The sequence below is a fragment of the Angustibacter sp. Root456 genome (assembly GCF_001426435.1).
Taxonomy (GTDB): domain Bacteria; phylum Actinomycetota; class Actinomycetes; order Actinomycetales; family Angustibacteraceae; genus Angustibacter.
Genome location: NZ_LMER01000004.1, coordinates 1 through 56,688, shown reverse-complemented (window position 1 = coordinate 56,688; position 56,688 = coordinate 1). Strand labels below are relative to the sequence as shown.

The window sequence follows — 56,688 nt, the reverse complement described above, 5'->3', positions numbered from 1 at the left end:
CTCTACGGCGACAACGTGCGCGACCTCGCCCAGGTGGGCCGGGCCACGGCCGCCGTCCACGCCGCGAGGCCCGAGGCGATCACGACGCTCGACGAGGAGGGTGGTGACGTCACGCGCCTGTACTACCGCACCGGCAGCCCGCACGCCGGCGCGGCGGTGCTCGGGGCTGCGGACGACGAGCGGCTCACCTCGATGGTGGGCGGCGACATCGGTACCCAGCTGCTCGCTCACGGCGTCGACCTCGACCTCGGCCCCGTCGCTGACGTCAACTCCAACCCCGCGAACCCCGTGATCGGCGTCCGCAGCTTCGGAGCGGACGCCGGCGCCTGCAGCCGGCACGTCGCCGCCTGGGTGCGGGGGCTGCAGGCAGCCGGAGCCGGCGCCTGCCTGAAGCACTTTCCCGGCCACGGCGACACCGCAGCCGACTCCCACCTCGACCTGCCGGTGGTCGACCGACCGCTGGAGGTGCTGCGCGAGCGCGAGCTGCCGCCGTTCGCCGCCGGCATCGCGGCCGGTGCGGTGGCCGTGATGACCTCGCACGTCGTGCTGCGCGCGCTCGATGCCTGCGCGCCGGCCACCTTCAGCCCCGCGGCCACCCGGCTGCTGCGCGAGGAGCTCGGCTTCGAGGGCCTCGTGGTGAGCGACGCTCTCGACATGCGCGGCGCGAGCGCCGGCCGTGGCGTACCCGCCGCGGCGGTGCTGGCGCTGCGCGCGGGCGCCGACCTGCTGTGCCTCGGCCCCGGCCTCGCTGACGCCTCGCTCGAGGCCGTGGTCGCGGCCGTCACCGACGCGGTGGCGGACGGCACTCTGCCCCTCGGCCGCCTGCGCGAGGCCGCGGACCGCGTCGACACCGCGAGCGCGCGGCTCGCCGGGCTGCGCGCGCTCGCTCAGGCCGCCCCGGCGCCGCAGGCGAGCGCGGAGGCCGCCACGCTCGCGCTGTCGGTGACCGGCTCCCTCTCGGCGCGCACCGGCGCCCAGGTGCTGCAGCTCGACGGCGGAAGCAACCAGGCGGTGGGTCACGTGCCTTGGGGGCTACCCGTAGACGGCCGGGTGCTCGCCGGTGGTGAGCTCGTCGCGATGAGCCCGGACGACGTCGGCCCCCCTGACGACCTCGACGTCGGCCCCGATGACGACCCCGTGGCGCGCCTCGACGATCGTCCGGTGGTGGTGCTCGTGCGCGACGCCGGTCGCCAGGCCTGGGCCAGAGCCGTGATCGAGCGCGTCGCGGCCCGCCGACCCGATGCGGTGCTCGTCGAGATGGGGTGGCCGGACCCTGAGCCGCTCGTCGAGGGGCTCACGACCGTGTGCACCCGCGGTGCCTCCCAGGCGTCGGCGCAGGCGCTCGACCGCCTGCTGGCCGAGGGGCGCTGATGGGCGCTGCGCTGGTCGCCGGCGTCGACGTCGGCGGCACGAAGGTGCTCGCGGTCGTCGCCGACGAGCGTCTGCGCGTGCTCGGCCGCGCCCGGCTCGGCACGCGACGTGGGGAGCGCGGAGTGGTCGACACCGTGGTGCGAGCGGTCACCGAGGCCGCCCACCGGGCAGGTGTGGCGCCCGCGGCCCTGGCCGGCGTCGGCGTCGGCGTGCCCGGCCTCGTCGACGCGAGCGCCGGACGCGTCTCGCACGCGGTGAACCTCGGTCTGCACGACCAGCCGACCGAGCTCGCGGGCGGGCTGCGCGAGCGGTTGGGCGTGCCCGTGGTGGTGGAGAACGACGTCAACGCCGCCGCGCTCGGAGCCCACACGCTGCGGCCCGTCGGCGGTGACCTCGCGCTGCTGAGCATCGGCACGGGCCTTGCCGCTGGCCTGGTGCTCGGCGGCCGGCTGCACCGCGGGGCGCGCGGCGCCGCCGGCGAGATCGGGCACGTGCCCGTCGACCCGGCCGGCATGGCGTGCTCGTGCGGACAGCGGGGCTGCTTGGAGACCATCGCCTCCGGGGCCGCGCTCGCCGCGGCGTGGACCCCGGGTGCCGGGCATCCGGCGACGAGCCCCTGGCAGGCCGCGGCAGCTGGTGACGCGGCGGCGGCGGCTGCCGTGGAGCGGTTCAGCGCCGGCGTAGCCGCCGCGGTGCGATTGCTGGTGCTCACCTGGGACGTCGAGACCGTGGTGCTCGCGGGCGGCGTCACCGAGGTGGGGCGGCCATTGCTCGAGGCGGTGCGCGCAGCCCTGCGCCGGCAGGAGGCGACGGCGCCGCTCATGGCCGCGCTCGGCCTGTCGGGTCGGGTTGAGCTGCTCGGCCGCAGGGCGCCGGTGGCCGCCCTCGGCGCCGCGTGGATGGCCCGTGGCAGGTTGGTCGACGACCTGCCCTCGGCTCAGGAGGTGTCGTGACCGACGACGTGGTGCGTCGCCTCGGGTGCGCGCAGGCGATGGTCGACGGCGCGCTCGTCGACGGCGACGTCGCGGTGCAGGGTGAGCGAGTGGTCGATGTCGGCCTGCCCGGCGGCGGCCGTGGCCTGGCCGTACCGGGGCTGGTCGACCTGCAGGTCAACGGGTACGGCGGCTGCGACCTCATCAGCGCCGATGACGACGACTGGGTCGCGGCCCGTCAGGCGCTCGCCCGCGACGGTGTCACCAGCTTCGTGGCGAACCTCGTCACCTCGCCGCTCGGGGTCACGCGACGCGCGCTGGAGCAGGTCGCTCGCCACCGCGCTCGCGCCGTACCAGGTGCGGCTCGGCTGCTCGGCGCCGCGCTGGAGGGCCCGTACCTCGCGCCGGAGCGGGCCGGCGTCCACCGGCGCGACGCGCTGCGCCGCCCCGCGGTCGAGGAGCTGGAGCACCTCGTGGCCGGCGACGGTGTCGTCGCCCTCACCATCGCACCCGAGCTGCCTGACGCGTTGGCCGTGATCCGCTGGGCCGCGGGGCGCGGGTGGCTCGTCTCCGTGGGCCACACGACCTGCTCGGCGGCCCAGGCGCACGCGGCGTTCGACGCCGGCGCCCGTACGGTCACCCACCTCGGCAACGCGATGCCGGCGGTGTCGGCGCGCGAACCGGGGCCGGCCGCGGTCGCGCTGACGCGAGGCGACGTCGTCGTGCAGCTGATCTGCGACGGCGTGCACCTCGCGGACGAGTGGGTGCGCCTCGCGCTGGCCGCAGCGCCGGGTCGGTGGGTGCTCGTGACCGACGCGATGGCCGCGGCCGGCTGCGGTGACGGGCACTACCGGCTGGGGGAGCGCGAGGTGGTGGTGCACCACGGCGTCGCGCGGGACGACGACGGCGTGCTCGCCGGCAGCGTGGCGTCGCTCGCCGGGTGCGTGCGCGAGGCCGTGCGCTGTGGCGCGTCGGAGCTCGAAGCGCTCGCGGCCGCGACGGCAGGCCCGGCACGCCTGCTGCGCAGTGGGCCACCTGACCTGGGGGTGCTGCGGCCCGGCGGCCCGGCGGACGTCGTGGTGCTCGACGACCGGCTCGAGGTGCAGCGCGTCCTCGTGGGTGGTCGCGCCGTGGACGCGGTCTGATGGAGGTCGTCGTGCTGGACGACGCCGTGCAGCGAGCCGAGCTCGTGGTGGCGGTGATCACCGACCTGCTGCGTCGCACCGCCGACCCGGTGCTCGGGCTCGCCACGGGGTCCAGTCCGCTGAGCGTCTACGACGCGCTCGCGGCCGCGCACGCGCGCGGCGAGGTCTCGTTGCAGCGAGCCAGCGCGTTCCTGCTCGACGAGTACCTGGGACTGCCGCCGGGCCACCCGCAGTCCTACCGCGAGGTGATCGGGCGCGAGCTCGTGAGCCGGGTCGACCTCGACCCGGCGCGCGTGCACGGGCCCGACGGCCACGCCACCGACGTCGCCGGCGCCTGCGTCGCCTACGAGCAGGCGATCGCCGCCGCCGGAGGCATCGACGTGCAGCTGCTGGGTATCGGCCGCGACGGTCACCTGGCGTTCAACGAGCCGGGCTCATCGCTCGCGTCGCGTACGCGGGTCAAGACGCTCACGGCCCAGACCCGGGCCGACAACGCGCGGTTCTTCGGCTCCGTGGGCGACGTGCCGCGGCACGTGATCACCCAGGGTCTCGGCACCATCCTGCAGGCGCGCCACCTGGTGCTGCTCGCCGAGGGAGCGGCCAAGGCCGGGGCCGTGGCCGCCTGCGTCGAGGGTCCGGTGACGGCCAGCTGGCCGGCGTCGGTGCTGCAGCTGCACCCGCACGTCACGGTGCTGCTCGACGGCGCGGCCGCCGGCCGGCTGCAGCGCCTGGACTACTACCGCGAGGTCTGGGCCGGCAAGCCGGCCTGGCAGCGCCTGTGAGGCCGGGCCGTCAGGTCGTGCGGATGGACTTGCGGGTCTGCCAGCCGCTGTGTCCCATGACGTTGTAGGCCCGCACCGTCACCTGGCAGGTCGTGTGCCGGGGCAGGCCACGCCACTGCTGGCTGATCTTCGGCACCGCCACGCGGGCGTAGGTCCACGACCGCCACGCTCCGTGGACGTAGCACCGTCGTGCTGCGACGTAGGTCGCCGGGTCGGTGCCTCGGCTGGTGCTGCGGTACCACAGGTGGCTGATCGTGCTCGACGAGGCGCTCACGCCCCGAAACCGCGGGGTGCTCGGGCGCTCGGCGGGCACCGCCGTCCGGGCCGGCGCCCAGGCGCTCCAGCCACTGGCGTTGTGGAACGCGAGCGAGAACCGGTAGGTGCGGCCCGGGAGCAGGCTGGAGAACGTGGTGGCCCGCTGAGTGGCGGGGATGGTGCGGTACTTCGGCAGACCGTACGCCTTCAGCGTGGGGTGGTACAGCTCGATGCGTACCCGCACCGCGGTGACGCCGGAGGGCCGAGCCGAGGGGGTGACGCGTACCGAGCTGACGCCCCGAAGAGCCGACAGCGTGGGCCGCGACGGCGTCAGCGACCACGAGCTCGGCAGGCAGTCGTCACCCACGGTCGGCGTGTAGTGCACGTTGGGCTTGATGGAGTTCCACCCGGCGGTGAACCCCATGGCCGAGGGCAGGCTGATGGGCTGGGTACCCGAGCACGCTCGCATCGAAGGCACCGGCAGGATCGGGCCGCTCAACCGCTCGCCGCGGTACTGCAGGTGCAGGTAGTTCGTCTTGCACGGGTAGGTGTTGCCGTTGTGGCCCATGGTCGCCATGACCGTCGCCGGGGTGACGAGCTGCCCCTCCTTCGCGAGGAGGCGGTTCAGGTGGTCGTAGCGCGTCACACCGGCCGGCCCGTGGTCGACCCAGGCCCACGTACCGGCGGTGACACCGCTGGCCGGACAGGCCGTGGTCACCGCTCCGACGTGGAACACGCCCGCACCCGCCGGGTGCACGGGCGCGTCGAGCTGGCCGAGCCAGTCGATCGCCTGGTAGCCGTGGTACAGCGGGTCGGTGCAGTTGCTGACCACGCACGAGACCCGCGCAGGATCGCGCAGCGGGAACCAGATCGGGTCGCTGTACGGGTGGGCCGGGTCACCCGCGATCGGGCTGCGGGCGAGCGCCGGCGACGCGGTCGCGGACGCGGTCGCGGACGCGGTCGTCGCCGAGGGGACCGTGGCGTGGGCGGCACTGCCTGCCAACCCGGTCAAGGCCAGCAGCGCGACCATGGCACCCATGAGCGCGGCACCGCGCGCCGACAGCAACGTCATGGCCGGTGTGTCGGCACGATCCCTCAGCCGCTTGAGGCGCCGTAGCGGGCGCGGCACAGCTCGAACACCTCGCCGAGCGCGGCCCACTCGTCGCGGCCCAGCCGGCTCGCCGGCGCCAGGCGCGTGACGTCCGGCAGGCCGTCGTCGGCCAGAACGTGCCGGGCCACCGACAGGTGCACCACCCGACCGAACACGACCGTGCTGCCGCGCTCGGGATCGTCGCTGAACCGGTGCTCACCGGCGGCCACGCACTCCAGCGCGACGGGAGACTCGGCCACCCGCGGCGGCCGGACGACGGTGCTCGGCTCCGCCGTCAGCCCGGCCTCGGCCAGCTCGTCGACGTCAGGCGGGTAGTCGGTGCCGGTGCGGTTGACCTGCTCGGCCAGCGCACGCGGTGCCAGGTTGACGACGAACTCGCCGGTGGCGCGGATGTTGCGCAGCGAGTCCTTGGTGCGCACCGACGTGAAGCTGACCACCGGTGGCTCGGCGGAGGCGACCGTGAAGAACGAGTGCGGCGCGAGGTTCACCGTGCCGTCCGCCGACACCGTGCTCACCCAGGCGATCGGGCGGGGGACCACCACGGCGGTCAGCCACGGGTAGGCCGCACCCCGCGCCAGGTCGGCCACCGACACCTCGACTCGCTCGCTCACCACGCCACGGTACGTCTCTCCTAGAGTGGGCGCGTGAGCACACCCCCGCCGCTGCACCGCGCGGCCCGGACGGAGGACGCGCTCAACCGGGCGCTCGCGCGCCTGCTCTTCCGGCGCGGTTGGCGGCCGCGCGTCATCGCCTACACCGGCTACGGCACCGACGGCTGGGTGCGCGTGCTCGCCCGCGTGCTGCTCTCACCCCCGGGTGTCGGCGACCGCAGCGACGACGCGTTCCGGGGCTGGCGGCACTTCATCAGCGCCAAGCTCGGCGGCGTGCCCGTCGCCGTCGACGTGGCCGGCGAGCGGCACGTCGTCGAGAGCTCGCGCGGCGGCTACGTCGACGTCACGTTGCGAGCCGACCTGCCGCCGGGGTGGGCCACCGCGGAGCTGCGCATCGCGAGCGGCCAGGTCACCGAGGCGCCGGTGCGGGTCGTCGGCGCCGACGAGCACCTCGGCATCATCAGCGACATCGACGACACCGTGCTGGTCACCGCGCTGCCCCGGCCGTTCCTCGCCTTCTGGAACACCTTCGTGCGGCGCGAGGAGTCGCGGCGGCCCGTGCCCGGCATGTCCGAGCTCTACCGCACCCTCACCCGCCACGACCCCGGGGCGTTCGTGGTCTACGTCTCGACCGGCGCCTGGAACCTCGGGCCCGCCCTGCAGCGCTTCCTGCGTCGGCGTGGCTTCCCCGACGGCCCGATGCTGCTCACCGACTGGGGGCCGACCCCGGAGGGGTGGTTCCGCTCGGGGCAGGCGCACAAGCGGCTCACCCTGCGCCGGCTGCTCGACGAGCTGCCGCAGCTGCGTTGGGTGCTCGTCGGCGACGACGGCCAGCACGACCCCACGCTGTACGACGAGCTGGTGTGGGCCCGGCCCGACCGGGTGCGGCTGGTGGTGATCCGCCAGCTGGGTGCCACCGAGCAGGTGCTCACGCACGGAACGCCCGCCCCCTTGCCGGGCCAGCAGCAGCCGATCACGTCAGGCTCCGACGTCCCCTGGGTCTACGCGCCGACCGGGCACGGGCTGGTGCGCGAGGTGCGCACGCACGGCATGGCGGACGACGACACCCTGCGTCCCTGAGCGCGGCTCAGGTGGCCGCCGTCAGAGCGTGACGCCGACGTCAGAGCGTGGCGCCGCCGTCGACGTACAGCGTCTGGCCGGTGACGAACGACGCCGCCTCGGAGGCGAAGAACGCGATCGCGTTCGCGATGTCGTCCGGCGCGCCAACCCGGCGCACCGGCGTCGCCTCGGCGCTGGCGGCTCGCAGCTGCTCGGGCGTGATGCCGAGCCGGTGGGCCGTCGCGTCGGTCATGTCGGTGGCGATGAACCCGGGCGCCACGGCGTTCACGGTGACGCCGAACGGGCCGAGCTCGATGGCGAGCGTGCGGGTGAAGCCCTGCATGCCCATCTTGGCCGCCGAGTAGTTGGCCTGGCCGCGGTTGCCGAGGGCCGACGTGCTGGACAGGTTGATGATCCGGCCGTACCGCTGCTCCACCATCGGCTTCTGCGCCGCGCGGCTGAGCAGGAACGCGCCCTTGAGGTGGATGCCGAGCACGGTGTCCCAGTCGTCTTCCGTCAGCTTGAAGAGCAGGTTGTCGCGCGTGACGCCGGCGTTGTTGACCAGCACGTGCAGGCCGCCCAGCTCGGTGACCACTCGCTGGATCGCGGCCTCGACCGCGTCGGCGTCGCGGACGTCGGCTCCGACCCCCAGCGCCGCCGTGCCGGTCTCGGCCGCGATGGCCTCGGCGGTGGCCGCGGCCGCCTGCTCCTCCAGGTCGAGGATCGCGACCCGGGCTCCCTCGGCGGCCAACCTGCGGGCAGTGGCGGCACCGATGCCGCGGGCCCCACCGGTGATCAGAGCGACTCGACCGTCCTGCGCGCCCACGGGTTCCTCCTGTTGCGTCTGCTGACCTGGCCTGGAACGGGATCTCGGCGATCCTCTCACCCCGGCGACCCGGTGCCCGCAGCGCCCGGGACGAGCACCCCAGCACCGGTCTGGTGCAGCAGCCGCCGGGCGTCGAGGGTCGTCAGGAGGGGAGCCGTCGTCACCGGAGCGGTGTCCAGACCCAGCGCGCTGAGCCGTCGCGGCAGGTCGGCGATGTCGCGCGGCCGGCCCACCGCCGCGTACTCGGCCGCGATGCGGCGCCCGAGGAAGGCCTTGAGGGCCGGCCAGGCGCCGCGGTCGCGGTAGAGCTCGTAGTCGGGGTGCGTGCGCACGGTGGCGTCCCAGCTGCCCGGGGAGTGCACCTGCACCTCGAACAGCCGCCCCGTCTGCTGGTCGTGCCACACGAGGTTCAGTCCCTGGTAGCGCGGTCCGCCCCAGCTCGACTTGGCCTGGGCCAGCTCGAAGCCCTGGCCACGCAGCTGCTCGATGGTGCGCACCGCTCCCTCCACGTACGCGTCGTCCCCGAAGACCACGGTGTAGCGCACCGTGTCGTTGACGCGCTGCCCCGCCGTCGTCGAGTCGAGCTCGGGCCGGGCGACCTCGTCGGCGAGCTTGCGCCGCAACGAAGCGGCCTGCTTCACGGCGTGGGCCTCACCGACGCGCAGGCCACCGGCGCGGTGCATGGCCCGCTCCACCCGGGGAGTGAGGTGCGTCTCGGCCCAGGCGCCGTCGCGGGCCATCGCCGTCCCGACGGCTGCGGCCTCGCGCGGGAGGTAGCTCACCGAGCCCAGGCGGCTGGGCGGCCCCGCGACCGATCGCAGGTCGCGCGCGCGCAGTCCGCTGCGGCCGTACGCGGCGCGTCCGGCGACGGCCTCACGCAGGGCGGCGCCGCGGGGCCCCGGGGTACGCGACAGCGCGCGCACGGTCAGCGACGACGACCGCGTCGCCACCCCGGCGGCTCCGGACGCAGCTCCCAGCGCCGCGGTCGGCAGCAGGTGCCCGATCCAGAGCGACGGGGACTCCTCGAAGGTGTCGAGGTCGAGCACCGCCCGAGCCAGCCGGCGCGGGTGCTGGGCCTGCGTGAGGGTGCCGCGCGCCTGCCCGACGCAGTCTGCGGCGTAGCCCACCGGATCCACGACCGCCCGACCCGCGGTGAACCGCGCCGCCGTGGCCAGCAGGACGCCCGAGGTCTCGACGGCGCCGACGCTCACCTCGCGTGAGCGCGCCCACGCCCGCTCGACGGCGCGGCGGGCGGCCGACGGCTCGGCCGGCGCGAGGCGGGCGGCCGCGTGGAGCGCGGGGGCCGCCTCGGCCGCGCTGACCGCAACCCGCCGCCGGGCCTCTGCGACGGTCTCGCGCACCAGCGCGCGACGCTGCTCGGCGACGTCCGGGGCGTCCCAGGCCGCCAGGGGGTCGAGCAGCAGGGCGCCTTCGACGTCGGCTCGCGCCCGTCGCAGCACGCCCGCGTGGTGCCGCAGGTGCTCGCTCGCCTGCGCCAGCACCGCGCCGGCGCGGCCCATCGCCTCGGCGTCGAGGGTCACGAGCTGGCGGAACGCCGTCGCCGCGACGCCGTGCCAGTCCGCTGCGGCGGCCGCGCGCACCAGCGCGGTGAGGCGCAGCAGCCCGGCGGAGACGGTGGCGAGGCGCTCGGCGAGGTCGAGCACGCCGGCCGGGTGGCCGGGCAGGGCGACCTCGGCGGTCGGCCAGGTGCTCACCGCAGCGCCGCCAGCACCGATCGGTCGCTGTCCAGGTACGCCGACGCGGCGACACCCAGCAGCGCATCCCACCGGCGCAGCTCACCGCTCAGAAGCTCCAGGCCCCAGGCCCAGGCCGTCGCGACGTCGAGCGCGGCGGCTGCCAGGCCAGGGTCACCGGTGTCCGCGGCGCGGGCGCGCACCACGTCAGGGTGCTCGCGCAGCGCCTGGATCCCGTGCGCCGCCTCGCGCAGGCTGCCGCGCAAGGCATCGAGCGATGTCAGGTCGACCGAGATCACCGCACCGTCCATCCCTCCACGCTAGGGGGAATGCGCGATCCGCCCCGGCGGTTGTCCACAGGGCAGCCCGCGGTCGCTCCGGCGCCCGGGCCGTGGAAAAATGGTCAACACTTCAACAGTTGTGACAGGTAGGGGAGAGGGTTTGCGCATGGAGGACTCCACCGGAACCACGACCACCGCCGAGCGTCCCCGCGCCGCTCAGACCGTGGCCAACCCCCGACGACTGCGGCTGGGCCGAGACGGCCGTCCCCTGCCTCTCACGCCGCGCGACGACGACGGCTCGCGCGCCTGAGGACCTGGCTGCTCGCCCCACGACAGCCGTCGCACCGCCGATGGAGGATCACGTGCTCGACCCTCGCAGCCTCTACACGCTGAGCGACGACGCCGACGTCGAGCTCGACCGGCCCGTCCTGGTGCACGCGCTCACCGGGTTCGTGGACGCCGGGTCGGCTACCCGCCTGGTGACCGACCACCTGCTCGAGACGCTGGAGCACCAGGTGCTCGCGACGTTCGACGCCGACCAGCTGGTCGACTACCGGTCGCGGCGACCCGCCATGGTCTTCGACCGCGACCACTACGCGTCGTTCGAGGAGCCGCGCCTGCAGTTGCACGCCGTGCGCGACCTCGACGGGCGCTCGTTCCTGCTGCTGACCGGACCGGAGCCCGACACCCAGTGGGAGCGGTTCGTCGCCGCCGTCACCGAGCTCGTCGAGCGCTTCGCGGTGTCGACCACCATCGGCCTGCACGCCATCGGCATGCCCGTCCCGCACACCCGGCCCCTCGGCGTGCTCGGGCACGCCAACCAGGCGGGACTGGTGCCGCAGAGCCAGACCTGGCCGGGCACCGTCCGCATCCCCGGATCGGCGGCGGCGCTGCTCGAGCTGCGGCTGGGCGAGTCGGGGCACCCGGCCCTGGGCTTCGTCGTCCAGGTCCCGCACTACCTCGCCGAGGCGGCCTACCCCGACGCGGCCGCTGCGCTGCTCGACCGGCTCGCCGACGAGGCGGCCCTGAGCGTCCCGCGCGCTGCGCTGCTCAGTGCAGCCGAGCAGACTCGCGAGACGATCGCGGCCCAGGTGGCGGCGTCCGAGGAGGTCGGCCAGGTCGTGGCGGCCCTGGAGGAGCAGTACGACGCCTACATGGGCGCCCGCGAGCGGCGCAGCCTGCTGGCGGCCGAGGAGACGCTGCCCTCGGCCGACGAGCTGGCCGCTGAGGTCGAGCAGTTCCTGCGCGGGGAGTCGTCCTGACGCCGCGGCCGTCGTCGACGGCCTACGGCTCGATCGGCCGCTGACCCGCGCCCAGAGCCGTCGCGTCCGCGCCGCTCACCACGCGCGCCGGCACGGGTCCGGACCGCACCCGGCGGGTGAGGTCGGCCACGGGCAGCGCCACCCGTGAGGCGATCAGCAGGACGTTGCCGTACCGGCGTCCGCGCAGGTGCTGCGTCTCGCCCACCAGCGCGACGTGGCCGAACACCGTGAGCGCGGTGGCGACCTCGCGGCGCACGAGCCCGAGTCCCGGACGGTCGGCCACGTTCGCGACGTAGAGCCCGGACGGCGAGAGCACCCGGGCGACCTCGCCGACGAATCGCGTGGTGGTCAGGTGGCGCGGGGTCTCGGCACCGCTGAACGCGTCGCGCACCAGCAGGTCCCAGCCTCCGTCGTCGAGCGGTGCGAGGCCCTGCAGGCCGTCGGCTTGGCGCAGCCGGAACCCGCTGCGGCGGCTGTAGCCGAACCGCTCGCGCGCCAGCGAGATCACCTCGGCGTCGACCTCCAGCACGACCTGGCGCGAACGCGGACGGGTCGCGGCGACGTAGCGGGGGAGCGTGCAGCCGGCGCCCCCGACGTGCACGCTGTGCAGCGGCTCGCCCTCGGGCCGCAGGACGTCGACCAGGTCACCGGCCCACCGCACGTACTCGAACTCCAGCCGGGTGGGGTCGTCGAGGTGCACGTAGCTGCTCGGGACCCCGCCCACCAGCATGGTCAGGCCCCGAGGGTCGTTGCCGTCGGCGACGACCTCCGCGGGTCGGCGCGGGTCGGCGTCCGGTGGCTGCACGAGCCGAGCCTACGGGCGCGTCCACGACGCGGACCGCGTCCGGTCCGGCGGGTGCGGGCTCGTACGCTGGGGGAGGGCCTTCGGCCCACCCGCCAACGAGACCCGTCATGGGGAGACCGCGTGCGCGCACTGCTGCTCGAGAACATCCACCCGGACGCCGCCGAGCTGCTCCGGGCCGCTGGTCACGAGGTGGAGACGCGTTCGAGCGCGCTCGCCGAGGACGAGCTGATCGCGGCGCTCGACGGCGTCGACCTGCTCGGCATCCGCTCCACCACGTTCGTCACCGACAAGGTGCTGGCCGCCGCGACGCAGCTGCAGGCCATCGGCGCCTTCTGCATCGGCACGAACCAGATCGACCTCGAGGCGTCGACCGGCAACGGCGTCGCGGTGTTCAACGCGCCGTACTCCAACACCCGCAGCGTCGTCGAGATCACGATCGGGGCGATCATCGCCCTCGCCCGCCGGCTCACTGAGAAGAACGCCGCGATGCACGCCGGCGTCTGGGACAAGTCCGCCAAGGGGTCGCACGAGGTGCGCGGCCGCTCCCTCGGGATCGTCGGCTACGGCAACATCGGCTCTCAGCTGTCGGTGCTGGCCGAGGCCCTGGGCATGTCCGTGTTCTACTACGACACCGAGGACCGCCTCGCCATGGGCAACGCTCGCCGGTGCGGCAGCATGACCGAGCTGCTCGAGACGGTCGAGGTCGTGTCGTTGCACGTCGATGGCCGGCCGGAGAACCAGGACCTGTTCGGCGAGAGGGAGTTCGCCGCGATGCGGCCGCGCTCGCTGTTCATGAACATGTCGCGCGGCTTCGTCGTCGACACCGCAGCGCTGCGCCGTCACATCGAGAGCGGCCACATCGCCGGAGCCGCGATCGACGTCTTCCCCTTCGAGCCCAAGCGCCAGGGTGACCCCTTCGAGTCCGACCTGCGTGGGCTGCCCAACGTGATCCTCACGCCGCACGTCGGCGGCAGCACGCAGGAAGCGCAGCAGGACATCGGGCGGTTCGTCGCGGGCAAGCTCATCGGCTACGCCGAGGGCGGCGCCACCTCGCTGTCGGTGAACCTCCCGCCCATCGGGGCCGGCGCGATCGGGACGTCGCACCGGCTGGCCCACATGCACCGCAACGTGCCGGGCGTCCTGGCGACGGTCAACGCGCTGTTCGCCCAGTACGGCGTCAACGTCGACTCCCAGAGCCTCAGCACCCGCGGCGACGTCGGTTACCTCGTGACCGACGTCAACGCCGACTACACGCCGGACATCATCGACCGGCTGCACGCGATGCCCGAGACGATCCGGTTGCGGGTGCTCTCCTGAGCCGTCCCGAACGTCGGAACGACTCGCCGTCAAGATCTGGATTCCGAGCGCCTGCATGGCATACTGGGCCCCGCTGCAGTTCAGATTTCTTGCGTTGACCGAGGCAGCGGGACGGCGTATCCGTTCTGAGGTGTCGGTGTTCACGGGCTCCGCTCGCCAGGGCCATGGCTTTGGAAGTCAGCTCCAACGTGGGGATGCATGACCGCGCACCAGGCCGGCACAGTGTCGGTCGCAGTACGTCCCCTGGAGGAGACGGCATGGCACAGGGTTCTGTGAAGTGGTTCAACGCTGAGAAGGGCTTCGGCTTCATCGCTCAGGACGGCGGCGGCGCTGACGTCTTCGTGCACTACTCGGCGATCCAGACCCAGGGTTACCGCTCGCTGGACGAGAACCAGCGCGTGGAGTTCGAGATCACCCAGGGCCCCAAGGGCCCGCAGGCGGAGAACGTCGTTCCGATCTGATCGCGAACAGCCTCACGACGGCCTCCCGCAGCGCGCGGGGGGCCGTCGTGCGTTCCCGACCACCGCACTCCCGTTGATCACGTTAGGGGGGTGACATGCCGCGTGCCGAGGGTTCTACCCCTCGACAAGCGCGCGCAACCCTTGAGCAGTCGGCGTCGTCGGGCCGCGCTGGCCGCCCGGCCCGGCTCAGTCCCCGGGCCAGTACGTCATCCGCACCGCGTCGGCGAACATGTACAGCGCCAGGAGCAGCAGCAGCGCGTTGACGGCCAGGGCGGTGCCGGCCAACGCCCGAGCGCCGCGGCGTACCGCGCGCACGGCATAGGCGATACCGGCGGCGGCCGGGGCCGCGAGCAGCAGCATGAACCCGATCTCGGCGACCCAGCCCCAGACGTTGCGGGCGAACAGGAACAGGTCACCCTCTCCGAGCCCGAGCCAGCCGAGCACCACGACCCCCGCGTAGCTCGTGGCGATGAACATCGCCACCCAGACCGGCACCATCAGCCACGCCGCGCGGGTGCTTCTCGCGGCCTCCACCGGGTCGTGCGCCGCCACAGGGTGCACGGGGTTCGACGTCGTCATGGCGGGCCTCCTCACCTGGCCTGCACCCAGCCCACTCCCGCTGTCCCGACAGTGGAAGGGCCACAGGTCCCGCCCCGGTGGAGCGGCGGCCGGCGAGTTGGGAGACTGGGGGCATGATCCCTGCCCCGCACCGCGCTGCCGACGACCGTTACGACGCCATGGCCTACCGACGCTGCGGACGCAGCGGTCTGCAGCTGCCCGCGGTGTCACTGGGCTTGTGGCACAACTTCGGCGACGACGTGGCGATCGACACCCAGCGAGCGATCCTGCGGCGCGCGTTCGACCTCGGCATCACGCACATCGACCTGGCCAACAACTACGGGCCGCCCTACGGCAGCGCCGAGAAGAACTTCGGCACGATCTTCGCCGAGGACCTCCGGCCGTACCGCGACGAGCTCGTCATCTCGACCAAGGCCGGCTACGACATGTGGCCCGGCCCGTACGGGGAGTGGGGCAGCCGCAAGTACCTGCTGGCCTCGCTGGACCAGTCGCTCAGCCGGATGGGGCTGGACTACGTCGACGTCTTCTACAGCCACCGTTTCGACCCCGAGACCCCGCTCGAGGAGACCATGGGGGCCCTGGACCACGCCGTCCGGTCGGGCAAGGCGCTGTACGCGGGCATCTCGTCGTACTCACCGGAGCGGACGGCCGAGGCCGCGGCGATCCTGCGCGAGATGGGCACGCCCCTGCTGATCCACCAGCCGTCGTACTCGATGCTCAACCGCTGGATCGAGGAGAGCCTGCTCGACACGCTGGAGTCCGAGGGCGTGGGTTGCATCGCCTTCTCGCCGCTGGCCCAGGGGATGCTCACCGACAAGTACCTGGACGGCGTCCCGCAGGGTTCGCGCGCCAGCCAGGGCAAGTCGCTGTCGCCCGACCTGCTCACCGACGAGACGCTCGCGCACGTGCGAGCCCTGAACGAGATGGCGCAGCAGCGCGGTCAGACGCTCGCGCAGATGGCGCTCGCGTGGGCCCTGCGCGACCCGCGCGTCACCTCGGTGCTGGTCGGGGCGAGCAGCGTGCGTCAGCTCGAGGCCAACGTGAGCGCGCTCGACCACCTGTCCTTCAGCGACGACGAGCTGGCCGCGATCGACCGCGACGCCGTCGAGGCCGGCATCAACTTGTGGGCGCCCTCCAGCGCCCACTGACCCCCTCCCCGCCGCCCGTGATCATGCACGGCAGCGCACCCCACCGCGCTGGCGTGCATGATCACGGGTGGGTGGGCTCGAACGACGAGCAGTCAGCAGTCAGCAGTCAGCGGACGGTGACGCGCGGCCCGTCGCCGGCCCGGGGGACGACCCGGCCGACGACGGGATGCCCGGGCAGCTCACCGACCACCAGCAGGCCGCCGGAGGTCTGGGCGTCGGTCAGCAGCAGCAGCTCGTCCTCGTCGACCTCGGCGTCGAGGTGCGGACGCACCCAGTCGAGGTTGCGGCGGGTGCCCCCGCTGACGTACCCGTCGCGCAGCGACTCGCGGGCGCCGTCGAGGTAGGGCACCGCTGAGGCGTCGATCTCGGCGTCGACTCCTGAGGCCCGCACCATCTTCAGCAGGTGGCCGAGCAGACCGAAGCCGGTGACGTCCGTGGCGGCGCGGTGACCGGTGGCCAGGGCGGCCTCGGCGGCGGCGCGGTTGAGCGCGGCCATCGACTCGACGGCGTGGGAGAACACCTCGCCAGTCTGCTTGTGGCGGTTGTTGAGCACCCCGACGCCGAGGGGCTTGGTGAGGGTCAGCGGCAGCCCTGCCTCGGCGGAGTCGTTGCGCAGCAGGTGCTCGGGGTCGGCCAGGCCGGTGACCGCCATGCCGTACTTGGGCTCGGCGTCGTCGATGCTGTGGCCACCGGCGACGAAGCAGCCGGCCTGGCGCGCGACGTCGAGGCCGCCTCGCAGCACCTCGGTCGCGAGCTCCATGGGAAGCACGTCACGCGGCCAGGCCAGCAGGTTCACCGCGACGAGCGGCGCCCCGCCCATCGCGTAGACGTCCGACAGCGCGTTGGCGGCGGCGATCCGCCCCCAGTCGTACGGGTCGTCGACGACGGGCGTGAAGAAGTCTGCCGTCGCCACGACCGCGCGGCCGCCGTCGATGCGCACCACGGCGCCGTCGTCCCCGTCGCCCAACCCCACGACGAGACGGTCGTCGGCGGGCTCGGCCTGCAGGCCGCGCACGACGTCCTCGAGCTCTCCAGGCGGGATCTTGCACGCGCAGCCGCCGCCGCGGGCGTACTCGGTCAGTCGCACTCCCATGGCTTCACCCTAGGCGGCCCGGTCCGGGGTAGCGCGCCGGCGCGATCAGTGATTGCATCTGAGCAACCATTGAGGAGGCGTCATGGCGAAGACGTGGATCGGCAGCTGGCCCGTGCTGCGGCAGCTCACAGACGGTGACGTGCTCGGTCGGGGAGCGGCGGTGCGCTCGTCGCACACCGACCACCTCACGGCGCGCACCGAGACAGCCGACCGCGTCGTCGACTCGATCTGCCCGTTCTGCGCTGTGGGCTGCGGCCAGAAGGTCTACGTGAAGGACGAGAAGGTCGTCCAGATCGAGGGCGACCCGAACAGTCCGGTGTCGCGAGGACGCCTGTGTCCCAAGGGAAGTGCGAGCAAGCAGCTCGTCACGCAGCCTGGACGCGTCACGAAGGTTCGCTACCGGCGTCCGGGCGGCACCGAGTGGGAGGACCTCGACGCCGACACCGCCCTCGACATGATCGCCGACCGGGTCATCGCCACCCGGCGCCAGACGTGGACCTGGGACGAGAACGGCAAGCGCGTGCGGCGCACCCTCGGCATCGCGAGCCTCGGAGGAGCGACCCTCGACAACGAGGAGAACTACCTCATGAAGAAGCTCTACACCGCCATGGGCGCGGTGCAGATCGAGAACCAGGCCCGTATTTGACACTCCTCCACGGTTCCCGGTCTGGGGACCTCGTTCGGCCGCGGCGGCGCCACGACCTTCCAGCAGGACCTGCAGAACTCTGACTGCATCGTCATCGAGGGCTCGAACATGGCCGAGTGCCATCCGGTCGGGTTCCAGTGGGTGATGGAGGCCAAGGCGCGCGGCGCGACGATCATCCACGTCGACCCGCGGTTCACGCGCACCTCGGCGGTGGCTGACCTGCACGTCCCGATCCGGGCGGGCACCGACATCGCCTTCCTCGGCGCGCTGGTCAACCACGTGCTGAGCAACGACCTCTACTTCCGCGAGTACGTCGTCGCCTACACCAACGCCGCGGCGATCGTCGACGAGGAGTTCATCGACACCGAGGACCTCGAGGGCGTGTTCAGCGGCCTGGACGAGCAGAAGGGCACCTACCAGTCCGACAGCTGGCAGTACGAGGGTGCCGTCGAGGCGGCTGCGGCCGGCCAGCGCGACCCGCACCAGGCCGGTACGCCGTCCGAGCTGTCCGACGGGGACACCCACGCGGCCGGCCACTCCGAGACGGCCGGTTCAGGCGGCCCCACCGTGAACGCGAAGCCGGAGCGCGACGAGACGCTCCAGCACCCGCGGTGCGTCATGCAGATCCTCAAGCGCCACTTCGCCCGCTACACGCCCCAGATGGTGGAGCGGGTGTGCGGCATCGCGCCGGAGGACTTCGCCAAGGTCGCGGACGCCCTCACCCGCAACAGCGGCCCGGAGCGCACCGCGGCGTTCTGCTACGCGGTCGGCTGGACCCAGCACGGCACCGGCGTGCAGAACATCCGCACGGCCGCGATCCTGCAGCTGCTCCTGGGCAACATCGGGCGTCCGGGCGGCGGCATCATGGCGCTGCGCGGTCACGCGAGCATCCAGGGCTCGACCGACATCCCGACGCTGTACAACATCCTGCCGGGTTACCTGCCCATGCCCCACGCCGAGAACCACGGGGACCTGGACAGCTACGTGGCCGCGGACGCCGGGACGACGGGCTACTGGGGCAACATGCGGCAGTACACGGTCAGCCTGCTCAAGTCGTACTGGGGTGACGCGGCGACAGCAGACAACGACTACTGCTTCGACTACCTGCCCCGCATCTCCGGCGACCACTCGTCGTACCCGACGGTCGTCGCCCAGATCGAGGGCCGCTGCAAGGGCTACTTCCTCGTGGGGGAGAACCCCGCCGTCGGTTCGGCCAACGGCAAGATGCAGCGGCTCGGCATGGCGAACCTGGACTGGCTCGTCGTCCGAGACCTCGCGATGATCGAGTCGGCGACCTTCTGGAAGGACGGTCCCGAGATCGCCACGGGCGAGCTGCGCACCGAGGACATCCAGACCGAGGTGTTCTTCCTGCCTGCCGCAGCGCACACCGAGAAGAGCGGGTCGTTCACCAACACCCAGCGCATGCTGCAGTGGCACCACAAGGCGGTGGAGCCGCCGGGTGACGCCACCAGCGACCTGCAGTTCTACTTCCAGCTCGGCCAGAAGATCCGCGAGAAGCTGGCGGGCTCGACCGACGAGATGGACCGTCCGCTGCTCGACCTCACGTGGGACTACCCGCAGTCGCCGGAGGGCGAGCCGAGTGCCGAGGCGGTGCTGCGCGAGATCAACGGCACCGGCCCGGACGGTCAGACGCTGTCGTCCTACACCGAGCTCAAGGACGACGGCTCGACCCGGTGCGGCTGCTGGATCTACTGCGGTGTCTACGCCGACGAGACGAACCAGGCGGCGCGGCGCAAGCCGGGCCGGGAGCAGACCTGGGTCGCGCCTGAATGGGGCTGGGCCTGGCCGGCCAACCGGCGCATCATCTACAACCGGGCGTCGGCCAAACCTGACGGGTCGCCGTGGAGCGAGCGCAAGAAGTACGTCTGGTGGGACGCCGACCAGGGCAAGTGGGTCGGCGAGGACGTGCCGGACTTCATCCCCGACCGGGCACCCGACCACGTCCCGCCGGAAGGTGCGAAGGGCCCGGATGCCATCGGTGGCCAGGACCCCTTCGTCATGCAGACCGACGGCAAGGGCTGGCTCTACGCGCCGGTCGGCTTGGCGGACGGCCCGCTGCCGACGTACTACGAGCCGCGTGAGTCGCCGGTGCGCAACGCCATGTACCCACGCCAGAACAGCCCTGTGCTTCAGGAGATCGAGCAGGCGGCCAACCCGGTGAACCCGAGCGGGAGCCCGGTGTTCCCGTTCGTGTTCACCAGCTACCGGCTCACCGAGCACCACACCGGTGGGGGGATGAGCCGCACCCTGCCGTACCTCAGCGAGCTGCAGCCGTCGATGTTCTGCGAGGTCTCGCCGCGGCTGGCCCGCGAGCGGGGCCTCGAGCACGGCGGCTGGGCCACGATCGTCACCAGCCGGTCGGCCATCGAGGCGCGGGTGCTCGTTACGGAGCGGATGCGGTCGCTGCGGGTCGACGGCCACGTCGTCGAGCAGGTCGGGCTGCCCTATCACTGGGGTGGTAACGGCCTCACGACCGGCGACTCCACCAACGACCTGGTCAACCTCACCCTCGATCCGAACGTCCACATCCAGGAGAAGGTCGGCACCTGCGACATCCAGCCGGGTCGGCGTCCGCGAGGCAGCGCCCTGACCGCCCTGGTGCAGGACTACCGAGTGCGAGCCGGCATCGACGACAGGAGGGCGACGTGAGCAACAGCCTGTTCGGCCCGATGACCGACGTGTCAGCGGACGCCGGTTACGACACCCACCCTGACCGCGTCGGCTTCTTCACCGACACCACGGTGTGTATCGGCTGCAAGGCCTGCGAGGTCGCCTGCAAGGAGTGGAACGCCGTTCCCGAGGACGGGCTCACGCTCACGGGCATGAGCTACGACAACAGCCAGGAGCTGGGGGCCGACACCTGGCGGCACGTGGCCTTCGTCGAGCAGACCGTCCCCCGCAAGGTCACCGATCTCGGCATGCCGTCCGTGGGCGCCCCCAAGAGCGCCCCCGACCTGCCCGCGGGTGACACCGGCCAGTCGCCGGACAACTCCGACATCCGCTGGCTGATGTCGTCCGACGTCTGCAAGCACTGCACGCACGCCGCCTGCCTCGACGTCTGCCCGACCGGAGCGCTCTTCCGCACCGAGTTCGGCACCGTCGTCGTGCAGGAGGACGTCTGCAACGGGTGCGGCTACTGCGTTCCCGCCTGCCCGTACGGCGTCATCGACCAGCGCAAGGACGACGGCCGCGTCTTCAAGTGCACGCTGTGCTACGACCGGCTCGGCGCCGGCATGGAGCCGGCGTGCGCCAAGGCCTGCCCGACGCAGTCGATCCAGTTCGGCCCGCTCGACGAGCTGCGCGAACGGGCGCAGCAGCGGGTCGACGCCCTGCACGCCGAGGGCATCACCGAGGCCCGGCTCTACGGCCACGACCCGGACGACGGCGTGGGCGGCGATGGCGCGTTCTTCCTGCTGCTCGACGAGCCGGAGGTGTACGGCCTTCCGCCCGACCCGGTCGTCACGACCCGCGACCTGCCCTCGACCTGGCGGCACGTGGCGGTGGCGGCGGTGGGCCTGGTGGCGACGGGCATCGTGGCGTTCGTGGGGAGGCGCAAGTGAGAGAGCGTTCGCTGGTACCCGAGCCGGAGTTCGAGTCCTACTACGGCCGGCCGATCCTTAAGGCGCCGGTGTGGAAGCAGCCGGACGTCCCGCTGTACCTCTTCCTCGGCGGGTACGCCGGCGTGTCGGCGCTGCTCGCCGAGGGCGCCGAGGCCACCGGCCGGCCGGGGCTGAGCCGGGTCGCCCGGCTGGGCGCGGCGGCGGGCGCGGGGCTGGGCACGGTCGCGCTGATCCACGACCTCGGCCGGCCCGAGCGGTTCCTCAACATGTTGCGGACCTTCAAGGTCACCTCGCCGCTGTCGGTCGGCTCGTGGGTCCTGGCGCCGTTCAGCTCGCTCGCCTCGGCGGCGGCGCTGTCGACGGTGACCGGGCGCCTGCCGCGGCTCGGTCGAGCGGCCGGCCTGGGCGCTGCCGCGCTCGGTGGCCCGCTCGCCACCTACACCGCGGCCCTCATCTCCAACACCGCGGTGCCGGCCTGGCACGACGCCTACCGCGAGATGCCGTTCCTGTTCGCTGGGAGCGCCGCGGCCGCCGCTGGGGGAGGAGCGCTGGCCCTGGCGCCGCTCGACGAGAGCGGTCCGGCGCGCAAGGTAGCGGTCGCCGGGACGGCGGCCGAGCTCGTCGCCCACCAGCTGCTGCACCAGCGGCTCGGCATGATCGCTGAGCCGTACACCCAGGGGCGTCCGGGCAAGCTGCTGAAGGCCGCTCGCCTCCTCGAGGCCGGGGGTGCGCTGGGGGCGGTGGTGAGCCGCCGCTCACGCCTGTTGTCCGTCGTCTCGGGCGCCGCGCTGGTCGCCGGTTCGGTGCTGACCCGCTTCGGCATCTTCCAGGGTGGCGTGGCCTCGGCGAAGGACCCCAAGTACACGGTCGTCCCGCAGCGCGAGCGACTGTCCGCCCGCACCTGACCCCCGCANCTTCGGACCCGAAGTGCACGCCCGGCGGCCCGTCAGGCGGGCAGGTGGGTGCCCGAGGCGATGTTCAGGATGCTCGCCACGGTGAGGTACATCAGCCACAGGCCGGTCAGCACGTGGGCCAGCCCGAGGGAACGCTCGGCGATGCCCACGCCCACCGCGTGGAAGAAGTCGCTGACGTAGACCCACGTAAGGCCGACGAACAGCAGGCCGACCGGCCAGGCCCCGGCGTCGAAGAACACGTAGGCGCCCGTCACCGACAGCACCGTGAAGGCGACGGACATGCCGGCGTTGGTTCGCGGGTCGTTGCCCTGGTAACGATTCAGGCCGAGTGCGAACCAGTGGATGCCGTACGCGCTGAAGGCCACGGCGGCCATGTACAGGGCCGGGTCGTTCTTGAAGACCTGGAACCACGTGAGGCCGACGAACAGCACGAGGCCCGTGACGAGCTGGCAGAAGCCCGGCAACCACACGCCCCAGATGCCGGTGGACCGGTCGACCAGCGGGTCGCGGCGGGGGAAGCCGAACAGCTCCTGAGGGCCGTAGATGAGGTAGCCGGTGCCCAGGCCGAAGAAGCCCAGCGCGACGGGCAGGAAGGGGGAGGAGTCGAAGCTCACGACCGTCTCGCGTCCTGGAGATGCCGGGACTGGCGGACGGTCCGCCGTCGCACCTCCATGCCTATCACACAGCAACTGATGCAGCAGCGCAACAGAAGGCAGCGGGGTGGGGTGAGCGCACCGCCCCGCGGCCGGGTACGGTCGTCCCGCCGTACGGCGCGCGAGCGCCGCGCGGGGAGGTGTCTGGGTGCCTGGTGGCCCCCGCGGTCTTCAACACCGACGAGACCGAGTAGCTCGGTCTGGCGGGTTCGATTCCCGTCCACCTCCGCTGGGTGCCCTCGGGGCGCGCCCACGTAGGCTGGCGCGGTGATGCACGTCCTGGCCACGGCGGGCCACGTCGACCACGGCAAGTCCACGCTCGTGAGGGCGCTCACTGGCATGGAGCCCGACCGGTTCGCCGAGGAGCAGCGCCGGGGGCTCACCATCGACCTCGGGTTCGTGTGGGCCGGCATCGACGGCGAGCAGGTGGCCTTCGTCGACGTGCCAGGGCACGAGCGGTTCGTGCCCACGATGCTCGCCGGCGTCGGGCCGGTGCCGGCCGCGCTGCTCGTGGTGGCGGCCGACGAGGGGTGGATGCCCCAGACCCAGGAGCACGTCGATGCGCTCGACGCCTTCGGCGTCCGCCACGGCCTGCTCGTCGTCACGCGCTGTGACCTCGCCGACCCGGCTCCGGCGCGCGCCGCGGCCCACGAGCACCTGGCGGGCACCGGGCTCGCGCACGTCGGCTCGGTGGCCGTCAGCGCGCGCACGGGCGCGGGCATGGACGAGCTGCGGACCGCGATCGGCGCCCTCGTCCGCTCCCTGCCGCGTCCGGACACCTCCGCGCCGGTGCGGCTGTGGGTCGACCGGTCGTTCACGGTGCGCGGTGCCGGCACGGTCGTCACGGGCACCTTGTCGGCGGGCACGCTGCGCACCGGCGACCGGCTCGACCTGCCGTCCGGGGAGCAGGCGGTGGTGCGCGGACTGCAGAGCCTGGCCGCCCAGCACCGCGAGGTCGCGGCCGTCGCACGGGTCGCGGTGAACCTGCGGGGTACGCCGCGCACGGCCGTGCAGCGCGGCGACGCCCTCACCGCGCCCGGGCGCTTCCTGGCCAGCAGCCTTATCGACGTCCGCTGCGCCGCTCTCGACGACCACGCTCCGGCGCAGGCGCTGATGCACGTGGGCTCGGCGCAGGTCAGCGTGCGCCTACGCCACCTGGGAGACGACGTCTGGCGGCTGCGGCTGGCCCGGGCGCTTCCGTTGCGGCTCGGCGACGTCGGGCTGCTGCGCGATCCCGGTCGGCACACCGTCCTCAGCGGGCTCACCGTGCTCGACGTCGATCCGCCGGCGGTGAGCCGGCGCGGCGCAGCCGCGGCGCGCGCGGCCGAGCTGAAGACGGTGAGTGGCCAGCCGGATGGTGCCGCCGAGGTCGACCGCCGGGGCGTCGTGCGGCGCAGTCACCTGCTGGCCATGGGCGTGCCCCTCGAGCAGGTGCAGGCCCTGCCCGGGCCCGACGACTGGCTGGTGGCGCCGGCCCGGGCCGATGAGCTGGCGCGTCGGCTGCTGCAGGTGATCGAGGCCCATAACCGCGCCACTCCGCTCGACCCCGGCCTGCCCGTCGACGCGGCACGGGCGGCACTCAAGGTGCCTGCGACGGCGGTGGTCGAGGCCGTCGTCCGGCCTCCGCTGCGCGTGCTGCGCGGCCGAGTCGTCGACAGCCGCCGCAGCGGCGACGAGCTGCCGGCGACCGTGCTGCGGGCGGTCGAGCAGGTGGCGGCACGCACGTCGCGCGTGCCGCTGGCGCCACCGGACGCCGACGAGCTGCGCGGGCTCGGCCTGGGTTCGCGCGAGCTCGCGGCGGCGGTTCGGTCGGGGCGGCTGCTCGAGGTGGCTCCCGGTGTGGTGCTCGCACCCGACGGCCTGCAGGCCGCGGCTGCGGCGCTGCGGGCCCTGGACGCACCCTTCACCGTGGCTGCGGCGCGCGACGCCTGGGGCACCTCCCGCCGGGTCGCCGTCCCGCTCCTGGAGCTGCTCGATCGGCGGGGTGTGACCCGACGCCTGTCCGACGACCGCCGCACGCTCGCTGGCTGACTCCACGCCGGGATCGCCGCTGACCGCGCACGCGGCACCGGGCCGTGGCAGGCTCAGATCATGACCGACTTTGACGACAGCAGGAGCGAGGTCGACAGCAGCGGCGTCTTCAGCGTCGACGACGAGGACCAGCCCGGCGCCGAGGACACCCTCGACGACCGTGGCCTCGTCGATCCCCTCGACGAGGGCTACAGCCCGCCCGAGAAGCCGCTGGGCGTCGACAAGTTCGGGACCACGTTCGAGGAGGAGCGCCAGGGCGAGACGCTCGACATGCGCCTCGCCCAGGAGGTGCCCGACCCGAACCTCGCCTTCGACGACCCCTTGAGCAACCGTGCTGACGAGTCCGACGACGACCCGGACTCCGAGGTGGCGCTGGACGAGGGCTTCCGCGGCGACGACGAGGTGGGCGACCGCCGCGCCGGCCGGCTCGTCGCCCCTGACCACGGTGTAGGGCCCGACCGCGAGAAGGACCTCGTGGGCGAGGACATCGGGATCGACGGCGCCGGTGCGTCGGCCGAGGAAGCCGCCGTCCACGTCGTCGACGAGCAGTAGCTCGCAGCGGTCTGGATCGTGCCACGACACGCCCGGGTCGAGCACGGCCCGGGCGCGTGCGTTTGACGTCGGCCCCCGACCCGTGATGAGGGTGGAGGGCCCGAAGGATCCCCAACGGACAGGAGCGCTCATGCTCACCCTGACCGACCAGGCCGTGGACGTCGTCCGTGGCCTCACCCAGTCCCCCCAGGCACCCGAGCACGCCGGGCTACGCCTCGCCCCCGGCGGCGAGGGCCTCGAGCTCAGCGTCGTCAGCGACCCGATGCCGGGTGACGACGTCATCGACAACGAGGGCGTGCGCGTCTTCGTCGAGCCGCAGGCCTCCCAGCTGCTCGAGGAGCAGACGCTGGACGCCAGCGTCACCGACGGCCAGGTGTCGTTCTTCCTGGCCGGACCGGCAGCTCAGTGAGCCCTTCGCCTCGGCCCCGCGACGCTGCGGCGTCGCGGGGCCGAGGCGTGGCCGTCGTCACGGGCGCGAGCAGCGGGATCGGCGCCGCCACGGCGGTCCGCCTTGCGGCGGAAGGCTTCCAGGTGGTGGCGGCCGCTCGACGACGCGACCGTCTCGATGCCCTGGCCGCCGAGCACGACGCCATCACGGCGGTGACGCTCGACGTGACCGACGACGCGTCCGTGGCCGCGCTGGCCGCCGAGCTGCCCGACGTCGCGCTGCTGGTCAACAACGCCGGGGGAGCCTTCGGGCTCGCCGACGTCGCGTCCTCCGAGGTGTCGGACTGGCAGCGCATGTACGACGTCAACGTCCTCGGCGCCGTCCGGATGGTCAAGGCGCTGCTGCCCGCGCTGGCGGCCGGGGCCGGCGGCCACGTGGTCTTCACCGGCTCGATCGCCGGTCACACGCCGTACGAGAAGGGCGGCGGTTACGTCGCCGCCAAGCACGCCGAGGCCGCGCTCAGCCAGATGCTGCGCCTGGAGCTCAACGGCCGACCCGTGCGGGTCAGCGAGGTGGCGCCGGGCATGGTGCGCACGGAGGAGTTCTCGCTCGTGCGCTTCGGCGGTGACCGCGAGCGCGCCGACGCGGTCTACCAGGGGGTGTCGCAACCGTTGCTCGCCGAGGACGTCGCCGACGTGATCGCCTGGGTCGCGACGCGACCGGCCCACGTCGACATCGACCTCGTGGTCGTCAAGCCGCTCGCGCAGGCCGCACCGCACAAGGTGCACCGCGAGGGCTAGCGAGCGGAGCCGTCCGGCGTGGCGTCGGCCAGATCATCGGCCCACATCGACCTCATCTCCTCCAGCGCCTGCTCCATGATCCGCACCATCGCCTGGTGGGCGCGCTCGCCGTCACCGCGCTGCACCGCCTGGGCGACGTCGGCGTGCAGCCGCAGCGCCTCTGCCTGCGGGTGGTGCGGCATCAGGCCGTAGTGGTGACGTCCGGCCAGCACCTCGGCGACGAGCTCGTTCAGCTTCACGAACATCTCGTTCCCCGACCCGGCCAGCACCTGCCGGTGGAACTCGATGTCCAGGCGCAGGAACTCGTCCTCGTCGTCGCTCTGACCGGCTGCCCACATCTTCGCCGCGGTGCCCACCAGCTCGCTGGCGGCGTCCGGCGAGATGCGTTCTGCGGCAAGGCGTGCGGCTTGTGGCTCGACCGCGGTGCGCAGCTCGGTCATGGAGCGCAGCTGGCTGTTGCGCTGGCGCGAGGCCAAGCGCCAGCGGATCACCTGGGGGTCGTACACGTTCCACTGCGCGGCGCTGCGGATCTGCGTGCCCACGCGCCGGCGCGACTCGACCATGCCCATCGACGACAGCACGCGCAGCGCCTCGCGCACGACCGAGCGCGACACCGCGTAGCGCTCGGCCAGGTCGTCGATGTAGAGCACGCTGCCGGCGGCGAGGTCGCCACCGCAGATGGCCGTCCCGATCTGGTCGAGCACTCGGCCGTGCAGGCTGGGCGCGCCGCCGGTGGGCGAGAGGGAAGCCTTCGGTGGCGTCATTGATAAAGCATATCCATGCGCCGAATCGCTTGCATACATCGGATGTATCAACCTACGATCGCCGGACTAGTCCTACTAGTGCTGGCGACGGCTCCAACGGCGGGGCGGCCATGATGCGAAGGAGAGATCCGTGAGACGCACCTCCCTCATGGCGGCCGCGCTGGCCGCGACGACGGCCCTGGGCCTGACGGCCTGCGGGGGCTCGGACAGCGGTGACAGCGCCGACTCCAAGACCGTGCGGGTCACGCTGGCCAACCACGTGTGGACCGAGAACATCAAGAAGGCGCTGCCGGAGTTCGAGAAGTCCAGCGGTCTGAAGGTCGAGATCACCCAGCTCGGCGAGGACCAGCTCTCCGACCAGTACAACGTCAAGCTCAACGCGGGCTCCTCGGACCTCGACGTGATGATGTATCGGCCGCTTCAGGAGGGGAAGCTGTTCGCGAAGAACAAGTACCTCGCGGACCTCACCGACAAGGTGACGTCGGCCAAGGACTGGAACTGGGACGACTTCCAGGACGGCCCGGTCGGCGCGACCACGTTCAAGGACAAGGTCGTCGGCGTCCCGCTCATCACCGAGCAGGAGGTCCTGTACTACCGCAAGGACCTGCTGAAGAAGGCCGGGATCGCTCAGCCGCCGCAGACGCTCGACGAGCTCAAGGCGGACGCCGCCAAGATCGCGCAGCAGAACCCCGGCATCGCGGGCTTCGTCGCCCGCACCGGCAAGTCCGCCGCGGTGACGCAGTTCTCCAGCTTCCTGTACAGCATGGGCGGGGACTTCATCGACGACAGCGGCAAGGCCGCGATCAACACCGACGCCGCCAAGAAGGCCTACGCGCTCTACGGCGGCCTGATCAAGAACTACGGCCCCAAGAACGTCAGCACCGACATGAGCTGGCCCGAGGCCATGGCGATCTTCACGCAGGGCAAGGCGGCGTTCTACACCGAGGCTGACTCGCTCTACGCCAACGCCACCGACCCGGCCAAGTCGAAGGTCTCCGACACCGTGGGCTTCGCGCCGTTCCCGGCGGGCCCGGCCGGCTCCAAGCCGTACAACGTGCCGTCGTGGGCGCTCGGCATCAACGAGCAGTCCAAGAACAAGGACAACGCCTGGAAGTTCATCAAGTGGGCGACGAGCAAGGAGATGGTGCTCGCGAACCAGAAGGCTGGCGTCCCCGGTGCTCGCCAGTCGGTGTGGGAGAACCCTGAGGGCACCGCGACCTACCCGAAGGACCTCGCCGCGGCCATCGCCGTGAGCACCAAGAACGGTGTGGGACACGACCGCCCGCTGGTCATCAAGGTGCCCGAGGCGCGTGAGATCGTCGGTCAGCCGATCGTCGACGCGATCACCGGTCAGGACGTCGCGGCGTCGGCCGAGAAGGCGCAGCAGGCGTTCCAGGCTCTGCTGGACGACGAGAACAAGTGACGCCGACACCGGCCGGGGCTCCAGCCGCCCCGGCCGGTGCGGCCTCGGCCGACGGAGACCCCATGGCAGTGCAGACCCCGGCGCACCACGCGGCGCCAGCCCGTTCGGCGCCGACCCCTGGCTGGGCGAGGTGGGCGAACCGGCACATGAAGTGGCTGTTCGCCGGCCCGGCGATGGCCTTCGTCGCCGTGCTGATCATCTTCCCCGTCGGCTGGACGGTGTACCTCAGCCTGACCGACGCCGAGGGCTCGGTGCGGGCTGACAAGTCCTTCATCGGGTTGGGCAACTACCTCGACGTGCTCACCGACACCGACCGCTTCTGGCCGGCCGTCGGGCGCACGGTCGCCTTCACCGGCGTCGCGCTGCTGTTCGAGGTGGTCCTGGGCATGGCCGTCGCGCTGCTGCTGTGGAAGCCGTTCCGCGGCGAGAAGTGGGTGCGCGCAGCCATCCTGCTGCCGCTGGTGGCCACGCCGGTCGCGGTCGGCATGATGTGGCGGCTGATCCTCGACCCGAACATCGGCTTCGCCAACCAGGCGCTCGGGTGGTTCGGCATCGGCCCGCAGCCCTGGCTCTCCGGCCAGAAGACCGCGCTGATGACCACGGCCATGATCGACGTCTGGCAGTGGACGCCGATGGTGGTGCTGATCTTGCTCGCGGGCCTGACGTCCCTGCCCGAGGAGCCGCACGAGGCCGCGTTGGTCGACGGGACGACGGGCTGGCAGCGCTTCCGGTACGTCACGCTGCCCATGCTCATGCCCACGGTGATCGTCGCGATCCTGCTGCGCGGCATCGACGCCATCAAGACGTTCGACATCCTCTACGCCACCAAGGGCAAGGGCGGTGGGTCGTTCCACGAGGTCGAGACCCTCAACGTCTACGCCTACGGCCTCAGCTTCGACTACAACGAGTACGGCATCGCGTCGGCCGTCCTCGTCATCTTCTTCCTCATCATCGTGGGCTCCATGTGGGTGCTCACGGCGCGTCGCAAGGAGGACTCCTGATGTCCCGCAAGCGCACGCCGTACTCGGTCTTCCGGGTCGTGGCCCTCGTCGTCGTCGTCCTGGCCCTCATCGGGCCGCTGGTCTGGATGGTGCTCGCGTCGTTCAAGACCACGGTCGACATCTACGACGCCGGCAAGGCCATCTTCTTCACGCCGACGCTCGACCACTACGCCAAGGTGCTCAAGCAGGCGAACTACGTCCAGTACATCGTCAACAGCTTCTGGGTCGCGTTCGCCTCGACCGTGATCTCGTCGATCCTCGGGGTGCCGGCGGCGTACTCGATGAGCCGCTTCAGCATGCGGCGGTCCTCGCTCGTGGTGCTGATGGCCCGCGTGATCCCCGGCGTCTCACTGCTCGTGCCGTGGTTCTACGTCTTCTCGAACCTGCACCTGGTCGGCGGCTACACCGTGCTCATCCTGAGCCACATGTTCGTGGCGCTGCCGCTCATCGTCTACATCATGATGGGCTTCTTCGACTCCCTGCCCCTCGAGCTCGAGGAGGCCGCGCGCGTCGACGGGCTCACCGCGATCGGTGCCTTCCGCCGCATCACCCTGCCGCTGTCGCTGCCCGGCATCGCGACCGGCGGGATCCTCGCCTTCATCTTCTCCTGGAACAACTTCATGTTCGCGCTGGTGCTCTCCGGCGCGCAGACCAAGACGCTGCCCGTGGCCATCTTCAACTTCGTGGGGTACGCGAGCATCGACTGGGGTGGGCTCATGGCGGCCGCCACGGTGGTGACGCTGCCGATCATCGTCATCGCGCTCTTCACCCAGAAGTACATCGTCTCCGGTCTCACCGCCGGCGCCACGAAGGGCTGACATGCCGACGATTCAGCGGGTCGAGACGTTCATGGTGCCGCCGCGCTGGCTGTTCGTACGGGTCGAGACCGACGACGGGCTGGTGGGCTGGGGTGAGGCGACGTGCGAGGGCCGCTCGGAGACGGTGCGCACCGCCGTCGACCAGCTGAGCGAGCTGCTCGTGGGCCAGGACGCGCTGCGCACCGAGGACCACTGGCAGGTCATGACCAAGGGCTCGTTCTACCGGGGCGGCCCGATCCTCGCCAGTGCCGTGTCGGGCCTGGACCAGGCGCTGTGGGACCTCAAGGGCAAGCACTACGGCGCCCCCGTGCACCAGCTGCTCGGCGGCCCGGTGCGCGACCGGATCCGCGTGTACGGCTGGGTGGGCGGCGACGAGCCGGCGGAGGTGGCCGACCACATCGCCGAGCAGGTCGAGGCCGGCCTGACCGCCGTGAAGATGAACGCCAGCGGGCGGATGAGCCCCGTGGCTTCGGTGGCCGAGCTCGATGGCGTGGTGCGGCGGGTCGCGGCCGCCCGCGAGGTGCTGGGCGAGCACCGCGACGTGGCCGTCGACTTCCACGGCCGGTTCACCCTGGCCAACGCCCGCCGGGTCGCGCCGCTGCTCGAGCCGTACCGCCCGTTCTTCCTGGAGGAGCCGGTGGTGCCCGAGAACTCGCACCTCATCGGCGACTTCGTGCGCTCGACCACGACGCCGGTCTCGACGGGGGAGCGGTTGTACTCGCGGCAGGAGTTCCTGCCCGTGCTGCAGGCCGGAATCGCCGTGGCCCAGCCTGACCTCTCGCACGCCGGAGGCATCACCGAGGTGCGCAAGATCGCCGCGCTGGCCGAGACGTTCGACGTCCAGCTCGCACCGCACTGCCCGCTGGGGCCCATCGCGCTGGCGGCATGCCTGCAGGTCGGCTTCGCGACGCCGAACTACCTGATCCAGGAGCAGAGCATCGGCATCCACTACAACCAGGGCGCCGACGTCCTCGACTACCTGCTGGACCAGAAGCCGTTCGCGTTCGTCGACGGCCACATCGAGCGCTTCGAGGCGCCCGGGCTCGGCATCGACGTCGACGAGGACGCCGTGCGGGCGGCCGACCAGCGCGGTCACGCCTGGCGCGGGCCGGTGTGGCGCCACGCCGACGGCAGCTTCGCGGAGTGGTGACCATGAGCCAGCAGCCCGAGCGGACGGCCCGCTCGCAGGCGTTCGTCGACGCGGTGACGCAGGCGCCGGTCATGGCGATCCTTCGCGGCCCGGACGGCGAGGCGCTGGTGGCCCCGGCGCTGCGCCTGCTGGACGCCGGCATCGACCTGCTCGAGATCTCGCTCACCACGCCGGGCGCGTGCCGCGCCATCGAGCAGGTGGTGGCCCGCGCCGACGCAGGGCGCCTGGTCGGCGCCGGCACGGTGCTGACCGCGGGGGACGTCGCCGACGTCGAAGCCGCGGGCGCGCAGTTCGTCGTGACGCCGGCACTGGCCGAGTCCGTGGCCGAGTGCGTACGCCGCGACCTGCCCGTGGCGGCCGGTGCACTGACCCCCAGCGAGGTGCTGGCCGCCCACCTGCAGGGCGCAGCGGCGGTGAAGGTCTTCCCCGCCTCGCTCGGCGGGCCGGCGTACCTGAAGGCGTTGCGCGACCCGTTTCCCGGCATCGCGCTGATGGCTGTCGGTGGCGTCGACGTCGCGGCCACCACGGCGTTCCTGCGGGCAGGGGCGATCGGTGTCGGGGTCGGATCACCGCTGCTCGGGGACGCGGCCGCGGGCGGCGACCTCGACGCGCTGGCCCGGCGGGCGCGCGCCTACCTCGACGCGGCGGGCGAGGCCCGGCCGTGACGGCCCACCCAGAGCGACGGGTCGACGTCCTCACGTTCGGCGAGGCCATGGTCGCCTTCCGGTGCGCCGGCCCGCTCACGCAGGGCAGCGCGCTCGTCGCGCGCCTCGCCGGTGCCGAGTCGAACGTCGCCATCGGCCTGGCCCGACTCGGCCACCAGGTGCGGTGGGTCGGGCGCCTCGGCGCTGACCCGCTCGGCGACCTCGTGCGGACCCAGCTGCGCGCCGAGGGGGTCGACGTCACGCACGTCGTGCGCGACCTCGAGCGACCCACGGGTCTCATGGTGGTCGAAGCCCGCACCGCCGACCTCGCGCGCGTGGAGTACCGGCGCAGTGGGTCGGCTGCATCCGTTCTCTCGCAGGAGGACCTGCGTGCGGCGCTGGACGACGGAGCGCGCTGCCTGCACCTCACCGGGATCACGGCCGCCCTGTCCGACACCGCCCGCGAGACGACGCTCGCCGCGGCCCGCACCGCCCGGGAAGCCGGCGTCCTGGTGTCCCTCGACGTCAACTACCGCTCGCGTCTCTGGTCGCGCGACCGCGCCCACGCGGCGCTGCGCGACCTCGCCGCACTCGCCGACGTCGTCATCGCCTCGGACGACGAGCTGCCTCTCGTCACGTCCGACAGCGATGAGCGGCACGACGAGGAAGCAGCCGTCACGGCGCTGCTCGGTGCCGGGGCGCGGGTCGTCGCCGTCAAGCGCGGCGCCGCGGGCGCGACGCTGGCGACGGCCGACGAGCGGCACGACGCCGCAGCCCTCGCCGTCACCGCCGTCGACACCCTCGGTGCCGGCGACGCGTTCACCGCGGGGCTGCTCTCAGCGCTCCTCGACGACCTGGAACCGCCAGCTGCGCTGCGCCGCGCCGTCACGCTGGGCGCCTTCGCCGTGAGCACCGCTGGTGACTGGGAGGGTCTGCCCACTCGGGCCGAGCTCGGCTTGCTCGACGGGCTCCAGCCCGGCTCCGCCGTTCGCTGATCCACCACCGCCATCCCAGAGAGGATCCCCGTGAAGATCGTCGCCGCCGACGTCGTCGTCACCAGTCCCGACCGCAACTTCGTGACGCTCAAGCTCACCACGGACGACGGTCTCACCGGCCTCGGCGACGGCACCCTGAACGGCCGCGAGCTCGCGGTGGCGTCGTACCTCGTCGACCACGTCGTGCCGCTGCTGATCGGGCGGGACGCGCACGCGATCGAGGACACCTGGCAGTTCCTGTACCGCTCGGCGTACTGGCGCCGCGGCCCGGTCACCATGGCCGCGATCGCGGCCGTCGACGTCGCGTTGTGGGACCTCAAGGCCAAGGCCGCCGGGCTGCCCCTCTACCAGCTGCTCGGCGGTGCGTCCCGCCGCGGGATCATGGCCTACGGTCACGCGTCCGGGCGCGACACGCAGCAGCTCTTCGACTCGATCCGCGAGCACCTCGAGCTCGGCTACCGCTCGATCCGCGTGCAGACCTCGGTGCCGGGCCTGAACGCCGTCTACGGCGTGGCGGCGCAGTCGGCGAGCGGCGGCGCGCGCTACGACTACGAGCCCGCGCAGCGCACACCCCTGCCGGCGGAGGAGGACTGGGACACCCGCGCCTACCTGCGCCACATCCCCGGCGTCTTCGAGGCCGTGCGCGGCGAGTTCGGCCCCGAGCTGCCGCTGCTGCACGACGGCCACCACCGGATGACGCCCATCCAGGCCGCTCGGCTCGGCAAGGACCTCGAGCCGTACGACCTGTTCTGGCTCGAGGACTGCACGCCGGCGGAGAACCAGGAGGCGCTGCGGCTCGTGCGCCAGCACACCACCACACCGCTGGCGATCGGCGAGATCTTCAACACCGTCTGGGACTACCAGACGCTGATCCGCGAGCAGCTCATCGACTACGTGCGCTCGGCGGTCACGCACACCGGTGGCATCACCGCCATGCGCAAGCTGCTCGACTTCGCGGCGCAGTACCAGATCAAGTCGGGCATCCACGGGCCCACCGACATCTCGCCGGTCGGCATGGCCGCCGCCCTGCACCTCGACCTGGCGATCCACAACTTCGGCATCCAGGAGTACATGCAGCACGGAGCGCTCACGAACGAGGTGTTCCGGCAGAGCTTCACCTTCGCCGACGGCTACCTGCACCCTGGCGAGCAGCCCGGCCTCGGCGTCGAGCTCGACGAGCAGGCGGCGGCGCGGTTCCCCTACCAGCCGGCTTACCTGCCGTTCAACCGCCTCAAGGACGGCACCGTGCATGACTGGTGAGCCCGCCGAGACCGCGACGACCCGCCACGTCGTGGTGATGGGCGTCTCTGGCTGTGGCAAGACCACGGTCGCCTCGCGCATCGCCGCGGCCACCGGCTTCGTCTTCGCCGAGGCCGACGAGTTCCACACCGCCGCCAACGTCGCGAAGATGTCGGCCGGCGTGCCGCTGGAGGACGTCGACCGCTGGCCGTGGCTGCGCAGCCTCGCCCGGTGGATGGCCGAGCGCGCGGCCGTGGGGGAGTCCACCGTCATCGCGTGCTCGGCGCTCAAGCGCAGCTACCGTGACGTGCTCGCCGACGGGCCGCCGTCGGTGGACTTCGTGCACCTGGACGGCGCCGCCGAGCTCGTGCGGGCGCGGCTCGCGGCGCGGGTCGGTCACTACATGCCGGCCAGCCTCCTCGACTCCCAAGTGGCGACGCTCGAGCCGCTGCAGCCCGACGAGCGCGGCGTCGTGCTCGACGTCAGCCGGACCCCGGACGCCCTGGCGCGGCAGGCGATCGACGCCTTGGGGCTGGTGCCGTGGGTGCATCGCCCGGCGTCGTCCGAGCACCCCGGCTAGGCTGCCCTGGTGAGCGCTGGCCGAGGGCACGACGTCCGGCGGCGCGTGCCACGCACCGACGCGGTGCTGGACGACGACCGGCTGGCCGACGCCCGCGCCCGGCTCGGGCGCTCTCTCGTGAAGTCGGTGGTGGTCGAAGCGCTCGACCGCGTGCGGCACGGCGAGCTCGAGCCCGACGCGGTCGTCGACGCGGTGCTGGCCGACCTGCCGCCCACGGCGTCGTCCCTGGTGCCGGTGGTCAACGCCACCGGGGTCCTGCTGCACACCAACCTCGGGCGGGCTGCGCTGTCCGGTGCGGCGATCGCGGCGGTCGTCGCGGCCGCCGGGCCGACGGACGTCGAGTTCGACCGTGTCACCGGCGCCCGGGCCCGTCGCGGCCGGGGAGCCTTGGCCGCGCTCGCTCAGGCGGTGCCCGAGGCGGGCGGCGTGCACGTCGTCAACAACGGAGCGGCCGCCCTCGCCCTCGTCGCCACGGCGTTCGCCCAAGGGCGCGAGATCGTCGTGTCGCGCGGGGAGATGGTCGAGATCGGCGACGGCTTCCGGCTGCCGGACCTCATCGAGTCCACGGGCGCGAAGCTGGTGGAGGTGGGCACCACCAACCGCACCACCGTGCGTGACTACCTTGCGGCGGTCGGGCCCGACACGGGGTTCGTCCTGAAGGTGCACCCGTCGAACTTCGTGGTGCAGGGCTTCACCTCCAGCGCCTGCGTGCGCGAGCTGGCGGTTGCGCTGGCCGACCACCAGGTGCCGCTGGTGGCCGACCTCGGCTCCGGTCTGCTGCGCCCTCACCCCCTGCTGCCGGACGAGCCGGATGCCGCCACCGCGCTGCGCGATGGCGCCGACCTGGTGACCGGCAGCGGCGACAAGCTGCTCGGCGGCCCGCAGGCCGGTCTGCTGCTCGGACGCGCCGAGCTCGTGGAGCGACTGCGCCGCCACCCGCTGGCCCGGGCCTTCCGCGTCGACAAGCTCACGCTCGCCGCACTGGAGGCGACCGTGCGCGGCCCGGCGGCGCCCGTGCTGGAGGCGCTCGAGGCGCCGACCGAGTCCCTGTGTCGGCGGGCCGAGGCGGTCGTCGCGCTGCTGGCGACGAGCGGCGTGCAGGCCGACGTGGTCGAGTCCGCCGCCACCGTCGGGGCCGGGGGAGCGCCTGGTCGGACGGTGGCGAGCGTCGCCGTCCGCGTCCCGGCCGGGTGGGCCGCGCCGCTGCGCCGCGGCACGCCGTCGGTGGTCGGCCGGGTCGAGCGCGGCGCCCTGCTGCTCGACCTGCGCTCGGTGCCCCCGGCCCAGGACCCGGTGCTGGTGACCGCTGTGGTCGCCGTCGCGCGCGGGGGCGCGTGACGTCGGGCGGGGCGGTCAGCTGCTGCCGGACCGCCTGATCCGGCGGGCGCTCAGGCGCAGCTGCGCCACCCTGGCGACGCCGGAGATGGCGACCACCACACCGCCACCGACCGCAGCGATGAGCAGCGCCATCCCCAGGGGGAGGCTGCCGTCCAGCCCCAGGAAGGTGACGTCGACCTTCCGGCCGTTCTGCAGCACGAAGATGATGAGCAGCACCAGCAGCAGCAGGGCGATCCCCGTGGCGAACCACGCTGCTCCCCAGCGGGTCAGGCGTGGCGGGGGAGCGGCCGCGGGCGGCGGGGTCTGTTCGGAGGACGGTGTGTGCGCCGGATCATCGGACGTGACCATGGGCGTGCCCCTCTCGTACCCACCGCGGTGGCGGTGATCTCATCGTCGGCCTGCACGCTGCGTGCCACAAGGCCTGTCGAGAAGATGGACGGTGAGCAGGGCCGCGGCGAGCAGGCCGTGATGGAGGGGAGATCCCCTCAGGTTGAGAGCTCGCGGACCTGCCCGTCGAGCAGCTCCCAGTGGCGGGTGGTGCGGACCGTGCGCAGCATCCGCCGGTCGTGGGTGACCAGGAGCACGGTGCCCGCGAACGAGTCGAGCGCCTGCTCGAGCTGCTCGATGGCGGGTAGGTCGAGGTGGTTGGTGGGCTCGTCGAGCACCAGCAGGTTGACCCCTCGAGCCTGCAGCAACGCGAGCCCGGCGCGGGTGCGCTCACCCGGTGAGAGCGTGGCGCACGGCCGCGCGACGTGCTCCGAGCCGAGCCCGAACTTGGCGAGCAGCGTCCGGACCTCGGCCGTGGGCCAGTCGGGCACCTGCGCGGCGAACGCGTCGACGAGCGACGGGTCGCCGTCGAAGGCGCTGCGCGCCTGGTCGATCTCGCCCACCTGCACACCCGACCCCCGCTGGACGCTGCCGTCGTCCGGCGTGATCCGCCCGAGCAGCAGGCCGAGCAGCGTCGTCTTGCCCGAGCCGTTGGGCCCGGTGAGCACGACGCGGTCGGCCCAGTCGAGCTGCAGGTCGACGGGGCCGAGGGTGAAGGCCGCACGGCGCACGACGGCGTGGCGGGCGACGGCGACCACCGACCCCGAGCGTCCGGCCGTGGCGATCTCGAGCTGCAGCTGCCACTCCTTGCGTGGCTCCTCGACGACGTCCAGCCGCTCGATGAGACGGTCGGTCTGGCGCGCCTTGGCCGCCTGCTTCTGCGAGCTCTGACGGTTGCGGTGGATGATGTTCTTGTCGTTGTCGGTGGCCTTGCGCAGGGCGTTGCGGGTGCCCTGGTCGCTCCATGCGCGCTGCATGCGAGCCCGCGCCGTCAGGTCCGTGCGCGTCTGGTCGTAGTCCTCGTAGGCCTCGCGTGCGTGGCGACGGGCGACCTCACGCTCGCGCAGGTAGTCGTCGTAGCTGCCGCCGTACACCGACACCTGCTGCTGGGCGAGGTCGAGCTCGACCACCTGGTTGACCGTGCGCGCGAGGAACTCTCGGTCGTGGCTGACGACGACCACGGGCACCTGCGACTGGCGCACGAAGCGCTCCAGCCGCTCCAGGCCGGCCAGGTCGAGGTCGTTGGTCGGCTCGTCGAGCAGGAACAGGTCGTAGCGCGACACCAGCAGCGACGCGAGCCCCGCGCGGGCCGCCTGCCCGCCGGACAGGGTGGTCATCAGCGCCTCGAGGCTCACGCCCAGCCCGATCTCGCTCGCGACCTGCTCGGCGCGCTCGTCGAGGTCCGCGCCACCGAGGTGCAGCCAGGTCTCCAGGGCGTCGGCGTACTCGTCGTCCGCACCCGGTCGTCCGGCGGCCAGGTCGGCCGTCGCGGTGTCGAGCCGGCGTTGGGCCACCTCGACGCCGGTGCGGCGGTGCAGGAAGGCGCGCACCGTCTCGCCCGGCCGCCGCTCGGCCTCCTGCGGGAGGTAGCCCGGCTGTGCGGCGGGTGGCGACAGCGTCACCTGCCCCTGCTCGGGTCGGACCAGGCCGCCCAGCAGGCGCAGCAGGGTGGACTTGCCGGCCCCGTTGGCGCCCACCAGGCCGACCACGTCGCCGGGGCCGACGACCAGGTCGAGGTCGGCGAACAGCGACCGCGCCCCGTGCCCGGCGGCGAGTCCACGGGCAACGAGGGTGGCGCTCATGGACGACGACGGTACCGACCCGAGGCGGCCGCCGTCGCCCCGGTTTCCCCGCTCGTCCCGCCCGGCGGCTCGGGGCGCCGACTGGACCTACTGGGCGGTAGCGGGCACACTAAGTTACGGAAGCGTAGGTTACGCCAACGTAAGGTGGTGCCCGGCCGTGAAGGAACTGACGCAGCTGCAGCTGCTGACCGAGCTCGAGCCCGTCGTCGAACGCGAGCTCGAACGCCACATGAAGGCGGCCAAGGAGTGGTTCCCGCACGAGTACGTGCCGTGGAGCCAGGGCCGCAACTACGAAGGCATCTTCGACGGCGAGCCGTGGTCGCAGGAGCAGTCGCCGATGAGCCCCACGGCGCGCACCGCCCTGATCGTGAACCTGCTCACCGAGGACAACCTCCCGAGCTACCACCGCGAGATCTCCGACACCTTCGGCCGCGACGGCGCGTGGGGCACCTGGGTCGACCGCTGGACGGCCGAGGAGGGTCGCCACGGCATGGTGATGCGCGACTACCTGCTCGTGACGCGCGCGGTCGATCCCGTGCAGCTCGAGCGCGAGCGCATGTCGCACATGGGCCAGGGCTTCGAGCAGGACAACGACGAGATGCTGCGCTCCGTGGCCTACGTGTCGTTCCAGGAGCTGGCGACCCGCATCTCGCACCGCAACACCGGCAAGTACACCGAGGACCCCTACTGCGAGCAGATGCTGGCTCGCATCGCGCAGGACGAGAACCTGCACATGGTCTTCTACCGCAACCTGCTCGCCGCGGCGCTCGAGATCGCGCCCGAGCAGACCCTGCAGGCCGTGCGCGACGTCGTGGCGACGTTCCAGATGCCCGGCCACACCATCCAGGACTTCGGCCGCCGCTCGGTGCAGATCGCCATGGCCGGGATCTACGACCTGCGGATCCACCGCGACGAGGTGCTCGCCCCGGTGCTCAAGACGTGGAAGGTGTGGGACCGCGAGGGCCTGGGAGCCGAGGGCGAACAGGCCCGTGAGGAGCTCGCCCGGCTGCTCGACGACCTCGACGTCGCCGCCTCGCGCTTCGAGGAGAAGCGCGACGCCTACCTCGAGCGGCAGGCCGCCCGCCGCGCCGGCTGAGACGCGGTCGCGTCGAGCGGTGCGCTGCTCGACAATAGGGCCGTGACCGACCCCACCCGCACGCGTGCACCGCGCGGGGCGTGGCTCGTGTGGGGCGTGGGTGTCCTCGCCTACGGCACGGCGGTGCTGCAGCGCACCTCCCTGGGGGTGGCGGGCATCGCCGCCGCCAAGCGCTTCGACGCCTCAGCGAGCGTGCTGGCGACGTTCGCCGTGCTCCAGCTGCTCGTCTACGCGGGGCTGCAGATCCCGGTCGGCGTGCTCCTCGACCGGTACGGCGCCCGGCGGCTCATCGTCCTCGGCGGGCTGGTCATGGTCGCCGGCCAGACGGTGCTGGCCCTCGCCGACACCATGGGCCTCGCGGTGCTGGCGCGGGTGCTCGTCGGCACCGGCGACGCCATGACCTTCGTGTGCGTGCTGCGCCTGGTGACGGCGTGGTTCCCCGCCCGCCAGGTGCCGCAGCTCACCCAGATGACCGGCATCACGGGTCAGCTGGGGCAGATCGTGAGCGCGGTGCCGCTCGTGGCGCTGCTGCACGGGCCGGGCTGGACCACCACCTACCTCATCGCCTCGGCCGCCGGACTGGTCGTGACCGGGCTGAGCCTGCTGGTCCTGCGCGACGCGCCGCCGGGGCAGGACGTGCAGCGGCACTCGCCCTCGCTGCGCGAGGTCGGCCAGCAGGTCGGCGCGGCCTTCAGCCACCCCGGTACGCGGCTGGGGCTGTGGACCCACTTCACCACCCAGTTCTCGGGCACGGTCTTCGCCCTGCTCTGGGGATACCCGTTCCTGGTGTCGGGGCAGGGTCGCTCCCCGCGGGTGGCCAGCGCGCTGCTGACGGTGTTCGTCATCACGGGCATGCTCGCCGGACCCGTGTTCGGCACGTTGGTGGCCCGCCACCCGCTGCGCCGCTCGTGGCTCGTGCTCGGCACCGTAGGGTTCACCGTCACCGCGTGGACCACGGTGCTCCTGTGGCCGGGGCGCGCGCCGCTGTGGCTGCTCGTCGTGCTCATCGTGGCCGTGTCGGTGGGCGGTCCGGGCTCCATGATCGGGTTCGACTTCGCGCGGACCTTCAACCCCGTGGGCCGGCTCGGCAGCGCCACGGGCATCGTCAACATCGGCGGCTTCGTCGCCTCGCTGCTGACGATGTTCGCCGTGGGTGTGGTGCTCGACGCCGTGGCTCCGTCGGGCGGCGGTACGGGGCGCGCGGCGACCTACGACCTCGGCTCGTTCAAGCTCGCCTGGTCGGTGCAGTACGTCGTGTGGGTGGTCGGAGTCACCGGCATCCTGGTCAGCCGGCACAAGGTGCGGCAGCGCCTGGCGCAGACGGGCGTGGTCGTGCCACCGATCCGCGAGGCGATCGCCCGCGAACGTCGCGCCCGTCGCGCCCGTCGCTAGGACGAGCACGCCGTCGGCTCAGAGCTCGAGCGTCGGAGGCTCGCCGCGAAACCCCACCCGCTGCAGGTAGGCCGTGCTGTCACGCATGCCCGTCGGCGCGACGGCCCGCCGGAAGCCGTGACCTTCGAACAGGTCGCTGCGGCGGTAGACGAACTCGCCGGGCGTGAAGTCGCGGTACGGCGGCGCCACCCAGTCGAGCGCGACCTGCGCGGTGCCACCACCGGCGTCCCGTGCGACCACGACGCCGACCAGTTGGTCGCCCTCCACGACGAGGGCGGTCAGGTCGGCCCCGGCGGTGCCGGTGAAGGCGGGTGCGGTGAGGGCGATGTCGTCGGCGTGCGTGCGCAGCACGTGGGCGAGGAAGGCGTCATCGGGCCGCACCTCGACGACGCGGTAGGCCGCCGCGTCATGGCGCGTGGTCAGCAGGCGGCGCAGCTGCACGACGTTGATGACGGCGAGCGCGGCGTTGAGCCCGACCATCGGCCAGACGCCCAGCACCGCGTTAAAGGCGGTGAGCACCAGCGACCCGGCGAGGTTGAGCCAGCGCAGACGCAGGATCCGGCTCTGCAGCAGCGACCACACGACCAGGGCCGAGCCGGCCCAACCGACGGACTCCAGAACAAGATCAGCGACGTCCACGGGGCGAGCCTAGGGCTCAGCCGGCGACGGCGAGCGCGAAGGGGAGGACCTCGTCGGCGCCGTGCCGGCGCAGCTGCTGCGCGGCCACGGTGAGGGTCCACCGCGAGTCCACGACGTCGTCGACGAGCAGCACCGGGCCGCGCGTGGCGGCCAGACCGGCGCCCAGCCGGTCTCCGACCGCCAGGCGGCCCCACACGCCAGCGAGCCGGAAGGCGCTGTTGCCCCCCGCCTCGCCGGTGGGTCCGCCATCGACCAGGTCGAGCGGCCCGAGGTCGGTGAGGCGACCGAGCTCGGCGAGGCCGGTGGCGAGCGAACGCACCAGCTCGGGGCGGCGGCGCGAGGGCACCCAGGCCACGGCCACCGGACGCTGCGCCCAGTCCCAGTCGCGCAGGACGCCGGCGCAGGCCCGCAGCACCGCGTCGGGTACCGGGGCGTCCGGCGCGGCGAGCAGCTCGCGCAGGCGTTGGCCCCAGCCCAGGTCGGTGAGGCGGGCCAGGGCCCGGCCGGTCGCTGGCCGCTCGTCGGCGGAGATCTTGCCGGACTCCTCGACCCCCAGGCGGGCCATGCCGCTCGGCCACTGCGCGCGCGGCTCGAGCTCGACACCGGCCCGGGCGAGCCGTTCGCCCGCCCGCTCTCGCGCCGCGTCGGGCACCGACTCGGCGTACCAGGGCGGCGCGCACCGGTCGCACCGGCCGCACGGGCGGGCTGAGTCGTCGTCGAGAGCCGCCTGCAGGAAGGCCATGCGGCACGCGGGGGTCGCCTCGTAGTCGAGCATCAGCTGCTGCTCACGTCGCCGCGCGTCGTCCACCCGCGCGTAGCGGTCGGCGTCGTACACCCACGGCGTGCCGGTGGCTATCCAGCCGCCACTGACCCGCTGCACGGCGCCGTCGACGTCGAGCACCTTGAGCAGCAGCTCGAGCCGGGTGCGGCGGACGTCGACGACGGCCTCGAGGGCGACGGTGGACATCGGCCGGCCGGCCTGCGACAACGCGGTGAGCACCGCCTCGGCATCCGGTTGGCGCGGCATCGAGGCGCTGGCGAAGTAGGCCCAGATGTCGCGGTCCTCCACGCCGGGAAGCAGCAGCACGTCGGCGCGCTCGGTCGCGCGCCCGGCGCGGCCGACCTGCTGGTAGTACGCGATGGGCGACGACGGCGCCCCCACGTGGACGACGAAGCCGAGGTCGGGCTTGTCGAAGCCCATCCCGAGGGCGCTGGTGGCGACCAGGGCCTTGACCTCGTTGCGGCGCAGCAGGTCCTCGGCCTCCACGCGATCGGCAGGATCGGTGCGGCCGGTGTACGCGCGGACCGCGAAGCCGGCGTCGCGGAGCAGGACGGCGAGGTCCTCGGCGGCCGACACGGTGAGCGTGTAGATGATGCCGCTGCCCTCGAGCTCGCCGAGGTGCGCCACCAGCCAGGCCAGCCGGTGCTCGGCGGTCGGCAGGCGAAGGACGCCCAGCCGCAGGCTCTCGCGTGCCAGCGGCCCCCGCAGGGTCAGCACGTCGTGGCCGCCGGCCCCCAGCTGCTCGGCGACGTCGGTGACGACCCGCGCGTTCGCCGTCGCGGTGGTGGCGAGAACGGGGGTGTCCGCGGGCAGATCGGTGAGCAGGTCGCGGATGCGCCGGTAGTCCGGCCGGAAGTCGTGCCCCCAGTCGCTGATGCAGTGCGCTTCGTCGACGACGAGGAGCCCGCAACGGGCCGCGAGGTCGGGTAGCTGCTCGGCCCGGAAGCGGGGGTTGTTGAGCCGCTCGGGGCTCACGAGGAGCACGTCGACCTCGTCGGCCGCCAGCGCTGCGCTCACGGCGCCCCACTCGTCCGCGTTCCCGGAGTTGATGGTGACCGCCCGCACGCCGGCCCGTGCGGCCGCCGCCACCTGGTCGCGCATGAGGGCGAGCAGCGGCGAGACGATCAGCGTCGGGCCGGCACCTGTCGCTCGGCGCAACGCCGTCGCGACGAAGTACACCGCCGACTTGCCCCACCCGGTGCGCTGCACGACCAGCACGCGCCGGTGGTCGACGACCAGCGCCTCGATGGCCTCGAGCTGACCCTCGCGGAACTGCGCGTCCGGCCGGCCGACGAGCGTCGCCAGCACGGCGGACGCCGCCGCGCGGACGTCGGCCGGAGCGTCCGAGGAGCCGGGAGTCGGCGGGTCGGTCTGAGTGCTGGATGAGGTCACCTGAGGCACCGTACGTGAGCCGGCCGACAGCCGGGTCCACGACGGCCCGGCCTGTGGACGAAGCGCGGGGCGCCGTCGCCCTGTGGACGAGCTAGAAGCGGGCGCGGCGAGCCCGGGCGAAGGAGTACAGCCCGTACGCGGCCAGCCCCAGCGCCACCAGCGTCAGCAGGACGCCACCGAGCGGTTGCTCGCGCAGGGTGCGCAGCGCACCGTCCAGGCCGGTGGCCTTGCTGGGCTGCTGGCGCGCGCCCGCGATGCAGAACAGCACACCGACGATCCCGAGGGCGATGCCCTTGGCGACGTACCCGGCGAGCGCCAGGTGCTCGACCACCGCGCCCGGGTTGCCCACGAGGTCCTGGCGGAACTTCTTCGTCACGCCCTTGTAGACGTGGTAGCCGCCGACGCCGATCACGGCGAGTCCGACGCACACCACGAGCACGCGGCCGCCGCTGTGCGACATCAGCGACGCCGTGAAGTCCCGGCTCTGCTTGCTGCTCGATGACCCCGAGCCGCGCGCGAACGACAGGGTGCTCACCGCCAGCACGAGGTAGACCACGCCCTTGGCGAGCGCCTTGGCGCGTGGACCGAGCTGCTCCTTGACGTCCCCGACGCGGGGGAGCAGGGCCTCGGTCACCTGCCACACGCCGAGCGCGGCGAACCCGACGACCCCGACCCACAGCACGACCTCGCCCCAGCCGTGGTGGGCCAGCAGGCTGAGCGCGCCGGACTGGTCGGCCTTCGCGCTGGGCCGGGTCCAGGCCACCTGCACCGCGATGTACGCGATGAGCAGGTGCAGTACGCCGGAGACGACGAAGCCGACCCGTGCGGCCCGCTCGAGCCACGGCGACTGCGAGACCTTCCGAGCGGCCTGGCCGGCGCTGGCCGCGATGCTGTCACCGCTCACGGTTGCTGCTCCTTCATGACTGCCTCCACCTGGCATCGCCCCGAGCGGGACGATCATGGCGCGTCCGGCGCTGCTTCGCCCGGTGAACCTGCGGGCGCGGGACGTTCATCATTCGCTCGGCGGCCGCCGCAACCGCTTGGTCTCACCCCGCTGGGTCTTGGTCTGGAGCCGGCGGCGCTGCGAGCCCAGCGTCGGGCGGGTGGGCCGGCGTCGGGCCGGGTCGGGCGCGAGCGCCTCACGCAGCAGCTGGGCCATGCGCCGCGCGGCGGCGTCGCGGTTGCGCAGCTGCGAACGGTGCTCGGAGGCGACCACGACGAGGCGTCCGTCGACGACGCGACGGGCCAGGCGCTGCAGCACGCGCTCGCGCTGCTGCTCTGACAGCACGGACGACCCCGTGACGTCGAACGCCAGCTCGACCCGCGAGTCCGTCGTGTTGACGCCTTGGCCGCCTGGGCCGGACGCCCGGCTGAAGCGCCAGGTCAGCTCGGCGTCGGGTACCTGGAGGGTGCGCGTGACCTGCAAGCCGGTCATGACGCAGCCGGTGCGTCGCGGTGCTCGTCGATCCAGTCGTCGATGCGCACCCACCAGTGCTGCAGCCACTCCAGGCGCTCCTGCTCGGTGGCGGGCACCTCGTCGGCCGCGACCTGCCACCACCGCATCCGGATCGTCTGGTCGAGCGGCAGAGCGTGCCACACGTCGGCGACGGACATCAGGTGGTCGGTGCCGGTGTGCGCGACCCAGACCACGTCGGCGTCCGGGGCGGCCCGCAGCGCGGCGAGGACGCCACCGGGTCGCAGCGGCAGCACGTGCCGCAGCTTCTCCGCGCGCTCCGCGGCGTCCAGCAGGCCCTTGGCCCGCAGCCGTGCGATGGCCCGCGCCTGCCGGCGCCGGGTGAAGTTGCCCCCCTCGGGGAAGATCACGAACGCGTCGTCGTGGTCGAGGTTGGTGGCGAGCTGGGCGATCTGGCGCTCGACGGCCGCGCCGTCGTCGGGGTGCGGACGGATGAACCGGTTCGGCAGGCGACCGAGGAGCACGTCGATGGCGGGGTCCCACTGCAGGGTGTCCTTCAGCACGATGCGCGGCTCGCGGTCGTACCAGGTGAGCAGCGCGTGCACGAGCAGGAAGGAGTCGCCAGGGCCCGCGTGCCGGCTGAACACGAGCAGCGGCCGGTCGTGGTAGCTGGATGGTGCGGGCCCCTCGACCTGCACCTCGACCCCGAGCACGCGCCGAGACTCGCGATACATCACCGACAGGTAGAGCTGCACGATGTCGTAGTGCGCCCGCTCGAAGCGGGGACGGCGGATGGCCCACCCGAAGCCGCTGGCCACCCACAGGGCCAGCAGCGCGACCAGGATGCTCGCTTCGAGCACGAGGTGGACCAGCACCAGCCAGCCGACGCGCAGGGGACGCCACGTGGCTCCCGGCAGGATCGGTGAGGCGGCCGCGAGCAGCACGAGCCACAGCGGCAGGGCACTCACCGCGGCCAGGGCGGCCAGGATCATGACCGGTGCGAGCACGCCCCGACGCACGATTGTCGGGGGGAGCATCAGCCGGCCACCTGCTCGAGGTAGGCGGTCGTGGCCACCCGCGCCTGCTCGATGCGCCGGGGCACCTGGGCGGTGCTGCGGTAGCGCAGGCTGGCCAAGGGGGTCTCGGGGTCACCGGCCGGCAGCACGTGCACTGCGACGTGGTCGGGCACCTCGGCGAGGTCGCGAGCGAAGCGATGACGGCGCGCGATCTCGAAGGCGACGGTGGCGACGTCCCAGGGGCGCGTCGGTGCGGTGAGCGGGCGCTCGACGCGGCCCACCTGCAGGACGTAGACCGTGCGTGCCCCGCGCTCGATCGCCCGCGCGATCGGTATCGAGTTGACCAGACCGCCGTCGAGGTAGTGCTCGTCCGCGACGCGCACGGGCGGGAACAGCCCCGGGACGGCGCACGAGGCCAGGATCGCCTCGACGAGCGGCCCGTCGGTGAACCAGTGCTCGGCGGCGCGTTCGATGGAGGCCGCGCAGCACTCGAACGGCACCTGAAGGTCGGCGAACCCCAGACCGTCGAGCCGGGCCTCGAGCAGCGAGCGCAGGGCCTGGTTGCCGTGCAGGGCGGTGGGCAGCCGAGCCAGGTGCCGCAGGCGCTCGCCCGGTGAGCCACCGAAGACCGCCGAGCCCGACATCGAGCGCCACACGCGTGCGATCTGCTCCGTGTCGTCGGGCGCCGCAGCGTGCAGCGCGCCGTTGATGGCGCCGACGCTGGTGCCGACGACGAGGTCCGCTCGCACCCCGTGCGCGTGCAGCGCCTGCAGCATGCCGACCTCGCTGGCTCCGAGGACCCCTCCACCGCCGAGGACGAAGGCGACCTCGACGCCGCGCTCGGCGGTGGTCGGTGAGCTCATGGTGTCGATGCTGTCACCCCTTGGCCTGCGACCACCGCTGCACCACCCGGACGTCGGCCACGAACCGCACACCGCTCGACGGCGCCCAGGCGGCGGCGACGTCGTCCAGGGTGCGGTGCAGGAGGTGGGCCACGGCCTCACCCTCGTGGTCCGGGGCCAGCACCAGCAGCTCGTCGTGCAGGCACAGGACGACAGTGGCGCCGAGGGACTGGGCGGCCGAGCGCACGGTGACCGCCCACGCCTTGAACAGCTCGGCGGCCGAGCCCTGGACCACTGCGTTGCGCGCGAAGCGGCCGCGCGCGCCGGCGAGGGCGGCCGCCTGCCGCTCGTCAGCCGCGGGCGCGGGGGTCCACATGGGCACGCGGCGGCCGCCGTGGGTGAGCACCGCCTGACCGCCGCGACCCGCGTCGCTCGCGCGGCGCAGGTACCGCATCGCCACCGGGTAGGCGAGGTCGAGGCCCTTCAACGCTTCTCCGGCCGTGCCCGACGTCTGGCCGTACATCGCGGCCAGCACTGCGACCTTCGCGACCGCTCGCTCGACCCCGAGGCGCGCCGCGACGGGGGCGTAGAGGTCGTCGGCCGCGGTGGCCGCGGCCAGGGCGCGGTCTGCGGACACCGCGGCGAGCACGCGCGGCTCGACCTGGCCGAGGTCGGCTCGCACCAGCACCTGCCCCGGCGGTGCCGCGACCGCTGACCGCAGCTCAGCCGGCAGGTTGTGCAGACCGGCACCGGCGGTCATCCGGCCGGCGGCCCCGTCACTGGCCTGCCAGTCGCCGCGCAGGCGGCCGTCGGCACCGATGTGCCGGTCGATCCAGTCGTAGCCGTAGGTGGTCGCTATCCGGTCGCTCTTGCGCCAGGCCAGCAGCGCGGCAACCAGGGGGTGGTGCTCGCGCCAGGGCTCCAGCCGCCACGACCGCGTGTCGGGGACCTCGATGCCCACCCCGCGCAGGGCCTCGCGCACCTGGGTGGGGTTGCGCAGGTCGGTGCCTGACGCCTCGCCGCCCGGGAGGTGCTGCAGCACCGCCCGGTCGCGCTGCCGCCGGGCTGCGGCGGCCTCGGCCGGGCTGCGGGGTCGTGGCCCCACCGCCTCGGCCACGAGCCGGTCGAGCTCGGGCCCGTCGATCGGCAAGCCGTCGCGCTCGAGCTCGACGCACAGCAGCGCGGCCGCCGACTCCGAGAACGCGGTGCGCAGGGGATCGCCGCCGACGCCGGGCTCGTGCGATCGGTCGTGCAGGAGCCGGTGCTGCGCGAGCTGGGCCCGCAGGGCGAGCGTCGCCCAGACCGTGAGGCGGTCGAGATCGCGCGCCCACCCGCCGTCGACCCACTCGGCTCGCAGGTGGCCGGTGCCGTCGATCGCCGCTGCGCACGGGTCGTCCGCAGGCGCGGGGCGACGCGCCGGTGGGGCGCTGGCCGCGGGAGCGAGCAGGTCGAGCTGACCGGTGCGCGGACGGCTCGCCGCGTCGAGCCCGTGCAGCGCGGCCCACACCGTGCCGGCGTCGTCGGTGCTGCCTCCGGCCAGCAGCCGGTGCACCGCGGCGAGGTCCCAGCAGACCCCCAGTCGGCGGCCCGCGTCGGCGAGCGGGCCCGCCGTCGTGGCGGCGCACCACCACACCCACCGGGGACGCAGCGCCGCGTCGACCGCTGCGATCGCGCCGGGGTACTGTGCGGCGCTGAAGGCGACCGCGTGCGGGCCACCCACCACGACGGCTCCGGTGCGCGACTCCACGGCCAGGCCCATCGGCTGACCACGGCGCACGCCCGCTGCAGCCCACGCCTCCAGGGCGGCGGAGACGTCGGCGTCGGGCCGCACCGTCGGCTGGGCGCTCACCCCTTGATTGTGCTGCCCCGCACCGACAGCCACCGCCGGCTCGCCGAGGACCCGACGACCTTTCCTCGACCGAGTCTTTACCTGCTCTTGGGCGAGGACGTCCTGTGACGCGTGCCACACTCGCCGCACTGCTGATCTTCGAGTTCGGGGAGCCCCGGATGACGCTGTCTGGCCACCACTCACGCCCGTCCAGGTGGAACCGGTCGACCCGGTGGCGGCGGGGGTGGGCGCTCACGGTCACAGTGGCCGCCGTCGGCGCCGGCGCGCTCACCGGCGCGGCCCCCGCGAGCGCCGCACCCTCGGGCAGCCCGTGGGTCGTGTCACTGGGCGACAGCTACATCAGCGGCGAGGCCGGTCGCTGGGCCGGGTCCTCGAATGCCAGCACCACTCCTGCGGACGCGCTGGGCTCCACCGCCTACTTCGACAACGCCTCCGGCACCGGTGAGCAGATCGCTCGCTGTCACCGCAGCAAGGCCGCCGAGATCAGCATCGGCGATGGCGTCAGCAGCGCCAACCTGGCGTGCTCGGGCGCTCGCACGGCCACCTTCACCGACTCCAGCGGCTACTTCAAGCCGGGCCTGGACTTCTACAGCGACGCCTCGGGTCGGCAGGGCCAAGCCGCTGCCCTGCGCGAGCTGGCGCGCGACCACCGCGTCTCGATGGTCGTCGTCTCCATCGGCGGCAACGACTTCAACTTCGCCTCCGTCGTCCAGAGCTGCGTCACCGACTGGCTCACGTCGTCGTCGTGGTGGCCCAACTACTGCAACGACGACGCGTCGGTGAAGGGGAATTTCACGTCGTCGAACGAGGCAGCGGTCTCGGCGAAGATCGCGCGGGCCCTGGGCAACGTGCGCACCGCCATGCGTGACGCCGGGTACGCAGACGGCGACTGGCGCCTGCTCGTGCAGACCTACCCCTCGCCGCTGCCCACGTCGACGGCGGCCCGCTACCCGCAGAGCGGGTACTCGCGCCAGAGCGTCGGAGGGTGCGGCTTCTGGAACCGCGACCTGGACTGGGCCAACGGGACGGCCTTGCCGGTGATCAACCGGGCCGTGCGTTCGGCGGTCACGTCTGCGGGCCTGACCAACGCCGCGGTGCTCGACCTCTCGACCGCGTTCAACGGGCGGCGGCTGTGCGAGAAGGGGGTCGGCCTCTACGAGGAGGTGGGCCTGACGTCGTGGCGTCAGGCGGGGGCCGTCGACCACACCGAGTGGATCAACCAGATCCGCACGGTCAGCACGGTGTTCGGGCCGTACACCATTCAGGAGTCACTGCAACCGGACTTTGTGTCTGGGAACTTGTCTCAGGCTGCTTGAGCAGCGCCTCCCGGTTCCGCAAGCCCCGCTCTCTCCACCTCGCGCCGTACAGCCCTCACGGTCTGCCGGGCAGCAAGCGCGCAGAGCCCAAGCAGCACGGGCCAGAGCAGCCACACCGGCAGCCATGCGACGACACTGGGCCAGCTCTGGAGCAGGACTCCGCCGAAGACCCACGGCAGAGCGTTGGCATCGACTACGGCAGCCTCAGCCTCGGCCTGAGTGAGCCGCCGTTGGAGCTCCTCCACCTGGGCCGATAGTCGCTCGGCCCTGTCGTTCAGCTCTGCCCGCAGCTCGTCCAACTTGGCGTGGTGGTCCTTTCGCAGCTTATCTACTTCCGCTCGCACGTCGTCGAGCTTGCGCTGGAGCTGGGTAACCCTCGCGTGCACCGGCTCTGTGTCCGGCAGCCATGCCACCACGACGGAGACGGAGCCGCTTGCGGACATGGTGACCGTCGCCGATGCGCTAATGCCAGCGATCCGAACGCTCGCACTACTGAGCCACCGGCCAAGCCAGGGCACCTTCTTGAGCCAGGTGCTCGCCATCCTCGCGCGAGCTCGTCGTGGCGCTCGGCGCAACCAAGTCCAAGAGGACCGAACGGCGTGCACTGTGCCGGAGGGTGCGACCAGGAAGACCCCTGCCAGAGTGAGCGCGGTTCCGACTCCTCGCACGAGCTCTATTGACGTTGGCACGGCCACAGCGTTCCAGAGGGGACGCCCGGACATGCGGCAAGTAGGGGAGGGTGTCGCCCTGCCTGGCTACCGTCGTCGGCATGACTGACCTTGACTCCTGGTGGAGCAACCTCAAGCCCCAGACTCGCGAAGCCCTCATGGCGGACCCCTACGGCCCCGTGCCCACGGACCTAGCGACAGAAGTAGCGAAGGCAGGAGCCCCGCTCTCGGCGGCATGGTGGACCGAGAGCCAGAGCGGCCCTGACGCCTGGCACCTGCCAGGGGAGGCCGCCCGCTACGTCGAGCGATGGACGCTCTGCAAGGCGTACACGGACGCCGTAGAAGCACACCGCAGGGGCATTGAGGAGTTCTTCGCCATTGACGATGCCAGCCAGCCCATCCGGCTTCCGAACCGAACCATCACTGAGGAGTCCATACAGGAGCTAGCGCGGTTGCAGGAGGCGGAGGCTGCCGCCGAGACTGCCTGGCTGAACGCTTGGCGGTGACATGGGCCTACCGCTCGTGGTCCGTTACGTGCTCCAGTGCTTGGCGCAGTGCCCGCACTTCGGCGGTCAGAGCTGCGACGTCGCGACGAGTGGCAGCCTCGCTCTCCTCCTCCACCTCGCGCACCTGTTCGAGCAGCCAGGACGCCAGCGAGGCGGTCACCACGCCGAGCAGGGCGATACCCGCCAACATCAGACCAGCGGCAATCAGCCTGCCCGTCCCGGTGACAGGGAAGCGGTCGCCGTAGCCAACGGTGGTGACCGTCGTCATGGCCCACCACAGGGCATCAGGGAACGTCTCGATACTGCTGCCCTCGTGTCCTCGCTCAGCGTCGAGCACCGCCAGCGATGCCACGAGTAGCACGAGGGAGGTAGACCCAGCGACGTACACCGCGACCCGACCGCGCAGCGATGCTCCGGCGTACCGGTTGAGGACGCTCAGCAAAGTCACGAGTCGCAGTAGGCGCAGGGGCCGAAGCAGCGGCAGTGCAATGACGGCCAGGTCGAGAAGATGCGATCGAACGAATTCCCAGCGCGCTCCGCTCAGCGCTAGCCGCGCCAGGTAGTCCACGACGAACAAGGCCCACGCGAGCCAGGTCGTCAGTCGGCACAGCCGTAGCATGGGCGAGGACAACTCAGGGTCCAGGATCGGCAAGGCGTAGGCAAGGAGAAAGGCCACAGCAGCAAGGGTCAGCGGCCAGTCCGCAGCCGCTTCCCATGGTGCGCGTCGGTCGACATCCGGCTTCGCTTTCTGCGCGTAGCTCATCCGGGGCTCCCCTTATGCGCCATTGCGCTGAAGGCGGCGGCCCAGCTCGACCAGGTAGAAGAGGTCGTGACGCTGTACTTCATGTTGGCCATCGCCTCGGGCGTGGATCCCCTTGATCGCGCTCCCAGCGAGGGCAGACGCGAGAGGTAGCGCCCCTCCCGCCACCTGGAGCCATCCGGACAGGTGGGACAGAGAAGTGAAACCCAGGGTGATTGTGCTGCCAGTCGCCCCTGCCACGACGCTGGACACGTCCTCGGCCAACGAGCGTGCGACATCACGGACTAGCCCATGCTCTGCCAGTCCCTCCCTCAAATCCCTCAGCGTTGGATCGACCTCGACGGTCCAGAGGTCGTCAATCTCGGCCTCCAACTCCGGATTGACCGCGCTGACGTTCATCTGCGCCGACATCTGAGCCACACTCCGCCTGTATCTCGACAATGGATCGTCGAGGTCAGAACGGAGGTCGATGAGCTCATCCAAGGGGACGCCGGGGAACGCGGGAAGGCGTGCCACAAGGCCGCTCCCAATCGCCGCACGGCCAGCCTGGACCATGGTCAACGTAGAAGGCTCGACCTGCCCCTCGTTGATGAGGCTCCTCACGAGGTCCCTAATCTGCTCGTCGAACAAGAGGTGAGCGGACGTATTCCTGAGCAGGCCCCGAAGGATGTCCACGTACCCGGCAGTGAAGGACTCAGCATCCGCACCCTTGTCCAAGCCGGACGGGGACAGCGTAAGAAGGCCCGCATCGAACGCGGCGGTGAGCTCGTTGGCTCCCGAGTCTTGGATCATGCCTGCTGCGACCTGTTGCATCTCAGAGGCAGCTTGCCTGAGCCGTTCCCGAAACTCTTTGGACGCCGACCGCGCCTCTTGGGGGACTGGTTGGCCTGCCAGCGACTCCACTAGGTCCCATTCCTCGTCACCGAACGCAGCCATTCTGGAGAGGACTTCGCGCCAGTTCTCAGGCAGTTCACTAGCACCCAGGTGAGCGATTGTCCCGTCGTCCAGCGACGTAAGGAGGCCCAGAAGGTTCCGCTCATCCCCGTTCGCGAGCGTCGCTACATTGGCCAACATGGCCGCCCCCGGGCTGACCAATTGAACGGTATCCGCATACAAGATGGCCGATCGCACAAGGAGGAGATCCCGCTCCATTGACGGCCCATTGAAGTCGGCGTATGGCGCTGTCGCGATCACCACGTTCAAAGGTGTGGGGCCGCCGCGTTGGCGCCCAGGACGCGTGCGGCGGTTCGGGCGTCGAGATTGCTTTCCCATGTTGTCCCCCTGGGACGATCTACCGAGCGCTGTGGCGCGCTGGAGTCTGCCACGGGAAGCCGCTGAGGCGGCGCAACTGCGCGGGCCGTCCCTCGATCGGTGGCCGCCCTATCGGCGGCTGGCAGTCGGATGCGCGGCGGCTGGGAACAGGTTCAGGGTTCCGGCACTTGCAGCGCGCCCGGACCAAACACCCAAGTTCCCTCCACCCCCTCCAGTTGGAGGGTGAACCAGTAGATCGGCTTGCCTCGCTCGCGGCCCCAAGAACGGTTGACTATGACGCCGTGCCGTAGCCGGCTCGGCTCCTCGTAGTGGTTCCACACTGTTACGCGGTCACCAACTTGCCACTTCTCGCCCCAGCGCTCCTCCGGCATGCCAGAAGGATAGGGGGGGGAACCCTTGGGGGAGATTTGCGTCGACCGCCACGTCTTAGCGCGCGAGGTCCTGCCACGGTTTGAAAGTCGATGTGTCGACACCCGGCGGACCTGGAGGGTGGCTGTTCACGTTCTCGCAGAACGGAAGGCGGTCGACAGTGCCCTCATCCTGCGTCCGTTCTGGCCCGCAGATAATGGACACATCCGAAGGTTCAGGCAGTCAGTCCGGCTATTCAGCTGGTAGTTGTTCGAGTATTTCCTGAGCTTGCGCCCGAGCTTGAGCGTCGAAGCATGTCGGGTTGCCGACGATCACTTGCCCTGCCAGACGCATGTCGTGGCGCCAGGCCGCCCGAGCATCACGGAGCGGCATGACGTCGGCTGGACTGGCCGGGTTGCCGTTAAGGCTATGCCGGTCGATCGCAGATCGGTCTTCGTTGGCGGCTTCGAGGTATCTCTGCGCCGTTGCCTTGGGGTCGGTGCAGGCGTCCGTCGACTTCGTGGGTGCAGCGCTGGCGCACCCGGACACCGCAAGCATCAATCCAACCGACGCGACGCCTAGAGCGCGCATCGTCAGCCGACACCTGGACACGCGCACGTGAAACTGGGCGCCCAGTCGACGGTTCTTGCGCGAGCAGCGTGGACCCATGGACAGGCCAGGAAGTGATCTCCCTTGTCCCAGACGCCGAGCTTCCACGGCTCGTCACCGCAGACAATGCAGACCGGCTCAGGTCCATTCGTCCAGGGGAGGCTTCGGACAGGCATCTCTCCCTTTAGCTGAAGGGTCCCGCAACTGTGGCACCAGCCGACGTCCACTCGCGGTTCCGAGTTCACCTCACTCATGCGGGAAAGGGTAGGGCCGTCCGGGCCACCCTCGGTGGCCTTTGCTCAAGGCGTGCCGTGGGGTCGCGACGCTGGGTTGAGGATTGCATGTTCGACCTGTGTCTCACAGGTGGGGCACAAGATGGGTCGATCACTCGGCAAGTCACCCCTCCTGAGTCCTTCTCGGGCGCCTAGTCGACGTTGCCGCTGGGGTTGGGGTGGGGAGTACGAGCAGACTGCCAACGTTGTAACCGCGACGGACTGGAGCTTGTCCTGGGCCGCTCTATGGAGAGCTCAGCCGTCGTCAGCGGCGAGAGTGGCAGGAAGCCGAGCACGACAGAGGAGCAGGGCTCTTGCTGTCGTCAGCGATGCGCTCCTGGCACTCAGAGCAGCGGGCTCCGTCCTGCTCCTGCCCGATCCGCGCGGAGCCAGCGGCGAGCCGTGCCGCCTCTGCCTGGCGTAGTGGCGAGCGCACAGCTCACGGCAGTAGGCCGGAGCCTCGCAGTCGAGCAGCTCACAGACAGCCTCACTCCTCGCCGCTGCCGTCGTGGTGCTCATGCCGCTGTGGCCCTAACAGGCGCCAGCGAGTCGAAGGTGAAGCGAGCGGCCACGAGCGAGCCAGTCGGCTGGGGCTCGTGCAGCACAGCCTCTGCCGTAGTGCAGCGCCCCAGGTAGGCCACGGCCTCGCCAGCGGTGCTCTCGATCTGGTCCCGCACCACCTCTAGCGCGTGGTCGAGCGTGGTCCCTCGTCCGTTCCTCACGTCGAGCACCACGAGCAGCTCGCGAGTGACTAGCTGGCCTTCCTGGCGCACGTTCAGGCTGTGAGAGTGGACCGTGCTCCACACGTTCAGCGAGCCACCACGGCAGCACTTGGCGGCAAAGGTGCTGGCGAAGCCAGAGCGAGCGTGCTGGGGGACAGGGCCAGCGCCAAGTACCGGCAGGGGAGCGGCAGCGGTGACGCTCCAGAGGTGGGACTGGAGGAGGAGCCCAGCTCGGGTGACTCGCTCGGACACGGGGCCATGCTCGATCTTGCGAACGTCGCCGCTGGGCTGACTGACCAAGCCCTCCCGCACCCAGCCGAGCCCGCTGGTGAGCCGTCGAGCGTCCAGCCGGAAGGGTCGCTCAGACGGAGAGAAGATCAACACTGAGGCTGTGCCGTGCACGAGCCCGTTGATCGTGTCCAGCCGCTCGCCGGACTCGCTCAGCCGCACCTTCGCCGCTGGGGTCGAGCGCGGAGCGCGAGCAGCCTTGCCAGGCGGTGCCACCTCGACGGAAAGAAGCTTGCCCTGGGCGGCTCGACGGACGAGCTCAGCCACAGCCGGGGCAATGGTCGGTGCTTGCTCGACGGCGCTGGAGCTGGTGGTGCTGGTGTTCGTCACTTGATCTTCTTCCTTGGTGAAGCCCGAGCCCTCGGTAGGGCTGGGCATGACGAAGGCCCCTGCCGTCGTGGCGAGGGGCCTGGGTGGTTGCTGTCTGGGTAGTGCTGCACTGGAGCTGACACAGCCTCAGCGGCTGAGTACGGGCTGAGAGGTGTGTGGGCAGGGTTTGAGGAGGGTTTCTGCCCTCTCAGGTACAGAACACCCGGCAAGGGCCATCAGGCCCTGAAAGCCACTCCCCACGAGCTCTGAGGGGGCGCCGAGCTGGCCCCCAGGCTGAGCAAGCGGACTAGGGGGCCTGGACGGCCCCACCTGGGCAGCGGCGAAACGTTGAGGCAGCGGCAGACCTAGAGGGCAGCGGCGAAGGGCTAGGGGAGTCTCGCCAGCGCAATGGGGCCGAAGGCCTCACAGGGGCTTGCCCCAAGTGGCTAGCTGCGATGGGGGCCGAAGGCCCCACAGAGGAAGCCTGCTAGCTCTTCATCCCTTCGCCGCTGCCCTTGGCCGTGGCTCAGTCGTCGAAGCTCGGCACGAGCGAGAGTGCCTGCTCTCGCTGCTCCAGCGCCTCGCGCTCGATGAAGTTGAGCGGTTCTCCACGAGCTGCCTTCGCCGCTGCCTCGCTGGCGAAGCTGGCCCCAGCCTCGTTCCACACCTCGTCAAGCTTGGCCTTCTGTTCTGGTGTCACTTCGTCTTCCGCCCTAGTGGGTTGGTCTTCTGGGTTGGTTACTGGGTTGGTACTGGTGTCGGCGACGCCTGAAAACTGACCCTTGAGCGTCGGCTGAAAATGGACCCCCCTCGGCCACG

Annotated in this window: 55 protein-coding genes and 1 tRNA gene (1 of these 56 only partly in view); 31 read left to right on the top strand and 25 right to left on the bottom strand. The window is 72.1% G+C overall.

The window, feature by feature from the left end; translation table 11 throughout:
* The 4 genes in view from ASD06_RS04595 to nagB are tightly spaced (each overlapping or abutting the next) and all read left to right on the top strand, a layout consistent with a single transcriptional unit that may run on beyond the window.
* Positions 1-1,371, top strand: the 3' portion of a protein-coding gene (locus ASD06_RS04595; RefSeq protein ID WP_056673869.1) for a glycoside hydrolase family 3 N-terminal domain-containing protein. The gene continues 120 nt to the left of window position 1, outside the view; 1,371 of the gene's 1,491 nt are visible here — the last part of the coding sequence; its start codon lies off the left edge, out of view; its stop codon occupies positions 1,369-1,371.
* Entirely contained in the window at positions 1,371-2,324 is a 954-nt protein-coding gene (locus ASD06_RS04590; protein ID WP_056673868.1) for an ROK family protein, read from the top strand. The genes ASD06_RS04595 and ASD06_RS04590 overlap by 1 nt, the downstream gene beginning before the upstream one ends.
* On the top strand, positions 2,321-3,448 hold the full coding sequence (locus tag ASD06_RS04585; RefSeq protein WP_056673866.1) for an N-acetylglucosamine-6-phosphate deacetylase: 1,128 nt from the start codon (positions 2,321-2,323) through the stop codon (positions 3,446-3,448). Before ASD06_RS04590 ends, ASD06_RS04585 begins: the two co-directional genes overlap by 4 nt.
* Complete coding sequence (gene nagB / locus ASD06_RS04580; RefSeq protein WP_056673865.1) at positions 3,448-4,230, top strand: glucosamine-6-phosphate deaminase; 783 nt, start codon at positions 3,448-3,450, stop codon at positions 4,228-4,230. Before ASD06_RS04585 ends, nagB begins: the two co-directional genes overlap by 1 nt.
* 10 nt (positions 4,231-4,240) lie before the next feature.
* On the opposite strand, the gene ASD06_RS04575 is transcribed toward nagB, so the two are convergent.
* Together ASD06_RS04575 and ASD06_RS04570 are read right to left on the bottom strand one after the other, a co-directional pair.
* Positions 4,241-5,557: a peptidoglycan DD-metalloendopeptidase family protein gene (locus ASD06_RS04575; protein ID WP_056673861.1), complete on the bottom strand. Its 1,317-nt coding sequence runs from the start codon at positions 5,555-5,557 to the stop codon at positions 4,241-4,243.
* A gap of 23 nt (positions 5,558-5,580) precedes the next feature.
* The gene (locus tag ASD06_RS04570; RefSeq protein ID WP_235502213.1) at positions 5,581-6,207 is read right to left on the bottom strand and encodes a flavin reductase family protein; all 627 of its coding nucleotides are present in this window, start codon (positions 6,205-6,207) and stop codon (positions 5,581-5,583) included.
* 33 nt (positions 6,208-6,240) lie between these two features.
* Here ASD06_RS04570 and ASD06_RS04565 point away from each other — a divergent pair, with 33 nt between their 5' ends.
* Positions 6,241-7,287 (top strand): App1 family protein, encoded by a 1,047-nt coding sequence (locus tag ASD06_RS04565; RefSeq protein WP_056673857.1) that lies wholly within the window; start codon positions 6,241-6,243, stop codon positions 7,285-7,287.
* A 40-nt stretch (positions 7,288-7,327) separates the two neighbouring features.
* On the opposite strand, the gene fabG is transcribed toward ASD06_RS04565, so the two are convergent.
* From fabG to ASD06_RS04550, 3 genes are read right to left on the bottom strand one after another with little or no spacing between them, the layout of a single operon-like run.
* A complete protein-coding gene (gene fabG, locus ASD06_RS04560) occupies positions 7,328-8,092 on the bottom strand; it encodes a 3-oxoacyl-ACP reductase FabG (RefSeq protein WP_056673855.1) in 765 nt (254 codons plus the stop codon).
* Positions 8,093-8,148: 56 nt separating this feature from the next.
* The gene (locus ASD06_RS04555; RefSeq protein ID WP_056673852.1) at positions 8,149-9,807 is read right to left on the bottom strand and encodes a hypothetical protein; all 1,659 of its coding nucleotides are present in this window, start codon (positions 9,805-9,807) and stop codon (positions 8,149-8,151) included.
* Positions 9,804-10,097: a hypothetical protein gene (locus ASD06_RS04550; protein WP_056673850.1), complete on the bottom strand. Its 294-nt coding sequence runs from the start codon at positions 10,095-10,097 to the stop codon at positions 9,804-9,806. Before ASD06_RS04550 ends, ASD06_RS04555 begins: the two co-directional genes overlap by 4 nt.
* A 136-nt stretch (positions 10,098-10,233) precedes the next feature.
* On the opposite strand from ASD06_RS04550, the gene ASD06_RS18765 reads away from it, so the two are divergent.
* Both ASD06_RS18765 and ASD06_RS04545 read left to right on the top strand, forming a co-directional pair.
* The gene (locus ASD06_RS18765; protein ID WP_157371514.1) at positions 10,234-10,377 is read left to right on the top strand and encodes a hypothetical protein; all 144 of its coding nucleotides are present in this window, start codon (positions 10,234-10,236) and stop codon (positions 10,375-10,377) included.
* Positions 10,378-10,429: 52 nt separating this feature from the next.
* Positions 10,430-11,329, top strand: a complete 900-nt coding sequence (locus ASD06_RS04545) for a PAC2 family protein (RefSeq protein WP_056673939.1) — start codon at positions 10,430-10,432, stop codon at positions 11,327-11,329.
* 22 nt (positions 11,330-11,351) lie between these two features.
* Here the strand turns inward: ASD06_RS04545 and ASD06_RS04540 are convergent, their stop codons facing one another.
* Complete coding sequence (locus ASD06_RS04540) at positions 11,352-12,134, bottom strand: spermidine synthase (protein ID WP_056673847.1); 783 nt, start codon at positions 12,132-12,134, stop codon at positions 11,352-11,354.
* A 120-nt stretch (positions 12,135-12,254) separates the two neighbouring features.
* On the opposite strand from ASD06_RS04540, the gene serA reads away from it, so the two are divergent.
* Positions 12,255-13,451 (top strand): phosphoglycerate dehydrogenase, encoded by a 1,197-nt coding sequence (gene serA, locus ASD06_RS04535; protein WP_056673844.1) that lies wholly within the window; start codon positions 12,255-12,257, stop codon positions 13,449-13,451.
* 257 nt (positions 13,452-13,708) lie between these two features.
* The gene (locus ASD06_RS04530; protein ID WP_056673841.1) at positions 13,709-13,912 is read left to right on the top strand and encodes a cold-shock protein; all 204 of its coding nucleotides are present in this window, start codon (positions 13,709-13,711) and stop codon (positions 13,910-13,912) included.
* 186 nt (positions 13,913-14,098) lie between these two features.
* Here ASD06_RS04530 and ASD06_RS04525 read toward each other — a convergent pair whose 3' ends face one another.
* The gene (locus ASD06_RS04525; protein ID WP_056673838.1) at positions 14,099-14,491 is read right to left on the bottom strand and encodes a hypothetical protein; all 393 of its coding nucleotides are present in this window, start codon (positions 14,489-14,491) and stop codon (positions 14,099-14,101) included.
* Between the two features lie 113 nt (positions 14,492-14,604).
* Between ASD06_RS04525 and mgrA the strand changes: the two genes are divergently transcribed.
* The gene (gene mgrA, locus ASD06_RS04520) at positions 14,605-15,639 is read left to right on the top strand and encodes an L-glyceraldehyde 3-phosphate reductase (protein ID WP_056673835.1); all 1,035 of its coding nucleotides are present in this window, start codon (positions 14,605-14,607) and stop codon (positions 15,637-15,639) included.
* A 106-nt stretch (positions 15,640-15,745) separates the two neighbouring features.
* On the opposite strand, the gene selD is transcribed toward mgrA, so the two are convergent.
* Positions 15,746-16,732, bottom strand: a complete 987-nt coding sequence (gene selD / locus ASD06_RS04515) for a selenide, water dikinase SelD (RefSeq protein WP_056673833.1) — start codon at positions 16,730-16,732, stop codon at positions 15,746-15,748.
* 82 nt (positions 16,733-16,814) lie between these two features.
* Between selD and fdh the strand changes: the two genes are divergently transcribed.
* The 3 genes from fdh to nrfD are packed head-to-tail and all read left to right on the top strand — an operon-like array spanning position 16,815 to position 21,864.
* Entirely contained in the window at positions 16,815-20,048 is a 3,234-nt protein-coding gene (gene fdh / locus ASD06_RS04505; RefSeq protein ID WP_162248039.1) for a formate dehydrogenase, read from the top strand.
* Positions 20,049-20,068: 20 nt separating this feature from the next.
* Positions 20,069-20,959 carry a 4Fe-4S dicluster domain-containing protein gene (locus ASD06_RS04500; protein ID WP_056673935.1) on the top strand — a complete coding sequence of 297 codons (891 nt, stop codon included), beginning with the start codon at positions 20,069-20,071 and terminating at the stop codon, positions 20,957-20,959.
* On the top strand, positions 20,956-21,864 hold the full coding sequence (nrfD, locus tag ASD06_RS04495; protein ID WP_056673825.1) for an NrfD/PsrC family molybdoenzyme membrane anchor subunit: 909 nt from the start codon (positions 20,956-20,958) through the stop codon (positions 21,862-21,864). Before ASD06_RS04500 ends, nrfD begins: the two co-directional genes overlap by 4 nt.
* 41 nt (positions 21,865-21,905) lie before the next feature.
* On the opposite strand, the gene ASD06_RS04490 is transcribed toward nrfD, so the two are convergent.
* The gene (locus tag ASD06_RS04490) at positions 21,906-22,487 is read right to left on the bottom strand and encodes a hypothetical protein (protein WP_056673821.1); all 582 of its coding nucleotides are present in this window, start codon (positions 22,485-22,487) and stop codon (positions 21,906-21,908) included.
* 175 nt (positions 22,488-22,662) lie between these two features.
* Here ASD06_RS04490 and ASD06_RS18760 point away from each other — a divergent pair.
* From ASD06_RS18760 to ASD06_RS04470, 5 genes are all read left to right on the top strand, one after another.
* Positions 22,663-22,756, top strand: a tRNA-Sec gene (locus ASD06_RS18760).
* A 40-nt stretch (positions 22,757-22,796) separates the two neighbouring features.
* Positions 22,797-24,557: a selenocysteine-specific translation elongation factor gene (selB, locus tag ASD06_RS04485; protein WP_056673933.1), complete on the top strand. Its 1,761-nt coding sequence runs from the start codon at positions 22,797-22,799 to the stop codon at positions 24,555-24,557.
* Positions 24,558-24,617: 60 nt separating this feature from the next.
* A complete protein-coding gene (locus ASD06_RS04480) occupies positions 24,618-25,109 on the top strand; it encodes a DUF5709 domain-containing protein (protein WP_056673818.1) in 492 nt (163 codons plus the stop codon).
* A gap of 130 nt (positions 25,110-25,239) precedes the next feature.
* Positions 25,240-25,518: an iron-sulfur cluster assembly accessory protein gene (locus ASD06_RS04475; protein WP_056673814.1), complete on the top strand. Its 279-nt coding sequence runs from the start codon at positions 25,240-25,242 to the stop codon at positions 25,516-25,518.
* Between the two features lie 47 nt (positions 25,519-25,565).
* Positions 25,566-26,297 carry an SDR family NAD(P)-dependent oxidoreductase gene (locus tag ASD06_RS04470; protein WP_056673811.1) on the top strand — a complete coding sequence of 244 codons (732 nt, stop codon included), beginning with the start codon at positions 25,566-25,568 and terminating at the stop codon, positions 26,295-26,297.
* Here ASD06_RS04470 and ASD06_RS04465 read toward each other — a convergent pair.
* Positions 26,294-27,061: a FadR/GntR family transcriptional regulator gene (locus tag ASD06_RS04465; protein ID WP_056673807.1), complete on the bottom strand. Its 768-nt coding sequence runs from the start codon at positions 27,059-27,061 to the stop codon at positions 26,294-26,296. The genes ASD06_RS04470 and ASD06_RS04465 overlap by 4 nt on opposite strands.
* Positions 27,062-27,209: 148 nt before the next feature.
* On the opposite strand from ASD06_RS04465, the gene ASD06_RS04460 reads away from it, so the two are divergent.
* The 9 genes from ASD06_RS04460 to selA all read left to right on the top strand — a co-directional run bounded on the left by ASD06_RS04460 (position 27,210) and on the right by selA (position 36,249).
* Entirely contained in the window at positions 27,210-28,484 is a 1,275-nt protein-coding gene (locus ASD06_RS04460; RefSeq protein WP_056673805.1) for a sugar ABC transporter substrate-binding protein, read from the top strand.
* A 62-nt stretch (positions 28,485-28,546) separates the two neighbouring features.
* On the top strand, positions 28,547-29,485 hold the full coding sequence (locus ASD06_RS04455; RefSeq protein WP_082537714.1) for a carbohydrate ABC transporter permease: 939 nt from the start codon (positions 28,547-28,549) through the stop codon (positions 29,483-29,485).
* Positions 29,485-30,303, top strand: coding sequence for a carbohydrate ABC transporter permease (locus ASD06_RS04450; RefSeq protein WP_056673802.1), 819 nt, complete (start codon positions 29,485-29,487; stop codon positions 30,301-30,303). The genes ASD06_RS04455 and ASD06_RS04450 overlap by 1 nt, the downstream gene beginning before the upstream one ends.
* Position 30,304: 1 nt before the next feature.
* Positions 30,305-31,453 (top strand): galactonate dehydratase, encoded by a 1,149-nt coding sequence (gene dgoD / locus ASD06_RS04445; protein ID WP_056673799.1) that lies wholly within the window; start codon positions 30,305-30,307, stop codon positions 31,451-31,453.
* A 2-nt stretch (positions 31,454-31,455) separates the two neighbouring features.
* On the top strand, positions 31,456-32,118 hold the full coding sequence (locus ASD06_RS04440; RefSeq protein WP_056673796.1) for a bifunctional 4-hydroxy-2-oxoglutarate aldolase/2-dehydro-3-deoxy-phosphogluconate aldolase: 663 nt from the start codon (positions 31,456-31,458) through the stop codon (positions 32,116-32,118).
* Positions 32,115-33,092, top strand: a complete 978-nt coding sequence (locus ASD06_RS04435; RefSeq protein WP_082537708.1) for a sugar kinase — start codon at positions 32,115-32,117, stop codon at positions 33,090-33,092. Before ASD06_RS04440 ends, ASD06_RS04435 begins: the two co-directional genes overlap by 4 nt.
* Positions 33,093-33,122: 30 nt before the next feature.
* A complete protein-coding gene (manD, locus tag ASD06_RS04430; protein ID WP_056673793.1) occupies positions 33,123-34,352 on the top strand; it encodes a D-mannonate dehydratase ManD in 1,230 nt (409 codons plus the stop codon).
* Complete coding sequence (locus tag ASD06_RS04425; protein WP_056673790.1) at positions 34,342-34,911, top strand: gluconokinase; 570 nt, start codon at positions 34,342-34,344, stop codon at positions 34,909-34,911. The genes manD and ASD06_RS04425 overlap by 11 nt, the downstream gene beginning before the upstream one ends.
* A 9-nt stretch (positions 34,912-34,920) precedes the next feature.
* Positions 34,921-36,249, top strand: coding sequence for an L-seryl-tRNA(Sec) selenium transferase (selA, locus tag ASD06_RS04420; protein ID WP_082537707.1), 1,329 nt, complete (start codon positions 34,921-34,923; stop codon positions 36,247-36,249).
* A 15-nt stretch (positions 36,250-36,264) separates the two neighbouring features.
* Here the strand turns inward: selA and ASD06_RS04415 are convergent, their stop codons facing one another.
* Both ASD06_RS04415 and ASD06_RS04410 read right to left on the bottom strand, forming a co-directional pair.
* Positions 36,265-36,597 carry a lipopolysaccharide assembly protein LapA domain-containing protein gene (locus tag ASD06_RS04415; RefSeq protein ID WP_082537706.1) on the bottom strand — a complete coding sequence of 111 codons (333 nt, stop codon included), beginning with the start codon at positions 36,595-36,597 and terminating at the stop codon, positions 36,265-36,267.
* 137 nt (positions 36,598-36,734) lie between these two features.
* Positions 36,735-38,378 carry an ABC-F family ATP-binding cassette domain-containing protein gene (locus ASD06_RS04410; RefSeq protein ID WP_056673785.1) on the bottom strand — a complete coding sequence of 548 codons (1,644 nt, stop codon included), beginning with the start codon at positions 38,376-38,378 and terminating at the stop codon, positions 36,735-36,737.
* 157 nt (positions 38,379-38,535) lie between these two features.
* On the opposite strand from ASD06_RS04410, the gene ASD06_RS04405 reads away from it, so the two are divergent.
* Complete coding sequence (locus ASD06_RS04405) at positions 38,536-39,474, top strand: acyl-ACP desaturase (RefSeq protein WP_056673781.1); 939 nt, start codon at positions 38,536-38,538, stop codon at positions 39,472-39,474.
* 42 nt (positions 39,475-39,516) lie between these two features.
* Positions 39,517-40,866 carry a nitrate/nitrite transporter gene (locus ASD06_RS04400; RefSeq protein WP_056673778.1) on the top strand — a complete coding sequence of 450 codons (1,350 nt, stop codon included), beginning with the start codon at positions 39,517-39,519 and terminating at the stop codon, positions 40,864-40,866.
* Between the two features lie 18 nt (positions 40,867-40,884).
* Here ASD06_RS04400 and ASD06_RS04395 read toward each other — a convergent pair whose 3' ends face one another.
* The 7 genes from ASD06_RS04395 to ASD06_RS04365 form a co-directional block, all read right to left on the bottom strand.
* On the bottom strand, positions 40,885-41,505 hold the full coding sequence (locus tag ASD06_RS04395; RefSeq protein ID WP_200941881.1) for a hypothetical protein: 621 nt from the start codon (positions 41,503-41,505) through the stop codon (positions 40,885-40,887).
* Between the two features lie 16 nt (positions 41,506-41,521).
* Positions 41,522-43,678: an ATP-dependent DNA helicase RecQ gene (locus ASD06_RS04390; RefSeq protein ID WP_056673775.1), complete on the bottom strand. Its 2,157-nt coding sequence runs from the start codon at positions 43,676-43,678 to the stop codon at positions 41,522-41,524.
* 91 nt (positions 43,679-43,769) lie between these two features.
* Positions 43,770-44,582, bottom strand: a complete 813-nt coding sequence (locus tag ASD06_RS04385; protein ID WP_200941880.1) for a DUF1206 domain-containing protein — start codon at positions 44,580-44,582, stop codon at positions 43,770-43,772.
* A 108-nt stretch (positions 44,583-44,690) separates the two neighbouring features.
* Entirely contained in the window at positions 44,691-45,113 is a 423-nt protein-coding gene (arfB, locus tag ASD06_RS04380; RefSeq protein WP_056673772.1) for an alternative ribosome rescue aminoacyl-tRNA hydrolase ArfB, read from the bottom strand.
* Positions 45,110-46,129, bottom strand: a complete 1,020-nt coding sequence (locus tag ASD06_RS04375; protein ID WP_056673769.1) for a 1-acyl-sn-glycerol-3-phosphate acyltransferase — start codon at positions 46,127-46,129, stop codon at positions 45,110-45,112. Before ASD06_RS04375 ends, arfB begins: the two co-directional genes overlap by 4 nt.
* Positions 46,129-46,971, bottom strand: coding sequence for a patatin-like phospholipase family protein (locus tag ASD06_RS04370; protein WP_056673767.1), 843 nt, complete (start codon positions 46,969-46,971; stop codon positions 46,129-46,131). Before ASD06_RS04370 ends, ASD06_RS04375 begins: the two co-directional genes overlap by 1 nt.
* 13 nt (positions 46,972-46,984) lie before the next feature.
* Entirely contained in the window at positions 46,985-48,799 is a 1,815-nt protein-coding gene (locus ASD06_RS04365) for a DNA polymerase (RefSeq protein WP_235502211.1), read from the bottom strand.
* 104 nt (positions 48,800-48,903) lie between these two features.
* On the opposite strand from ASD06_RS04365, the gene ASD06_RS04360 reads away from it, so the two are divergent.
* Entirely contained in the window at positions 48,904-50,115 is a 1,212-nt protein-coding gene (locus ASD06_RS04360; protein WP_056673764.1) for a hypothetical protein, read from the top strand.
* Here ASD06_RS04360 and ASD06_RS04355 read toward each other — a convergent pair.
* Positions 50,103-50,657, bottom strand: coding sequence for a hypothetical protein (locus ASD06_RS04355; protein WP_056673761.1), 555 nt, complete (start codon positions 50,655-50,657; stop codon positions 50,103-50,105). The two genes, ASD06_RS04360 and ASD06_RS04355, sit on opposite strands and share 13 nt — an antisense overlap.
* Before the next feature lie 227 nt (positions 50,658-50,884).
* On the opposite strand from ASD06_RS04355, the gene ASD06_RS04350 reads away from it, so the two are divergent.
* The gene (locus ASD06_RS04350) at positions 50,885-51,289 is read left to right on the top strand and encodes a hypothetical protein (protein ID WP_157371510.1); all 405 of its coding nucleotides are present in this window, start codon (positions 50,885-50,887) and stop codon (positions 51,287-51,289) included.
* 7 nt (positions 51,290-51,296) lie between these two features.
* Here the strand turns inward: ASD06_RS04350 and ASD06_RS04345 are convergent, their stop codons facing one another.
* The 5 genes from ASD06_RS04345 to ASD06_RS19095 all read right to left on the bottom strand — a co-directional run.
* Entirely contained in the window at positions 51,297-52,052 is a 756-nt protein-coding gene (locus ASD06_RS04345) for a potassium channel family protein (protein WP_056673756.1), read from the bottom strand.
* 12 nt (positions 52,053-52,064) lie between these two features.
* Positions 52,065-53,246: a hypothetical protein gene (locus ASD06_RS04340; RefSeq protein WP_157371509.1), complete on the bottom strand. Its 1,182-nt coding sequence runs from the start codon at positions 53,244-53,246 to the stop codon at positions 52,065-52,067.
* 227 nt (positions 53,247-53,473) lie between these two features.
* A complete protein-coding gene (locus ASD06_RS18755) occupies positions 53,474-53,692 on the bottom strand; it encodes a hypothetical protein (RefSeq protein WP_157371508.1) in 219 nt (72 codons plus the stop codon).
* Positions 53,693-55,065: 1,373 nt separating this feature from the next.
* Positions 55,066-55,890: a hypothetical protein gene (locus ASD06_RS04335; RefSeq protein ID WP_157371507.1), complete on the bottom strand. Its 825-nt coding sequence runs from the start codon at positions 55,888-55,890 to the stop codon at positions 55,066-55,068.
* Positions 55,891-56,395: 505 nt separating this feature from the next.
* Positions 56,396-56,688: hypothetical protein (locus ASD06_RS19095; protein ID WP_162248038.1), on the bottom strand; the 293-nt coding region annotated here is incomplete at its 5' end.

Bases quoted from the DNA above. Each gene is read 5' to 3' on its own strand.
- ASD06_RS04590 (WP_056673868.1), top strand. From the start codon at position 1,371: ATGGGCGCTGCGCTGGTCGCCGGCGTCGACGTCGGCGGCACGAAGGTG.
- nagB (WP_056673865.1), top strand. From the start codon at position 3,448: ATGGAGGTCGTCGTGCTGGACGACGCCGTGCAGCGAGCCGAGCTCGTG.
- ASD06_RS04575 (WP_056673861.1), bottom strand. From the start codon at position 5,557: ATGACGTTGCTGTCGGCGCGCGGTGCCGCGCTCATGGGTGCCATGGTC.
- ASD06_RS04550 (WP_056673850.1), bottom strand. From the start codon at position 10,097: ATGGACGGTGCGGTGATCTCGGTCGACCTGACATCGCTCGATGCCTTG.
- ASD06_RS18765 (WP_157371514.1), top strand. From the start codon at position 10,234: ATGGAGGACTCCACCGGAACCACGACCACCGCCGAGCGTCCCCGCGCC.
- ASD06_RS04530 (WP_056673841.1), top strand. From the start codon at position 13,709: ATGGCACAGGGTTCTGTGAAGTGGTTCAACGCTGAGAAGGGCTTCGGC.
- ASD06_RS04525 (WP_056673838.1), bottom strand. From the start codon at position 14,491: ATGACGACGTCGAACCCCGTGCACCCTGTGGCGGCGCACGACCCGGTG.
- mgrA (WP_056673835.1), top strand. From the start codon at position 14,605: ATGATCCCTGCCCCGCACCGCGCTGCCGACGACCGTTACGACGCCATG.
- selD (WP_056673833.1), bottom strand. From the start codon at position 16,732: ATGGGAGTGCGACTGACCGAGTACGCCCGCGGCGGCGGCTGCGCGTGC.
- ASD06_RS04500 (WP_056673935.1), top strand. From the start codon at position 20,069: ATGACCGACGTGTCAGCGGACGCCGGTTACGACACCCACCCTGACCGC.
- selB (WP_056673933.1), top strand. From the start codon at position 22,797: ATGCACGTCCTGGCCACGGCGGGCCACGTCGACCACGGCAAGTCCACG.
- ASD06_RS04480 (WP_056673818.1), top strand. From the start codon at position 24,618: ATGACCGACTTTGACGACAGCAGGAGCGAGGTCGACAGCAGCGGCGTC.
- ASD06_RS04475 (WP_056673814.1), top strand. From the start codon at position 25,240: ATGCTCACCCTGACCGACCAGGCCGTGGACGTCGTCCGTGGCCTCACC.
- ASD06_RS04465 (WP_056673807.1), bottom strand. From the start codon at position 27,061: ATGACGCCACCGAAGGCTTCCCTCTCGCCCACCGGCGGCGCGCCCAGC.
- ASD06_RS04460 (WP_056673805.1), top strand. From the start codon at position 27,210: ATGGCGGCCGCGCTGGCCGCGACGACGGCCCTGGGCCTGACGGCCTGC.
- ASD06_RS04455 (WP_082537714.1), top strand. From the start codon at position 28,547: ATGGCAGTGCAGACCCCGGCGCACCACGCGGCGCCAGCCCGTTCGGCG.
- ASD06_RS04450 (WP_056673802.1), top strand. From the start codon at position 29,485: ATGTCCCGCAAGCGCACGCCGTACTCGGTCTTCCGGGTCGTGGCCCTC.
- dgoD (WP_056673799.1), top strand. From the start codon at position 30,305: ATGCCGACGATTCAGCGGGTCGAGACGTTCATGGTGCCGCCGCGCTGG.
- ASD06_RS04440 (WP_056673796.1), top strand. From the start codon at position 31,456: ATGAGCCAGCAGCCCGAGCGGACGGCCCGCTCGCAGGCGTTCGTCGAC.
- ASD06_RS04425 (WP_056673790.1), top strand. From the start codon at position 34,342: ATGACTGGTGAGCCCGCCGAGACCGCGACGACCCGCCACGTCGTGGTG.
- ASD06_RS04415 (WP_082537706.1), bottom strand. From the start codon at position 36,597: ATGGTCACGTCCGATGATCCGGCGCACACACCGTCCTCCGAACAGACC.
- ASD06_RS04410 (WP_056673785.1), bottom strand. From the start codon at position 38,378: ATGAGCGCCACCCTCGTTGCCCGTGGACTCGCCGCCGGGCACGGGGCG.
- arfB (WP_056673772.1), bottom strand. From the start codon at position 45,113: ATGACCGGCTTGCAGGTCACGCGCACCCTCCAGGTACCCGACGCCGAG.
- ASD06_RS04375 (WP_056673769.1), bottom strand. From the start codon at position 46,129: ATGCTCCCCCCGACAATCGTGCGTCGGGGCGTGCTCGCACCGGTCATG.
- ASD06_RS04370 (WP_056673767.1), bottom strand. From the start codon at position 46,971: ATGAGCTCACCGACCACCGCCGAGCGCGGCGTCGAGGTCGCCTTCGTC.
- ASD06_RS04355 (WP_056673761.1), bottom strand. From the start codon at position 50,657: ATGGCGAGCACCTGGCTCAAGAAGGTGCCCTGGCTTGGCCGGTGGCTC.
- ASD06_RS04350 (WP_157371510.1), top strand. From the start codon at position 50,885: ATGACTGACCTTGACTCCTGGTGGAGCAACCTCAAGCCCCAGACTCGC.
- ASD06_RS04345 (WP_056673756.1), bottom strand. From the start codon at position 52,052: ATGAGCTACGCGCAGAAAGCGAAGCCGGATGTCGACCGACGCGCACCA.
- ASD06_RS18755 (WP_157371508.1), bottom strand. From the start codon at position 53,692: ATGCCGGAGGAGCGCTGGGGCGAGAAGTGGCAAGTTGGTGACCGCGTA.